The 57,671-nt window shown below is 65.1% G+C and carries 49 protein-coding genes (2 of these 49 only partly in view); 30 read left to right on the top strand and 19 right to left on the bottom strand.

Translation table 11 applies throughout. From position 1 onward, the window contains the following. The 7 genes from BH93_RS13755 to BH93_RS13725 form a co-directional block, all read right to left on the bottom strand. Positions 1-3,327: the 5' portion of a TIGR02680 family protein gene (locus BH93_RS13755; protein ID WP_037173759.1), read on the bottom strand. The gene continues 858 nt to the left of window position 1, outside the view; only the first 3,327 of its 4,185 coding nucleotides appear in the window; it begins with the start codon at positions 3,325-3,327; its stop codon lies off the left edge, out of view. 4 nt (positions 3,328-3,331) lie between these two features. Further along, entirely contained in the window at positions 3,332-4,747 is a 1,416-nt protein-coding gene (locus tag BH93_RS13750; protein ID WP_032377874.1) for a DUF2398 family protein, read from the bottom strand. Then, complete coding sequence (locus BH93_RS13745) at positions 4,744-6,219, bottom strand: TIGR02677 family protein (RefSeq protein WP_371828269.1); 1,476 nt, start codon at positions 6,217-6,219, stop codon at positions 4,744-4,746. Before BH93_RS13745 ends, BH93_RS13750 begins: the two co-directional genes overlap by 4 nt. 94 nt (positions 6,220-6,313) lie before the next feature. Further along, positions 6,314-6,613 (bottom strand): Rieske (2Fe-2S) protein, encoded by a 300-nt coding sequence (locus tag BH93_RS13740; RefSeq protein ID WP_037173758.1) that lies wholly within the window; start codon positions 6,611-6,613, stop codon positions 6,314-6,316. After that, positions 6,610-9,099 carry a nitrite reductase large subunit NirB gene (nirB, locus tag BH93_RS13735; RefSeq protein WP_037173756.1) on the bottom strand — a complete coding sequence of 830 codons (2,490 nt, stop codon included), beginning with the start codon at positions 9,097-9,099 and terminating at the stop codon, positions 6,610-6,612. The genes BH93_RS13740 and nirB overlap by 4 nt, the downstream gene beginning before the upstream one ends. Then, positions 9,099-9,446, bottom strand: a complete 348-nt coding sequence (locus BH93_RS13730; RefSeq protein ID WP_037173755.1) for a hypothetical protein — start codon at positions 9,444-9,446, stop codon at positions 9,099-9,101. Before BH93_RS13730 ends, nirB begins: the two co-directional genes overlap by 1 nt. A 101-nt stretch (positions 9,447-9,547) precedes the next feature. Next, positions 9,548-10,462 (bottom strand): PAC2 family protein, encoded by a 915-nt coding sequence (locus BH93_RS13725; protein ID WP_052065140.1) that lies wholly within the window; start codon positions 10,460-10,462, stop codon positions 9,548-9,550. 152 nt (positions 10,463-10,614) lie between these two features. Between BH93_RS13725 and metH the strand changes: the two genes are divergently transcribed. From metH to BH93_RS13700, 5 genes are read left to right on the top strand one after another with little or no spacing between them, the layout of a single operon-like run. Further along, complete coding sequence (gene metH, locus BH93_RS13720) at positions 10,615-14,184, top strand: methionine synthase (protein WP_037173753.1); 3,570 nt, start codon at positions 10,615-10,617, stop codon at positions 14,182-14,184. Continuing rightward, a complete protein-coding gene (locus BH93_RS13715; RefSeq protein WP_037173751.1) occupies positions 14,177-14,845 on the top strand; it encodes an HAD family hydrolase in 669 nt (222 codons plus the stop codon). The genes metH and BH93_RS13715 overlap by 8 nt, the downstream gene beginning before the upstream one ends. 59 nt (positions 14,846-14,904) lie before the next feature. Continuing rightward, positions 14,905-15,168: a phosphoribosyl-ATP diphosphatase gene (locus tag BH93_RS13710; protein WP_032378490.1), complete on the top strand. Its 264-nt coding sequence runs from the start codon at positions 14,905-14,907 to the stop codon at positions 15,166-15,168. A gap of 49 nt (positions 15,169-15,217) precedes the next feature. Then, positions 15,218-16,069, top strand: a complete 852-nt coding sequence (gene hisG / locus BH93_RS13705; RefSeq protein ID WP_032377881.1) for an ATP phosphoribosyltransferase — start codon at positions 15,218-15,220, stop codon at positions 16,067-16,069. Next, the gene (locus BH93_RS13700) at positions 16,054-16,527 is read left to right on the top strand and encodes a PaaI family thioesterase (protein WP_242458981.1); all 474 of its coding nucleotides are present in this window, start codon (positions 16,054-16,056) and stop codon (positions 16,525-16,527) included. The genes hisG and BH93_RS13700 overlap by 16 nt, the downstream gene beginning before the upstream one ends. 13 nt (positions 16,528-16,540) lie before the next feature. Here BH93_RS13700 and BH93_RS13695 read toward each other — a convergent pair whose 3' ends face one another. Both BH93_RS13695 and BH93_RS13690 read right to left on the bottom strand, forming a co-directional pair. Then, entirely contained in the window at positions 16,541-17,296 is a 756-nt protein-coding gene (locus BH93_RS13695) for a thioesterase family protein (protein ID WP_080739056.1), read from the bottom strand. Positions 17,297-17,364: 68 nt separating this feature from the next. Further along, positions 17,365-18,204, bottom strand: coding sequence for a RecB family exonuclease (locus tag BH93_RS13690; RefSeq protein WP_037174269.1), 840 nt, complete (start codon positions 18,202-18,204; stop codon positions 17,365-17,367). Positions 18,205-18,605: 401 nt separating this feature from the next. Here BH93_RS13690 and BH93_RS13685 point away from each other — a divergent pair, with 401 nt between their 5' ends. Continuing rightward, a complete protein-coding gene (locus BH93_RS13685) occupies positions 18,606-19,409 on the top strand; it encodes a tRNA (adenine-N1)-methyltransferase (RefSeq protein WP_242459235.1) in 804 nt (267 codons plus the stop codon). A gap of 28 nt (positions 19,410-19,437) precedes the next feature. On the opposite strand, the gene BH93_RS13680 is transcribed toward BH93_RS13685, so the two are convergent. After that, positions 19,438-19,923 (bottom strand): hypothetical protein, encoded by a 486-nt coding sequence (locus tag BH93_RS13680; protein WP_037174264.1) that lies wholly within the window; start codon positions 19,921-19,923, stop codon positions 19,438-19,440. A gap of 184 nt (positions 19,924-20,107) precedes the next feature. Here BH93_RS13680 and arc point away from each other — a divergent pair, with 184 nt between their 5' ends. The 5 genes from arc (at position 20,108) to prcA (ending at position 25,560) form a co-directional block, all read left to right on the top strand. Next, the gene (gene arc / locus BH93_RS13675) at positions 20,108-21,871 is read left to right on the top strand and encodes a proteasome ATPase (RefSeq protein ID WP_032403683.1); all 1,764 of its coding nucleotides are present in this window, start codon (positions 20,108-20,110) and stop codon (positions 21,869-21,871) included. 80 nt (positions 21,872-21,951) lie between these two features. Continuing rightward, positions 21,952-23,451, top strand: coding sequence for a depupylase/deamidase Dop (gene dop, locus BH93_RS13670; protein ID WP_032403417.1), 1,500 nt, complete (start codon positions 21,952-21,954; stop codon positions 23,449-23,451). A gap of 194 nt (positions 23,452-23,645) precedes the next feature. Beyond that, positions 23,646-23,840 carry a ubiquitin-like protein Pup gene (locus tag BH93_RS13665; protein WP_008716348.1) on the top strand — a complete coding sequence of 65 codons (195 nt, stop codon included), beginning with the start codon at positions 23,646-23,648 and terminating at the stop codon, positions 23,838-23,840. Further along, the gene (gene prcB / locus BH93_RS13660) at positions 23,837-24,778 is read left to right on the top strand and encodes a proteasome subunit beta (RefSeq protein ID WP_037173749.1); all 942 of its coding nucleotides are present in this window, start codon (positions 23,837-23,839) and stop codon (positions 24,776-24,778) included. The genes BH93_RS13665 and prcB overlap by 4 nt, the downstream gene beginning before the upstream one ends. After that, positions 24,775-25,560, top strand: a complete 786-nt coding sequence (gene prcA / locus BH93_RS13655; RefSeq protein ID WP_037173748.1) for a proteasome subunit alpha — start codon at positions 24,775-24,777, stop codon at positions 25,558-25,560. Before prcB ends, prcA begins: the two co-directional genes overlap by 4 nt. 35 nt (positions 25,561-25,595) lie before the next feature. Here prcA and BH93_RS13650 read toward each other — a convergent pair whose 3' ends face one another. Continuing rightward, the gene (locus BH93_RS13650; protein ID WP_037174261.1) at positions 25,596-27,065 is read right to left on the bottom strand and encodes a bifunctional phosphatase PAP2/diacylglycerol kinase family protein; all 1,470 of its coding nucleotides are present in this window, start codon (positions 27,063-27,065) and stop codon (positions 25,596-25,598) included. Positions 27,066-27,163: 98 nt separating this feature from the next. On the opposite strand from BH93_RS13650, the gene pafA reads away from it, so the two are divergent. From pafA to BH93_RS13615, 7 genes are all read left to right on the top strand, one after another. Next, positions 27,164-28,522, top strand: a complete 1,359-nt coding sequence (gene pafA, locus BH93_RS13645; protein WP_170944814.1) for a Pup--protein ligase — start codon at positions 27,164-27,166, stop codon at positions 28,520-28,522. A gap of 70 nt (positions 28,523-28,592) precedes the next feature. Continuing rightward, positions 28,593-29,585, top strand: coding sequence for a helix-turn-helix transcriptional regulator (locus tag BH93_RS13640; RefSeq protein WP_037173747.1), 993 nt, complete (start codon positions 28,593-28,595; stop codon positions 29,583-29,585). Next, positions 29,582-30,577: a helix-turn-helix transcriptional regulator gene (locus BH93_RS13635; RefSeq protein WP_037173746.1), complete on the top strand. Its 996-nt coding sequence runs from the start codon at positions 29,582-29,584 to the stop codon at positions 30,575-30,577. Before BH93_RS13640 ends, BH93_RS13635 begins: the two co-directional genes overlap by 4 nt. A gap of 85 nt (positions 30,578-30,662) precedes the next feature. Continuing rightward, positions 30,663-30,929, top strand: coding sequence for a Sec-independent protein translocase subunit TatA (gene tatA / locus BH93_RS13630; RefSeq protein ID WP_032377888.1), 267 nt, complete (start codon positions 30,663-30,665; stop codon positions 30,927-30,929). Between the two features lie 110 nt (positions 30,930-31,039). Further along, entirely contained in the window at positions 31,040-32,011 is a 972-nt protein-coding gene (tatC, locus tag BH93_RS13625) for a twin-arginine translocase subunit TatC (RefSeq protein WP_032377889.1), read from the top strand. Positions 32,012-32,038: 27 nt separating this feature from the next. After that, positions 32,039-34,813, top strand: a complete 2,775-nt coding sequence (locus BH93_RS13620; protein ID WP_052065081.1) for a DEAD/DEAH box helicase — start codon at positions 32,039-32,041, stop codon at positions 34,811-34,813. Positions 34,814-34,954: 141 nt separating this feature from the next. Next, on the top strand, positions 34,955-35,980 hold the full coding sequence (locus BH93_RS13615) for a DUF4333 domain-containing protein (protein WP_080739034.1): 1,026 nt from the start codon (positions 34,955-34,957) through the stop codon (positions 35,978-35,980). Between the two features lie 17 nt (positions 35,981-35,997). Here BH93_RS13615 and BH93_RS13610 read toward each other — a convergent pair whose 3' ends face one another. Beyond that, positions 35,998-36,978: a 5'-3' exonuclease gene (locus tag BH93_RS13610; RefSeq protein ID WP_037174257.1), complete on the bottom strand. Its 981-nt coding sequence runs from the start codon at positions 36,976-36,978 to the stop codon at positions 35,998-36,000. Positions 36,979-37,005: 27 nt separating this feature from the next. On the opposite strand from BH93_RS13610, the gene BH93_RS13605 reads away from it, so the two are divergent. Continuing rightward, positions 37,006-38,148 (top strand): M24 family metallopeptidase, encoded by a 1,143-nt coding sequence (locus BH93_RS13605; protein WP_037173745.1) that lies wholly within the window; start codon positions 37,006-37,008, stop codon positions 38,146-38,148. Further along, entirely contained in the window at positions 38,145-38,735 is a 591-nt protein-coding gene (locus BH93_RS13600; protein ID WP_242458980.1) for a nucleotidyltransferase family protein, read from the top strand. The genes BH93_RS13605 and BH93_RS13600 overlap by 4 nt, the downstream gene beginning before the upstream one ends. Positions 38,736-38,754: 19 nt before the next feature. Here BH93_RS13600 and BH93_RS13595 read toward each other — a convergent pair whose 3' ends face one another. Then, positions 38,755-39,168, bottom strand: a complete 414-nt coding sequence (locus BH93_RS13595; RefSeq protein WP_037173744.1) for a TIGR03618 family F420-dependent PPOX class oxidoreductase — start codon at positions 39,166-39,168, stop codon at positions 38,755-38,757. A gap of 64 nt (positions 39,169-39,232) precedes the next feature. Between BH93_RS13595 and BH93_RS13590 the strand changes: the two genes are divergently transcribed. From BH93_RS13590 to BH93_RS13580, 3 genes are read left to right on the top strand one after another with little or no spacing between them, the layout of a single operon-like run. Next, positions 39,233-39,991, top strand: a complete 759-nt coding sequence (locus tag BH93_RS13590; protein ID WP_032377894.1) for an SDR family NAD(P)-dependent oxidoreductase — start codon at positions 39,233-39,235, stop codon at positions 39,989-39,991. Continuing rightward, on the top strand, positions 39,991-41,220 hold the full coding sequence (locus BH93_RS13585) for a bifunctional cobalt-precorrin-7 (C(5))-methyltransferase/cobalt-precorrin-6B (C(15))-methyltransferase (protein WP_037174253.1): 1,230 nt from the start codon (positions 39,991-39,993) through the stop codon (positions 41,218-41,220). The genes BH93_RS13590 and BH93_RS13585 overlap by 1 nt, the downstream gene beginning before the upstream one ends. Continuing rightward, entirely contained in the window at positions 41,199-41,960 is a 762-nt protein-coding gene (locus tag BH93_RS13580; RefSeq protein ID WP_037173743.1) for a cobalt-precorrin-6A reductase, read from the top strand. The genes BH93_RS13585 and BH93_RS13580 overlap by 22 nt, the downstream gene beginning before the upstream one ends. On the opposite strand, the gene BH93_RS13575 is transcribed toward BH93_RS13580, so the two are convergent. From BH93_RS13575 to cobG, 3 genes are read right to left on the bottom strand one after another with little or no spacing between them, the layout of a single operon-like run. Further along, positions 41,946-43,436 carry a precorrin-2 C(20)-methyltransferase gene (locus BH93_RS13575; RefSeq protein WP_037173742.1) on the bottom strand — a complete coding sequence of 497 codons (1,491 nt, stop codon included), beginning with the start codon at positions 43,434-43,436 and terminating at the stop codon, positions 41,946-41,948. The two genes, BH93_RS13580 and BH93_RS13575, sit on opposite strands and share 15 nt — an antisense overlap. After that, positions 43,433-44,059 carry a precorrin-8X methylmutase gene (locus BH93_RS13570; protein WP_032377897.1) on the bottom strand — a complete coding sequence of 209 codons (627 nt, stop codon included), beginning with the start codon at positions 44,057-44,059 and terminating at the stop codon, positions 43,433-43,435. Before BH93_RS13570 ends, BH93_RS13575 begins: the two co-directional genes overlap by 4 nt. A 54-nt stretch (positions 44,060-44,113) precedes the next feature. Further along, positions 44,114-45,244, bottom strand: coding sequence for a precorrin-3B synthase (cobG, locus tag BH93_RS13565; protein ID WP_037174252.1), 1,131 nt, complete (start codon positions 45,242-45,244; stop codon positions 44,114-44,116). A gap of 232 nt (positions 45,245-45,476) precedes the next feature. On the opposite strand from cobG, the gene cobN reads away from it, so the two are divergent. The 3 genes from cobN to BH93_RS13550 all read left to right on the top strand — a co-directional run bounded on the left by cobN (position 45,477) and on the right by BH93_RS13550 (position 49,993). Continuing rightward, positions 45,477-49,082 carry a cobaltochelatase subunit CobN gene (cobN, locus tag BH93_RS13560; protein WP_037173739.1) on the top strand — a complete coding sequence of 1,202 codons (3,606 nt, stop codon included), beginning with the start codon at positions 45,477-45,479 and terminating at the stop codon, positions 49,080-49,082. Positions 49,083-49,100: 18 nt separating this feature from the next. Next, complete coding sequence (locus BH93_RS13555; protein ID WP_037173737.1) at positions 49,101-49,481, top strand: PPOX class F420-dependent oxidoreductase; 381 nt, start codon at positions 49,101-49,103, stop codon at positions 49,479-49,481. An 86-nt stretch (positions 49,482-49,567) separates the two neighbouring features. Next, positions 49,568-49,993: a VOC family protein gene (locus tag BH93_RS13550; protein WP_032403691.1), complete on the top strand. Its 426-nt coding sequence runs from the start codon at positions 49,568-49,570 to the stop codon at positions 49,991-49,993. Between the two features lie 12 nt (positions 49,994-50,005). On the opposite strand, the gene BH93_RS13545 is transcribed toward BH93_RS13550, so the two are convergent. Genes BH93_RS13545 through BH93_RS13535 form a run of 3 tightly spaced genes read right to left on the bottom strand, consistent with a single transcriptional unit; the run spans position 50,006 to position 53,674 of the window. Beyond that, entirely contained in the window at positions 50,006-51,373 is a 1,368-nt protein-coding gene (locus tag BH93_RS13545; RefSeq protein WP_037173733.1) for a metallopeptidase TldD-related protein, read from the bottom strand. Then, positions 51,370-52,896 carry a TldD/PmbA family protein gene (locus BH93_RS13540; protein ID WP_037173732.1) on the bottom strand — a complete coding sequence of 509 codons (1,527 nt, stop codon included), beginning with the start codon at positions 52,894-52,896 and terminating at the stop codon, positions 51,370-51,372. Before BH93_RS13540 ends, BH93_RS13545 begins: the two co-directional genes overlap by 4 nt. A 10-nt stretch (positions 52,897-52,906) precedes the next feature. Beyond that, positions 52,907-53,674, bottom strand: coding sequence for a TSUP family transporter (locus BH93_RS13535; RefSeq protein ID WP_037173731.1), 768 nt, complete (start codon positions 53,672-53,674; stop codon positions 52,907-52,909). Positions 53,675-53,691: 17 nt separating this feature from the next. Here BH93_RS13535 and BH93_RS13530 point away from each other — a divergent pair, with 17 nt between their 5' ends. From BH93_RS13530 to BH93_RS13515, 4 genes are all read left to right on the top strand, one after another. Next, positions 53,692-54,855, top strand: coding sequence for a sensor histidine kinase (locus BH93_RS13530; RefSeq protein ID WP_037173730.1), 1,164 nt, complete (start codon positions 53,692-53,694; stop codon positions 54,853-54,855). A 33-nt stretch (positions 54,856-54,888) separates the two neighbouring features. Next, positions 54,889-55,545, top strand: a complete 657-nt coding sequence (locus BH93_RS13525) for a response regulator (RefSeq protein ID WP_037173727.1) — start codon at positions 54,889-54,891, stop codon at positions 55,543-55,545. 81 nt (positions 55,546-55,626) lie between these two features. Further along, the gene (locus tag BH93_RS13520) at positions 55,627-56,163 is read left to right on the top strand and encodes an FxsA family protein (protein WP_037173724.1); all 537 of its coding nucleotides are present in this window, start codon (positions 55,627-55,629) and stop codon (positions 56,161-56,163) included. Positions 56,164-56,180: 17 nt separating this feature from the next. Further along, on the top strand, positions 56,181-57,671 hold the 5' portion of the coding sequence (locus BH93_RS13515) for an amidohydrolase (RefSeq protein ID WP_037173722.1). The gene runs 105 nt beyond the window's last position; the window shows 1,491 of its 1,596 coding nt (coding positions 1-1,491); it begins with the start codon at positions 56,181-56,183; the stop codon falls past the right edge of the window.

Here is a 57,671-nt window from a genome sequence, read left to right as displayed (position 1 = left end):
GGCCCTGGCCGAACCGATTCGATCGGCGAAGTCTCCGACCGACGAATAGCCCTGCTCGTCCTGCACTCGTACCACCGTCAAACCGTCCGGCGCATCCCATTGCAAACGGTAGTCCTGACCCGATGCGGCCAGTTGCGAGTCGAACTCCTGCAGCGCACTCGTCAGCGCCGTCCGGGTCGACTTTCGGCTCGAGTCACTCACTTTCACGGACGCTGTCGCCGCATCGAGTGCCGAGTGCAATGCACTCACCACCGGAGGAAGCACCGGAACCTCGTCGTCCGGACCGTCGGCCTGCTGAACTCGATACAGGATCTGTTCGACCGTCAGCCACGCCGAGTCACTGGCCGGCCACGCGTACGTCTCGTGGACGCCGAGGATGGCAAGCAGATCCTTGCGGGCGTACGGTGCCAGCCGCACCGCATCGGTCAGGGTTTCGGTGACCGCGGCGCGCAGGCTTTCGAGTGCCGTGTTGCAGGCACCCTCGGCCTTGCCGATCGCTTCGCCGGCTTCCTTGTCCGCTTTGCGGGCTGCACGCTGCTCGACGCGGCACTTCTCGATGCGTTCGCGTGCGTTCTCGAGATCGGTGTCGATCTGTTCGGCGGTAGCACCGAGCTTCTCGCTCAGGAGCTCGAGGCGTTGCACCTGTTGCCGGTAGTTCTCGTCGGCTATCGCGGCTTCCTCGGCGAGCTCCTCGGCCAGACCGGTCGCCTCCTCGAGGCGGTTGGTGGCTTCGCGGGCCCGCTCGCTCTCGCGCGTGTGGTCGCTGCGCTTGCGGATGACCACCGCGCCCTGGTGTTCGAAATGGCGAATCGCTGCGGCAAGGGCATCGACATCGCGTCCGATGTGAGGCGTGCGATGGGCGACGGCGACGGTGCGCAGTTGCTTCTCCTTCGCGGACAGATCCGCGATCGCCTGATCGAATTCGCGGTCGGCGGCTACGGAACCATCCTTCGAGGTCCGGAGCGCTCCAGCGGCGGCCGTGACGGCGCGTTGTGCCTTCACGATGGACGAGACACGGGGGAGTTGTTTGGCGGCCGCGCCCAGAGCCTGCACCAGCTCGCGTGCCGCCAGCTCGTCGGCCGTCGCGGTCTCGAGCGCAGCCGTTGCCGTATCGATCGCGCCGCCGAGTTCGGCGATGCGCTGCTCCCGACGGCGAGCCCGCGCCGTGGCGCCGATGTACTCGGCGTCCGATTTCGCGTGGCGACCCCTCTGCACACCCTGCCAGTACCGGCCGTCGACACCTACCGCGACAGCGCTGCCCGATCGGTCGTTCGGCTCCTGGTGCAGTGCAACGGATTCGAGCAGATCCAGGACGCGGGAGGCCGGTACGGCGGTTCCGGGTTCCGGTTCCAGAACGGACGCCAGCGTTGCCCCGGAGGGCCTGGAGGCCTCCGGTAACGGCGACAGATACTGCTCCGAGTCGGCATCGGCGGGGAAGTCCGCCGTCGGGTGGATCCAACCGTCGAGCACATTGGCGGCCTGCAACGCGGATTCGATCCCCGCCGCGTCGGCAGGGGACACCGCGTCGGCAAATCGAACCAGCTGCCACAGCGGTGCGCCCGACAGATCTGCACGGCTGCCGGTCCGCGCAGCGAACGGCGGTGGGGCGTCGTCGTGTTCGGCTTGCACCAGGGACAGTTCGTCGCGCAGCGCGTTCAGTTCGGCCGAGCGCGTGGCCACGTCGACGCGTGCCTGTGCCTGACGAGCACGAATTGCGTCGATACCGTCTGCGGTCTGCTCGGCGAGCACCGATTCCAGGCTCGGGGCATCGTCGTCGCCGATGCCTGCCAAGGCCGCGTCGAGGGCCTCGAACACGGCCGAGGTGATGCCCGCGGAGGAGTACAGCGACGAGTTGTTCGACCACCAGGCCCGCAGTCCCGAAGCGAACTGCGCCTTCTCCAGATCCACGGTCGCCTCGGCCTCGGTGACCGCTGCCGCCGCTGCCTCCAGCAAGTCGCGCGCCTTCGTTGCGGCCTTCTCCGCGCGAGCACGTTCCGTGGACGCCTTCTCGACGGTTGCGAGCGCCTCACGAACCGCGCGTACGTCACCGTCCCGCTCCTCGGCATGCCCGCGAAGAGCGGTACTGATCTGATCACTGCGAGCCGTACCCGGCAGCGGTGTCCACACGATGCCCGCGTCCTCGGCCGCAGTCTGGAGCTCTTCCTCCGCGCGGGTCACCGCGGCGACGGAATCCCGGAGTGCGGCGTCCGCCCGAGCGGCCTCGGCGGTGCGCTGTTCCAGTTCTGCTTGCGCTTTGCGTGCCCGGTCTGCCTGCTGCGCCGTCGACACTTCCAGCTTTGCAGCAGATTCGGCCAGGTCGTCCAGTTGCTGCTTGCCCTCGTACGCGCTCGAGCGCTGCAGTGTTTCGCGGTCTGCGACGGCCTGATCCAGTGCGCGCTCGGCCTCGTCGAATCGAGTTTCGGCTGCCGCCCGCTCCACCAGTCGACGATCCTTGAGCGCCGACGCCGCGAAGTGTGCAGTGGTCGCGTGGGTTACGGTCTCGAGCCGGCGTGAGACTTGCTCGACATCCGAACGGGATTGCACTCGAAGGTATTTGGAATAGACCGAGACGAAGTTCCTTGCCGCCTGGTCGGCTTGCGCCAGCCCCTCCAGCGCGCGTCCCACTTCCTCCATGTCACTGAAGGATCGTGCCGCCTCGAGTACCAGTTGCTCGTCGAGGGGACGCAGACCGTCGGTCAGCGCCTGGGACAGCCCCTTCGGATCGAGATTCTTGGCCAACTGCGGACGGCGAAGTGTCAGAATGAGATTGATCAACTGGTCGTAACGTTGCGCGCCGAGCCCGAACATCCGGGCATCGATCGCGGCGCGGTAGTCGACAGGTCGATCGGTGATGGCATCGCTGCCGAGTTGTTCGGCCAACTGCTTCTTCGTCAACGGCCGGTCGTCGGAGCCCAACAACGAGAAGTCGACGCCCACTCGGCCGTCGGCCACGAAGTACCAGCGGGTCACCTTGTCGTTCTGACGGCTGGCCCGCATGCCGATGCCGACCGTGACCGATTCGGGGTCCGCACGCGAGCCGCGGCCGAACTCCATCCACACGTACGAGTGAGCGCTTTCCTGCCCTCGGTAGAGCAGGTTGGACTTCATGGTTCGCTCTTCACCGGCGAACGGATTGAGTCGGCGCGGTTCGATGCGCCCGTCGAGGACGAAGGGAAACAGTACTTCGAGCGCTTTGGTCTTGCCGGATCCGTTGGGCCCACGCAGCACCAGGCGACCGTCGGCGAAGGAGAACTCCTGATCGCGGTAGTCCCACAGGTTGACGATCCCTGCTCGTGTCGGCCGAAAACGTGTCGAGTGTGCGGTCATCTACTCAAGCCTCTACTTCGGATGGATCGGTGCTGGGGGATTGTCCGTTGCCGAACAGTGAGTCCTGCGGGGTCCGATCACGCACGCTGACCATCACGTCTCGGTAACGCGCGATCACCGGCAGTACCAGTGCGCCGCCGGATACGCAGTGCACCAAGCGAAGTCGATGCAGTAGTGCCAGTGCACGCAGCCGCAGGCCGTCCCGATCGCTCTGCCACTGAGCCGCGAAGGTGCGGCCGAAACGTTCGACGAGATCATCGACGACCGTGGTCAACCAACTGTCCTCGATCAACGGATACAGCTTCTTCTCGTCCACACTGTCGAATGTCGTTGCATCGGAACCGAACCCGAACTCGGCGAGATCACCAAAGATCCCGCCGTCGGGAATGGCACTGTCCAACTGCTCGATCAGGGCGTCACCGTTGGGTATGGGGTAGGTCGCCAGCGCGGGTGCATCCGGATCGATCACTCGGTCCGAGATCTCACCGGCGATCAACAACGCAACCTGGGCAATGGTTCCGGTGCTGGGGAAGCGGTGGTCCGACAGCCGACCCGAGGTGTCGATGAGTGCCACCCCCTCGGAACGGCGCTCGGCAACGAGACCGGTCAGCAACTCGACGTCGGCAACGGTGCGCGATGCGGCCAGGGCAGTGCGGCCGTCCGGGTCGAGATCGTCGAGATAGACGACCGGTTGCTCGACCAACGCTCGGCGTACTGCACGGAGCGTTTCCTTCGGGTCTGCCTCACGTCCCGAATCGCCGTGTCCCGGATCGGAATCCTCGGGATCGATCGCGGCGTCCGTGCCGGCCAACAGACCGCGAATCGATCGCAGATGCTGGACGGCGCGAGGCGGCCGGAAGAGAGCGACGACGACAGGCCGGTCGATGTCGTAGAGGGCCTCGCCTGCGGACGGATTGTTGGCCCAACCGGTGGCGTCACCGTCGGCCAGTGCGATCGCACCGCGGGTCGCCAGCCAGCCGATGGCGTCGACGAATGCGTCTCGGTCGCTGGCTCGGTCGGTCGTCAGCTCTACTCCGTCTACTTGACTTGCTTCTGCCGCAACATGATCGGCAAGCTCGGAGAGGGTGATCTGGTTGCCTGCCCGGCCGAGGGCCGCCAGTGCCAGTGCCAGATACGCGTATCTACGTCGGTCGAAGATTCGGTCGGTGGCTGTTCGGGCGGGTTGGCTGTCGTCGAGCCGATCGATCACCGGGTACAGACGTGCCGTGGTCTCGGTGACCTCGAGGCGATATCCGAACAGTTCGAGCAGGTCCTCGCGTAACTCGGTAGCCCATCTGCGCAGCAGAGGCAGCGCAATCCTATCGGGATACGTCGTGGTCACCAGATGATTCGACAGCGCGACCCGGGCGGCCCGCTGGTAGGAATCCAGTGCGAGGGTGGAGATTTCCCGAGCTCTCATCGGCGAGCGACCTCACTGACATCGAGAGACAGGCGGTCCAGATGCAGGCGTCCCCGGCTGGTCCTCACGATCGTCGAACGGTCGCTGTCGCTCAGCGTCAAGCGCACGCCGCTGTCCGATCCGGACGAGTCGGAGGTTCGTCCACTCACCCGTACCCGCGCCGTGAGTGCAGCGTTCAGCAGGCTCAACAGCACCTCGGTTTCCTGCTCGTTCAGAATTCGGTCGTGGATTCCGGCCGACGCAAGCGACTGCGCTGCGGCACTGCGTGATCGCTGCGCGTCCAGTTGCTGCTCCCGAAGCCGTCTGATGCCACCGTCGTTGCGCTGCACCCGACCCGGAACGCCGGGGGTCGGGGTGCGTCCGGTCTCGGCCAGGGTGCGGGAAATCTCGACCGGCGGAGCCTCCCACCACGATCGGGACGTGGAGATGATGTCGGCATCAGGATGCACCATCGACAGGTGCCGCGGCCTGCCGAGACCGAACACGGCGTGGAACAGGGCGTGCGCGCTGTCCTCGGTAGGAGTGGCCGCGAACCAGCCGGCCAGATGCCGCAGTTGGCTTTCCCTGCTCACGCCACCCCTGCGGGTCTCCGTGACGCGGCGTAGGAGCGACAGCACGGCGGCAATCGCGCTCATCGTGCCTTCGCGGAGTCGCTCGGACTCGCTGAGTTCGGACTCCGCCGCGACGAACCAGTGCGACAGGCCGGCCCAGCGGTCGGTCCAGTCGGCTCGCCGTTCGTCGACGGAGAGAAATACTCGTTCGTCGCTGATCGCGGCGCGCTCGACGAGCTCCTCGATGCCGGTGCTCTCGACGAGCGCGATCGCCTCCGCCAGCTTCGGGGCGTAGCGGGTGAGATCCGAGCTGAACTCGCGCATGTGCGTCAGCAACGCATCCTTGTGGACCAGAAACGACTCGGGAGTGATCTCGGTGGTGCGCACCAGATCGCCCAGCACCAAGTAGAAATGTGCGGCGCGGGTCGCCATCTCGGACAGCGTCGAATCGAGTCTGCTCAGCTTGCGGTAGATGCGATCGCCGTCGGCCTGACGGTTCGCCTCGGCCAGCTCGTGCATGTCGGCCAGCAGCTCGGGCAACACCAGCCGGGACAACGAGGCGTCGTCCAGGCGGGCACCGAGCACGTCCTCGACCGCGCGGTACGCCTTGTAGCCGGCCTGGCCGAACTGGTAGACGAAGTGACGGTTGCGGTATTCGGCGAGGGTCGCCGCGCGGGTGCCGTCGTAGCTGCGTTCGAGCAGGCCCCAGGCGTGGAGCTGATCGAGAAGGGGCGCGATGTCGAGTGTGGTCAGTGCGGCGTGCCGACCGGGGCTGCGGGCGATGAGGTCGGCCACGTCTCCGGAGTGCAGCAGGACGACGTAATTGGCTCGTGCGGTGTCGAAGGCCCGCAGGACTGCCAGGTACTCGGATCGCTTCTCGGCAACGGCGAACGAGAACAGACCGAGACGGTCCTCCTCCACGAACGCGTTCACGGCGCCCAGCCGTGCGTCCTCACCTGAATCGCTCACTGGAACAGGGTAGGGGGTAAGAGTGCCAGTCGTTCAACCGTGCCGGTTACAGGTCCACGGTCACTTTCCCGTCCACCACTGCGGCGGGGTAGGTGCGCACGGAGTCGATGCCGCTGGGGCAGGAGCCGTCGTCGAGCGAGAACGTGTATTGGTGGAGTGGGCAGACGACTACAGAACCGTCGATCTGACCGTCCGCCAGTGGACCGCCCTTGTGCGGGCAGATGGCGTCCATCGCCCGCACCGAACCGTCGCCGAGCAGGAACACCGCCACCTGCCTGCCGTCCACCACGTAGGCCCTGCCCTCGCCGGGCGTCAGATCCTCGACCGCCCCCACCGGCACGCTCATCGGACCGGTACCTGTGGCAGCGGAAGCAGTGGCAGCGACGGGGTGAACTGCGCGGGTGATTTGGGTGCCGCGCGGTCCTGCCACGGGTCGACGTAGCCGTCCACCGATGCCTGCATTCGCTCGTCGAGTCCGGCCACGATGCCGTCACGGTCGTCGATCAGCACGCTCTGCAGTTCTTCCAGGCCGAGGCGCGGAACCCACGCGTACGTTCGCTCGAGCCATTGGGCGTTCTCGCGGTAGTGCTGAATGAACCTGCCTGCCACGGTCAGAACCTCCTCGGCCCCCGTCACGGTAGCCAGTAGATCGCCCTTGCGGATGTGTGCGCCTGCCGCGCCTCCGATGTAGATCTCCCACTTGTCCTCGCCCACCGAGACGACGCCGAAGTCCTTGCACAGTGCCTCCGAACAGTTGCGAGGGCAGCCGGCGACCGCGAGCTTCAACTTCGCCGGTGTCTCCAGGCCTTGGAACCGCTCTTCGAGGGCGATACCGAGAGCAGTCGAGTCGCCGAGACCGAAGCGGCAGAAGTCACTGCCCACGCAGGTCTTCACCGTGCGCATGCTCTTGCCGTACGCGAAGCCCGAGGGCATGTCCAGATCGCCCCACACCTTCGGCAGGTCTTCCTTCTTGATGCCGAGCAGGTCGATGCGTTGTCCGCCGGTCACCTTGACCAGCGGAACGCTGTATTTGTCTGCGACGTCGGCGATCTTGCGCAGCTGATCCGGTGTGGTGACGCCACCCTTCATCTGCGGCACCACCGAGAACGTGCCGTCCCGTTGGATATTGGCGTGCACACGATCGTTGATGAACAACGCGCCGCGCTCGTCCACCCAATCCGGACCCCACACGGTGCGCAGCAACGACGCCAACGGCATCTTGGCGGCGGCGTCCTCGAGGCCGTCGGTCGCGAGCGCTGTGAACACCTGCGACACCGCCCGCAGATCCTGCGCTCGGACGGCGTCGATCAGTTCCGGCTTCGTCATCGGGATACACGGCACGTACCAGTCCGCGGTGGGGTCTGCTTCGACGGCACCGCCCGCTGCGCACGCGATGATGTCTTTCACCAACCCCTTGCACGACCCGCACCCCTTGCCTGCGCGGGTCTTCGCGGTCAGGTCGCTCAGATTCTTGGCACCCGCGTGCACGCACGCCACGATGGCACCCTTCGTGACACCGTTGCAGTTGCACACCTGGACGTCGTCGGCCAATTCCGCGGCTCCTGTTGCCGCAGAGGGAGTTCCCATATCGAAGAGCATGGTGATGCGCTTGTCGGGCAGTGGTACTTTCTCGTCGAATGCCTGAGTCAGGAAGTTGGCCTTGGAGATATCGCCCAGCAGAGTGGCACCGACCAGTTTGTTGTTGCGGACGATCACCGACTTGTACGTGCCACTGCGCGGCTCGTAGAACTGGACGAACTCGTCGTCGTCGCGCTCGGGGGCGGTGATCCCCATCGAGGCGACGTCGACACCGGCCACCTTGAGCTTGGTCGTCAGACGCGAGCCATGGTACGCCGCAGTGGGATTCGCGCCCGTGAGCACGTCGGCCAATACGACGGCCTGCTCCCACAGTGGCGCAACGAGGCCGTAGACCTCGCCGCGATGTTGGCAGCATTCACCGACGGCGTAGATGGAACCTTCGTCCTCGCAACGCAATTGGTCGTCGACCACGATTCCTCGTTCGATCACCAAACCGCCGGCGCGAGCGAAGTCGACACTGGGGCGGATACCGGCGGTGACGACGACCATGTCCGCAGCCAGCGAGGTGCCGTCGTTGAACCCGACTCCGGTGACGACACCGTCCTCGGAACGCAACACCGAGGTGGTTCTCTTCGAGGTGTGCACGCCGACTCCGAGCGACTCGATCTTGTTGCGCAGCACTCGTCCACCGCGCTCGTCGAGCTGCTGGTTCATCAAGTGTCCGGGGGAGTGCACCACGTTCACGTCGAGCCCCTGGGTCCGCAGACCGTACGCGGCTTCGAGTCCGAGCAGTCCGCCGCCGATGACGACGGCGCAGACGTCGTCGCGCGACTCTGCCATCTGCAGCATGCCATTGGTGTCTGCGATGGTCCGGAAGCCGAACACTCCGCGTGCCAGTCTGCCGTCGGATTCGCGGAGACCGTCCATGTTCGGGAAGAACGTGTTGCTTCCCGTTGCGATGATCAGCACGTCGTAGTCGACCGACCGACCGCTCTCGCACACAACGGTCTTGGAGAATCGATCCAACGACACGGCACGATCGCCCACGTGCAGTGTCACGCCGTTGTCGCTGTACCAACTCATGGGATTGAGAATCAGATCCTCGTCATCGACGGTGGTCTCACCGGACAGCACGTGCGAGAGCATGATTCGGTTGTAGTTGCCGTACGGCTCGTCGCCGATCATCGTGATCTCGAACAACGAGCTGCCGTCACGCTCGAGGATCTGCTCGACCGTTCTGGCACCGGCCATTCCGTTGCCGATCACCAACAGCCGCTGCTTGCCTGCAGTCATCAGACGAGCACCAGACCGAAATCGACGACGACCTCTCCGGTGGTTCCGGCCGGGGCAGCGACGACCAACTCGAGAACGGTGTCCGGATCGACGTCCTCGACCACACGGAGGGGGATGTTGACCCCGCTCTTGGCTCCCATCGGGAAGATGCGCATCGGGCTACCGTCGCGCAGCAGAGTCACGACCACGAGTTCGTCGCTGGAGTTTCCACCCCGGAAGTACAGCGGTTGGGCCGTCACACCCTCGGGCACGACGAATCTCGAGCTGGGATCGATCAACTCGGGCTTGTCCAGGCCGTTGCCGGAGAAGGAGAAGACGCCTTGCAGAAATCGTGGTGTGCTGGCCATACCCACGAGGTTGCGGTGTCGGGGTGACGCCACCGATGCGGTGACGTTACGTCGGCATCAGAAATACCTCACCGAGCCCCGGTTCGTCGTGTGCGCTCGGGTCAGAGGCCGAAGTTGCCGGGGCCGCGGCGCCTCAGGTACTTCTCGAACTCGGCTGCAATGGCGTCGCCGTCGATCTTCGCAATCGCGTCGGACATGTCCACTTCGGCATCACCGCGCTCTTCGAGGCTGCGCACGTATTCGCTGATCTCCTCGTCCTCTTTCGTCATCTCGTTGACCGCTTCTTCCCACTCCTCTGCCTGGGTGGGAAGTTCGCCGAGCGGTACCTCGATGTCGAGCACGTCCTCGACCCGCTGCAGCAATGCAACGGTCGCCTTGGGATTCGGCGGCTGCGAGACGTAGTGGGGCACGGCGGCCCAGAACGACACCGCAGGGACGCCGGCCTTCACGCATTCGTCCTGCAACACGCCGGTGATTCCGGTCGGGCCCTCGTATCGGGTCTGTTCGAGATTGAACTGTTCGGCCGACTCGGTGCTGTATGCGGTGCCGGTGACCGGAACGGGCCTGGTGTGCGGGGTGTCGGCCAGCAGTGCTCCCAGGATCACGACGGTCTCGACGCCGAGCTGTTCGACGAACTCGAGCAGGTCGTCGCAGAAGCTGCGCCACCGCATGTTCGGCTCGATGCCGCGCAGCAGCACCACGTCACGTTCGCTGCCGGGAGGCGAACACACCGACAACCGTGTCGACGGCCACTCGATCTCACGGGTGACACCATCCACCTGGCGAACCGTCGGTCTGTTGACCTGGTAGTCGTAGTAGTCCTCCGAGTCCAGCTCGGCAAGAGGACTGGCATCCCAGATCAGCTCCAGGTGCTCGACGGCACCGCTCGCCGCATCGCCCGCGTCGTTCCAGCCCTCGAAAGCAGCCACCAGGATGGGGGAGCGCAATTCGGGAATGTCCTCGTCGAGATCGTCGAGGTCTGTGGCGTTGGCCACAGCGTCGTGGACGGCCTCGATCAACGCGGCGTCGAGCGGCACAGCCGAGTCGGCACCCGGAATGTCCGTATTTTCGGTAACGTCGTCGTTCGGGGACTGGCCATCGAGGTTTCGGGGACTCACCACGACAGCCTACGACCCGAGGGAACTGCGGTGCCCACTACTCTGTAGTGATGCCCGATCAACACAAGCCCGGTCTGCTCGATGCGATTTCACGTCGCGTTGTCATCGGCGACGGAGCGATGGGCACGATGCTCCAGGACGCCGACCTGACTCTCGACGACTTTCTCGGTCTAGAGGGATGCAACGAAATTCTGAACGCCACCCGGCCCGACGTGCTGCGCGAGATCCACCGTGAGTACTTCGCAGCCGGTGCGGACGCCGTGGAAACGAACACGTTCGGATGCAACCTGCCCAACTTGGCCGATTACGACATCGAGGATCGAATCCGCGAGTTGGCAGAGAAAGGCACCCGGCTCGCCCGCGAGACCGCCGACGAAATGGGCCCCGGCCGCGACGGGATGGGCCGATACGTCCTGGGTTCGATGGGACCCGGGACCAAGCTCCCCACACTCGGGCATGCTCCGTTCGCCCGGCTGCGCGACGCGTACACCGAAGCCGCTCTGGGAATGATCGACGGCGGTGCCGATGCCATTCTGGTGGAGACGTGCCAGGACCTGCTTCAGGTCAAGGCCGCGATCATCGGCAGCCAGCACGCGATGGACAGGCTCGGCGTCCGTATTCCGATCATCACCCACGTGACGGTCGAGACGACGGGTGCGATGCTCGTCGGCAGCGAGATCGGTGCAGCACTCACTGCGCTCGAACCGCTCGGAATCGACATGATCGGCCTCAACTGCGCCACCGGTCCGGCCGAGATGAGTGAGCACCTGCGCCATCTGTCCAAGCATTCGCGGTTGCCGGTGTCGGTGATGCCCAATGCCGGTCTGCCGACGTTGGGTGCAAAGGGAGCGGAGTACCCGCTGACCGCACCCGAGCTGGCCACGGCGCTGAGCGGTTTCGTCAGCGAGTACGGGCTGGCTCTGGTCGGCGGTTGCTGCGGCACCACCCCCGAGCACATCCGTCAGGTTGCCGACATGGTGCACGGAGCCACGAAGCTCGAGCGCAGGCCCGCGCCGGAGCCGGGTGTCTCCTCGCTCTACACTGCCGTTCCGTTCGAGCAGGACGCCAGCATCCTGATGATCGGTGAGCGCACCAACTCCAACGGGTCCAAGGCATTCCGCGACGCGATGCTGGCCGAGGACTACGAGAAGTGCCTCGACATCGCCAAGGATCAGACGCGCGACGGCGCGCACATGTTGGACCTCAACGTCGACTACGTCGGCCGCGACGGTGCCGCCGACATGGCCGCGCTCGCAAGCAGATTGGCGACCGCGTCGACGCTGCCGATCATGCTCGACTCCACCGAACCGGCCGTACTCGAAGCCGGTCTGGAGCACCTCGGCGGCCGTAGCGCCGTCAACTCGGTCAACTACGAGGACGGCGACGGGCCCGATTCGCGGTTCCAGAAGATCATGCGTCTGGTCAAGGAGCACGGTGCCGCCGTCGTCGCCCTCACCATCGACGAGGAAGGCCAGGCTCGAACGGCCGAATGGAAGGTGCGTGTCGCAGATCGCCTGATCACCGACATCACCGAGAACTGGGGCCTGCGCCACGAGGACATCATCGTCGACACCCTCACCTTCCCGATTTCCACCGGCCAGGAAGAGGTTCGACGCGACGGCATCGAGACCATCGAGGCGATCCGGCAGCTCAAGGAGAAGTATCCGAAGGTGCACACCACCCTCGGGTTGTCGAACATCTCGTTCGGTCTCAATCCCGCTGCACGCCAGGTGCTGAACTCGGTCTTCCTGCACGAGTGCACACAGGCCGGCCTCGATACCGCCATCGTGCACGCGTCGAAGATCCTGCCGATGAACAAGATTCCCGACGAACAGCGCGAGACCGCTCTGGATCTGGTGTACGACCGCCGCCGCGAAGGCTACGACCCGTTGCAGAAGCTGATGCAGCTGTTCGAGGGCGTCTCGGCAGCATCGGCCCGGGAATCACGCGCCGAGGAACTGGGTCGTCTGCCACTGTTCGAGCGACTCGAACGCCGCATCGTCGACGGCGAACGCAACGGTCTCGACGTCGATCTGGATGCAGCGATGACCGAGAAGCCGCCGCTGGAGATCATCAACGAGACGTTGCTCTCGGGCATGAAGACCGTGGGGGAGCTGTTCGGTTCCGGCCAGATGCAGTTGCCGTTCGTGCTTGCCTCCGCCGAGGTGATGAAGGCTGCGGTGGCGTATCTGGAGCCGCACATGGAGGCGACCGACGACGACGGTAAGGGTCGTATCGTGCTCGGTACCGTCAAGGGCGACGTCCACGACATCGGGAAGAACCTCGTCGACATCATCCTGAGCAACAACGGCTACGAGGTCGTCAATCTCGGTATCAAGCAACCGATTTCGACCATCCTCGAAGCCGCGATCGACAAGCGCGCCGACGTGATCGGGATGTCCGGGCTGCTGGTGAAGTCGACCGTCGTCATGAAGGACAACCTGATCGAACTCAACTCCAAGGGCGTCGCGGAGCAGTTCCCGGTCCTGCTCGGTGGAGCAGCGTTGACGCGGTCGTACGTCGAGAACGATCTGCAGGATGTGTACGAGGGTGACGTCCACTATGCGCGAGACGCATTCGAGGGCCTGCGTTTGATGGACACCATCATGACCACCAAACGCGGTGGGGGTCCGGCTCCCGACAGTCCGGAGGCACTCGAAGCGAAGGCCAAGGCCGCCGAGCGCAAGGAACGCCATGAGCGGTCCAAGCGCATCGCGGAGAAGCGCAAGGCTGCGGAGGCACCGGTCGTCGTGCCCGAACGATCCGATGTTGCAGCCGATATCGACATTCCGGTTCCGCCGTTCTGGGGTACTCGCATCGTCCGAGGCGTGTCCTTGGCCGATTACTCGGGTCTGCTCGACGAGCGCGCACTGTTCCTCGGGCAATGGGGCCTGCGCGGTGCTCGCAAGGGTGAAGGTGCCACCTACGAAGACCTCGTGGAATCGGAAGGTAAACCGCGCCTACGGTATTGGCTGGATCGCCTGAGCACCGACGGCATACTCGCACACGCCGCACTGGTGTACGGGTACTTCCCGGCGGTCTCCGAGGGCGACGACGTCGTCGTGCTCACCGAGCCCGAACCCGATGCACCCGAACGCTTCCGATTCACGTTCCCCCGTCAGCACCGTGACCGATTCCTCTGCATCTCGGATTTCGTTCGGTCGCGTTCGGCTGCACGAGAATCCGGCCAGGTCGATGTTCTGCCGATGAACCTGGTGACAATGGGCCAGCCCATTGCCGACTTCGCGAACGAGCTGTTCGCTGCCGACTCGTACCGCGACTATCTCGAGGTGCACGGAATCGGTGTCCAGCTCACCGAAGCGTTGGCCGAATACTGGCATCGCCGAGTGCGCGAGGAACTGAAACTGTCCGACGGCAAATCGGTCGCCGCGGAGGATCCCACCGAGGCCGAGGGGTACTTCAAACTCGAATACCGAGGTGCGCGTTACTCGTTCGGCTACGGAGCATGCCCCGATCTGGAAGACCGGATCAAACTCGCCGCGCTCCTCGAACCCGAGCGAATCGGCGTGAAGCTCTCCGAGGAGCTGCAGCTCCACCCCGAACAGTCGACCGATGCGTTCGTACTTCATCACCCGGAGGCCAAGTACTTCAATGTCTAGAACCCACCTGCAGGGTGTCCTGTGGGACATGGACGGCACACTGCTGGACTCGGAGAAGATCTGGGACGTCGCGATCGGTGAGTACTCACGAAATCTCGGGACGGAACTCAGCGCAGAAGTGCGCGAGAGCACCCTCGGAAATTCGATGTGGGATGCACTGCGCAAGGTCCTGGCACACGCATCGGTCGAGGTCACCGACGAGCACCTGAACGAGGGTCGGGAGTGGCTGACGGCACGTGTCGGAGACCTGTTCGCCGAGGGCATTCCCTGGCGGCCCGGTGCCAAGGATGCGCTCGCTCTGGTGCGCGAGATGGGTCTGTCCACCGGGCTCGTCACCAACACCGAGCGCGGGCTGGTCGAGCGAGCTCTGGACACGTTGGGCCGCGAATACTTCGACATCACCGTGACCGGCGACGAGGTGGAGGTCGGTAAACCGCATCCAGCGCCGTACCTGCGCGGTGCCGCGCTGCTCGGCGTGGACGCTGGAGCCTGCCTCGCGGTCGAGGACTCGCCTACGGGTTCACTGTCCGCGCACACTGCAGGATGCCCCGTGCTGGTGGTTCCCTCCGAGATCGCCGTGCCGCCGGCTCCTGGGTACACCATTCGTGACGGTCTTGTCGGTCTCACCGCTGACGACGTCCGGCGAGCCTGGGCAGCCTGATTCCTCGAATCTCGACCGAATTGATTCCGCTGGATACCGACGTGAAAGAATACGAATCCGTGAAGACTTTCGATTCCCTGTTCGCCGAGCTCACCGACCGCGCGAAGACCCGCCCGGAGGGCTCGGGCACCGTCGCAGCGTTGGATGCGGGAGTTCATTTTCAGGGCAAGAAGGTTCTCGAAGAAGCGGGCGAAGTGTGGATCGCGGCCGAGCACGAAAGCGACGAAGCGCTCGCCGAGGAAATCTCGCAGCTGTTGTACTGGGTCCAGGTGATGATGGTGGGCAGGGGCATCGAGCTCGAGGACGTCTACCGACATCTGTGAGTCGAGGACCCGCTCGTCTCCCACGAACTCACCGAAGAAGGAAAACTCCATGCTGCGCGTAGCCGTACCCAACAAGGGCGCTCTCTCCGAGTCCGCCGCAGAGATTCTCAGCGAGGCCGGCTATCGGCGCCGAAGCGACTCGAAGGACCTGACGGTTCTCGATCCAGCGAACGGCGTCGAGTTCTTCTTCCTCCGCCCCAAGGACATTGCGATCTACGTCGGATCCGGCCAGTTGGATCTGGGCATCACCGGTCGCGACCTGGCCCTCGATTCGGGTGCTGCCGTCGAAGAGCGCCTGGCGCTCGGATTCGGCCGCTCGACGTTCCGCTACGCGGCGCCCGCGGGCAAGGAATGGGCACCCGAGGACTTGGGCGGACTACGCATCGCCACGTCTTACCCCAATCTGGTGCGCGCGGACTTGGCCCAGCGGGGGTTGGAGGCCACGGTCATCCGCCTCGACGGCGCGGTCGAGATCTCCATCCAGCTCGGGGTCGCCGACGCCATTGCCGACGTCGTCGAATCGGGCCGATCACTGCGCCAGAACAACCTGGTGGCCTTCGGTGAGTCGCTTTGCGATTCGGAGGGCGTACTCATCGAACGCGCAGGCACCCCGGGTACCGATTCCGCGCGTAAGCAGCTCATCGCCCGCGTGCAGGGCGTCGTCTTCGCACAGCAGTACCTGATGCTCGATTACGACTGCCCCAAGTCGATTCTCGACGAGGCCGTCAAGATCACCCCGGGCATCGAGTCGCCCACGTTGGCGCCGATGGTCGACGACAACTGGGTTGCCGTGCGCGCCATGGTTTCTCGCAAAGTTCACAACAACGTCATGGACGAGCTCGCCGAGTTGGGGGCAAAAGCTATCCTGGCGTCCGACATCAGGTCGTGCCGCGCCTTCTAGATCCGGCGGGCTCAACAGGAGGACGCATAACATCCGATACCTCCGACGAGAATCTGGCACGACTGGCCAGAGCGGTGTTCGACGCTCAGCCGTTCACCCGACTGCTCGGCGCAGAACTCGTCTCCACCGACGGTGGGATCGTAGAGGTTCGCCTTCGTAACCGACCCGAGCTCCGACAGCAACACGGCTTCGTACACGGCGGCGTCATCAGCTATCTCGCCGACAATGCCGTGACGTTCGCCGGTGGAATCGCGCTCGGCGGCGACGCGGTGACCGCGCACTGCACCGTCGATTTCGCGAGGCCGGCAACCGGCGAGTATTTGGTCGCCCGCGCGCACGCGGTCTCGTCGACCCGAAACCAGGCTGTCTGCCACTGCACCGTGTATTCGATCGACGGGGACACGGAACGGATCGTCGCGGTGGCTCAGGGCACCGTCGTGACAGCGCGCACGTCCTGATCGGTCGCTGCCCTCAGCTGCGACGCCGGACCAGAACCGTCTGCGCGATTCTGCCGATCGGACCCAGTTCGTCGCTGAGAGTGCCGGCACACATGGCGATTCCGTCCGGACCGGTGGAGGTCTCGGCCGAAACTCCGACCCAGTCACCCTGAGGCACCCTGAACACGTGCACCGTCAGGTCGGTATTCAAGAAGGTCCATTCGTCGATCGGTAATTTCGCGCCGATTCCGTTCGCGATGTCCGCAATCGAGAACAGTCGCTCCAGCGGAGTCATCGATTCACCCTGCACGAGAACGGGTTTGGGCCTGGCCCAGATCTCGCCGGGACCTTCGGCACCGAGCCCGGTGAGAATCTTGAACTCGACGGCGTCGAGATAGCCCGACGACCATGTGCCCCCGAAGGTGTAGTCGACTGCGTCCCCCACCGGCTTCATCACCGGGTCGCCGACGTGTTCGACGTCCTCCGTCGGTGTGGTGCGCATACGCCACGCGCTGCCGCGAGCCACCGCCCGAGCAGTGCCGGACGAACTTTCCGCCCACAATTCGGCAACAACGAGTTCGACGTTGCCCCCGGGGCGCTCCGTCCATGCCCGAATCTCGATGTCCGCGACCGGAATCGGACCGAGTATGTCGACCGCGACTCGACTGATACGGGTGTCCTCCCGAGCGTCGACGCGCTCGAGTGCACGGACCAGTAGAGCGGACGGCGGAGCGCCGTGCTGCATCGTCGGTGCCCACAGACTGACGGTGTTCTCGGTGGCCGTAACCATCTCGAAGCCGTCCTTGCCGACACCGGCGGGAACGAAGAAGGCGTCCGGCAGTGCCTTCGCGGTGAGGGTCACAGCTCGGGCTCCGTCTGTTCCGATGCGGCCTGCGGCCAACCCGGGTACGGCGGGGGAGTGCCGCCGAACTCCGGGCACAGAGCCTGGTGGTCGCACCACTTGCACAGTGCGCCCTTCTTGGCGCGAAAGTCACCGGTCTCGCCTGCAGCCAGAATCGCTTTCCAGATGGCGGACAGCATGCGCTCGAACCTACGCAGCTCGTCTTCGTCGGGAGCGTAGGTCAGTTCCTGCTTGTCGGCCAGATACATCAATTTCAGTTGCGCCGGAACGACTCCGCGCATGCGCATGATCATCAAGGCGTAGAACTTCATCTGGAACAACGCCTTGGACTCGGTGAACTCCCGCGGTGCCCGACCGGTTTTGTAGTCGACGACGCGAATCATGCCGTTGGGCGCGACGTCGATTCGATCGATGAATCCCCGAAGCGGCGTGCCGTCGTCCAGATCGATCTCCACCCGTTGCTCGCAGGACTCGGGCTCGAAGTGAGTAGGGTCCTCGAGTTCGTAGTATCCGGCGACCAGAGCCCGAGCGCGATCGAGAAAAGCCGTCCGCTCGTCGGCCGGAACCAACGACTCGATGGCGGGCGACTGGGCAACCACTCGCTCCCACGCCGGATCCACCAGGTCGCGCGCAGTCGTCGGCACTCGGTCCTGCGCAGGCAACGCGTAGAGAGCCTCCAGTGCGGCATGCACCACAGTTCCCTTGACCTGAGCTTCGGTGGACACCTCCGGAATGCGGTCGACCGCGCGAAAGCGGTAGAGGAGAGGACACTGCTTGAAATCGCCTGCGCGGGAGGGCGACAACGCCGGCGTGCTGCGGGGGCTCGGCACCGCCAGCGGCGGTCGCGCGCTGTCGCCGAGGTCGAGTAGAGGCAAGTCGATGGGTGTCGACACGGAAATACTCACGACTGCGAGACTATGCCGCTGGTCCGACAACTTCGGTCAAGGCCGTAGTCTGGCACGTCGAGTCGTCCCCGACGCCTGCCCGCTCCGGTAGATCGTCGAACCGAACAACGAAAGCAGGTTCCGCTGTGTCCACCGGTGATTCCGCGTCAGCGTCGACCGACGGGCCCGAGGTCGACGCGCTCGTCGATGTCCCGGTTCCGAGTGCCGACGATGTGGTCACCGCCACGGTGGACGAGATCGAACTCGACCAGGTCCCGACTGCGGACGAGAACTCCGTCGCACCGGTTCCGACCGGACCCGCCCGCAGTGGGCCGTTCCGCGTCGGAGATCGAGTGCAGCTCACCGACGGCAAGGGCAGGCACTACACGGTGGTGCTCGAGGCAGGCAAGGAATTCCACACCCACCGAGGTGGAATCACCCACGACAAGTTGCTGGGAGCCGACGAGGGCAGCGTCGTCACCTCCGTCAACGGCACCCCGTACCTTGCGCTTCGGCCGCTGTTGACCGACTACGTGTTGTCGATGCCGCGCGGCGCGCAGGTCATCTACCCCAAGGATGCAGCGCAGATCGTCCACGAGGGCGACATGTTCCCCGGAGCCCGCGTGCTGGAGGCCGGTGCCGGATCGGGCGCTCTGACGTGCTCGCTGCTCCGTGCAGTCGGTACGGCAGGAACGGTCATCTCCTACGAGATCCGCCAGGACCACGCCGACTACGCGATCAAGAACGTCGAGACGTTCTTCGGCGAGCGGCCGTCGAACTGGCACCTGACGGTGGCCGACGTGGATCAGTTCGGTGTCGATCGCCCGGGGGAGCAGGTGGATCGCGTGGTTCTCGACATGCTCGCTCCCTGGGACGCCCTGCCCGCCGTATCGAAGGCTCTCGTTCCCGGTGGAGTGCTGCTGGTCTACGTCGCCACGGTGACGCAGCTGTCCAAGGTCGTCGAAGCCCTACGCGCACAGGAATGCTGGACCGAACCCCGTTCGTGGGAGTCGATGGTCCGGGGTTGGCACGTCGTGGGACTGGCGGTTCGGCCCGAGCATCGTATGCAGGGGCACACGGCATTCCTCGTGAGTGTTCGACGCCTCGCCGAGGGCACCGTCACCCCCAAGCCGCAGCGTCGGTCCGGTAAGGGCTGATCGATCGCGGCGGTGTCGGGCCCGGACTTCAGGCGCAGGGCGCTTGCCCCATCGCGAGAATCTGGCAGGTGCTGGCGTCGGAGAGCTTCCACTTGCCGTCGATCAGGACCCAGGTCTGCGGTGAGGGCGCTGCCGTCCCTCGCGGGGTGGCGATCGCCACGTCGGCCGTGGACGTCTCGCCCTCGACGGTCGGCTCGGCAACCTCGAACGTGATCGTGCCGTAGTTCGCCAGCGCGGCGGTCATGGTTTCGAGGTTCGTCAGACGCGCCTGACCGTTCTCGACCGCGGCGGCTTTGGTCGCCGCGTCGACGTCCGGTGCTACCAGCTGCAGCAGCGAGGCTTCGAGTTCATCGGCGGTCGGTGCAGCAACAGCAGGCACGTCGGTCGTCGTACCGACAGAATCTGCCGCCGACGTCGAATTGTGATCGGCGTGATCGGATTCATCTGCGGTGCTGCACCCGGCCACCGACATCACCGCCGCCGTGAGCGCGACGCTCGCCGAAAATATGCGCATCTTCACTGGTGGAGCCCCTGTTCCCGTAGTCCGTCCACTGTTCGGTCAGGTGAGGCTAACATGACCCCGGCCGGGGTCGGGGTTCCGTCGAGGCATGGTGCAGGCACGCCCGATAGTGGTGTCGGTCCGCACATTCGGGCCGGTGCCGGTAGCGTTGATAGATCGTCACTGGGAGGAGTCGCTCATGAGCTCAACAGACAATCCGGATGTGGCCGCGGCCAGAGCCGAACTGGACGCCGTGCGAGCCGAAGCCGCTTCACTGCGCCGTCAACTGGGGGAGTCCCCCGAACAGGTACGCGAGCTCGAAGGCCGTGTCGATTCGCTCTCGCTGCGCAACACCAAGCTGATGGACACCCTCAAAGAGGCCAGACAACAGCTCATCGCGCTCCGCGAGGAAGTCGATCGACTCGGCCAACCGCCGAGCGGTTACGGCGTTCTGCTGAGCGTGTTCGACGACGGAACGGTCGATGTGTTCACGTCCGGCCGAAAGATGCGCCTCACGTGCTCGCCCAACATCGAAGCCGACTCGCTTGCGCCGGGCCAGACGGTGCGGCTGAACGAGGCATTGACCATCGTCGAAGCCTGCACCTTCGACCAGGTCGGTGAGATCAGCACTCTGCGTGAGCTTCTGGGCGACGGATCGAGGGCCCTCGTCGTCGGTCACGCCGACGAGGAGCGCGTCGTGTGGCTGGCGAAGCCGCTGATCGACATGGTCAACGACGACGGCCCCATCGACCCGGACGAACCGTCCCGCAAACTCCGTCCCGGCGATTCCCTGCTCGTCGACACCAAGGCCGGCTACGCCTTCGAGCGTGTCCCCAAGGCCGAGGTGGAGGACCTGGTCCTCGAAGAGGTGCCGGACGTGGGATACGAGGACATCGGTGGTCTCGGTCGACAGATCGAGCAGATTCGCGACGCTGTTGAACTCCCGTTCCTGCACAAGGATCTGTTCCGTGAGTACTCCCTGCGTCCACCCAAGGGTGTGCTGCTCTACGGCCCTCCCGGCTGCGGAAAGACGTTGATCGCCAAGGCGGTTGCCAACTCGTTGGCCAAGAAGATCGCCGAGGCCCGCGGGCAGGACGCCAAGGAAGCGAAGTCGTTCTTCCTCAACATCAAGGGCCCCGAACTGCTCAACAAGTTCGTCGGCGAGACCGAGCGTCACATTCGCATGATTTTCCAGCGCGCACGGGAGAAGGCGTCCGAGGGCACCCCGGTGATCGTGTTCTTCGACGAGATGGACTCGATCTTCCGTACCCGTGGTTCGGGTGTCTCGTCGGACGTCGAGACAACAGTTGTTCCGCAGCTGCTCGCCGAGATCGACGGTGTGGAGGGGCTCGAGAACGTCATCGTGATCGGTGCCTCCAACCGAGAGGACATGATCGACCCCGCGATCCTGCGGCCCGGTCGTCTGGACGTGAAGATCAAGATCGAGCGTCCCGACGCCGAATCGGCACAGGACATCTTCTCCAAGTACCTGACCGACTCGCTGCCGGTCAATGCCGACGATGTCGCCGAGTTCGGTGGCGACCGCGCGGCCTGCATCCGAGGGATGATCGACCGGGTCGTCGAGCGCATGTACGCCGAGAGCGACGACAACCGCTTCCTCGAGGTGACATATGCCAACGGCGACAAGGAAGTTCTGTACTTCAAGGACTTCAACTCCGGTGCCATGATTCAGAACATCGTGGACCGTGCGAAGAAGTACGCCATCAAGTCGGTTCTCGAAACCGGCAACGCCGGTTTGAGGATTCAGCACCTCTTCGACTCCATCGTCGACGAGTTCGCCGAGAACGAAGATCTGCCGAACACCACGAACCCCGACGACTGGGCGCGAATCTCCGGTAAGAAGGGCGAGCGCATCGTCTACATCCGCACGTTGGTCACCGGTAAGAATGCCAGCGCGAGCCGGGCAATCGACACCGAGGCCAACACCGGCCAGTACCTGTAGATCCTGCACAGAGCAGTATCGGGGCGCGTCCGCACAGGGCGCGCCCCGTTCTGTGTCTGCGTGCCGTCTAGGCTCGACTCATGCAGCGCATCATCGGTATCGAGGTCGAGTACGGCATTTCTTCGCCCACCGAACCCACCGCCAATCCGATCCTGACGTCCACCCAGGCAGTGTTGGCCTACGCGGCCGCTGCAGGGGTACCGCGGGCCAAGCGCACACGTTGGGATTACGAAGTCGAGTCGCCGCTACGTGACGCCCGTGGCTTCGACCTCGGACGCTTCAGCGGCCCGGCACCGGTCATCGACGCCGACGAGATCGGCGCGGCCAACATGATTCTCACCAACGGTGCCCGTCTGTACGTCGACCACGCTCACCCCGAATACTCGGCCCCGGAAGTACGGGATCCGTTGGACGCGGTGATCTGGGACAAGGCCGGAGAGCGCGTGATGGAGGCCGCTGCTCGCCACGCCTCCAGCGTGCCAGGAGCCCCGCGGTTGCAGCTGTACAAGAACAACGTCGACGGCAAGGGCGCGTCGTACGGCACTCACGAGAACTACTTGATGTCGCGAGAGACGCCGTTCTCGGCCGTCATCGCCGGTCTGTCGCCGTTCTTCGCATCGCGGCAGGTGATCACGGGATCGGGGCGCGTCGGAATCGGCCAGTCCGGCGACGAGGCCGGGTTCCAGCTCTCTCAGCGGGCCGACTACATCGAGGTGGAAGTCGGCCTCGAGACCACACTCAAGCGCGGAATCATCAACACCAGAGACGAACCGCACGCGGACGCCGACAAGTACCGGCGACTGCACTGCATCATCGGCGACGCGAACCTCGCGGAGATGTCGACCTACCTCAAGGTGGGCACCACCGCGCTGGTACTCGACCTCATCGAAGCGGGGGTGGATCTGTCCGATCTCCAGCTCGCTCGACCGGTGACCGCCGTCCACCAGATCAGCCACGATCCGACTCTGCGCAAGGCAGTGGCTCTCGCGGACGGACGCGAGCTCACCGGGCTTGCGCTCCAGCGCATCTACCACCAGCGGGCCGCGAAATTCGTGGCCGCCGAGGGGAGCGACGACGCACGAGCACTGGACGTGCTCGACAAGTGGGCCATGGTGCTCGACCTCCTCGAACGCGATCCGATGGAATGCGCCCACCTGCTGGACTGGCCCGCGAAGCTGCGTCTGCTGGAGGGTTTCCGCCAGCGCGAGGGCCTGGGCTGGTCGGCACCGCGCCTTCATCTGGTGGACCTGCAGTACTCCGATGTGCGGCTCGACAAAGGCCTATACAACCGGCTGGTTGCTCGTGGGTCGATGGATCGACTGGTCACCGAGCAGCAGGTACTCGATGCCGTCGGCAACCCGCCGGAGGATACGAGGGCCTACTTCCGCGGCGAGTGCCTCCGCAAATTCGGGGCCGACATCGCCGCGGCGAGCTGGGATTCCGTCATCTTCGACCTCGGCGGCGACTCACTGGTACGCATCCCGACCCTCGAACCGCTGCGCGGTACCAAATCGCACGTCGGTGCGCTGCTCGAGTCCGTCGACAGTGCCGCCGAGCTCGTCGATCAGCTCACCAACTGAGAACCCGGCACAGCAGACCGACTATTCGATGGTGTCTCGACGACCCGCGCGGCCGGTCTGTCGGTAGGGTAAAGGTCCGTGCACTTTCGGCGGAACGTTCGGTTGCACTTGCACATCCACAACGGTGCATCTCGGATGAATCGATGAACGTGCAGTAGATGTGTTCTCTCGATACACGGAGGAGGTCGGCGACTATGGCACAGGAGCAGACACGGCGCTCTGGCGGCGGCGACGACGATGAGGTCCCAGGCGACACCGGAGCCGGTGGGCAGGAACGGCGCGAGAAGCTGGCCGAGGAGACCGACGACCTCTTGGACGAGATCGACGACGTCCTCGAGGAGAACGCCGAGGACTTCGTTCGTGCCTACGTGCAGAAGGGCGGCCAGTGACGGTGGATCGTTCGGACCCACGGTCGGCCGGTGACGGCATGACGATCCCGCTCGGATCGAGCAGTTCGTCGTTCTCCGACTACCTCCGTCAGCACGCCCCCCATCTGTTGCCCGAGAGCGGTCTGGCCGCGGACCTGGCGTCCCATGCTGCCAACGGCACCTCCGACAAGTCCGGCATCGCTCCGCACGGGACGACGATCGTCGCCCTCACCTACGCGGGTGGGGTCCTGATCGCCGGTGATCGGCGCGCCACCCAAGGCAATCTGATCGCCAACCGTGACATGCAGAAGGTCTACGTCACCGACGAGTACTCCGCTGCGGGCATTGCCGGAACCGCAGGCATCGCGATCGAGCTCGTACGGCTCTTCGCGGTCGAACTGGAGCACTACGAGAAGATCGAAGGGGTTCCACTCACCTTCAACGGCAAGGCCAACAAGCTGTCGTCGATGGTGCGCAGCAACCTCGGTGCCGCAATGCAAGGACTGGCCGCCGTTCCGTTGCTGGTCGGGTTCGACATCGACATCTCGGACCCGGACAGTGCCGGGCGCATCGTGTCCTACGACGTGGTCGGCGGGCGCTACGAGGAGCGCTCGGGCTATCACGCGGTGGGGTCGGGATCCCTGTTCGCCAAGTCGGCACTCAAGAAGCTCTATCGCCCTGGAATGACCGAGGACGAAGCGCTTCGCGCGGCGGTCGAATCGCTGTACGACGCAGCCGACGACGACTCCGCCACCGGCGGACCGGACGTCACCCGAGGGATCTATCCGACGGCAGTGGCAATCACGAGCGTCGGAGCGGACGACGTTGCACACGACCGCGTGTCGGCAGCAGCGCGTTCGGTTCTCGCCGAGCGGACCGAGAGTGCCGCGCACACCGGCGGTACCGAGCATCACACCCGGTCCGGTCAGCAAGTGAGCGAAGGGGGTAGCGCACCATGACAATGCCGTACTACGCATCAGCCGAACAGATCATGCGCGATCGTTCGGAATTGGCGCGCAAGGGAATCGGCCGCGGCCGAAGCGTCATCGCTTTGACCTACGCGGACGGTGTGCTGTTCGTGGCCGAGAATCGCTCGACGGCACTGCACAAGGTGAGCGAACTGTACGACCGGATCGGTTTCGCGGCCGTGGGGAAGTACAACGAGTTCGAGAATCTCCGGAAAGCCGGTATCCAGCATGCCGACATCAAGGGGTACACCTACGACCGCCGCGATGTGACCGGCAGGTCGCTCGCCAAGACTTACGCGCAGGCGCTCGGCACGATTTTCACGGAGCAGCTCAAGCCCTACGAGGTTGAAATCTGTGTCGCGGAGGTCTCGCATCAGGACGAGCCGATCGCAACGCAGCTCTACCGCATCACCTACGACGGGTCCATCGTCGACGAACAGGATTTCGTCGTCATGGGCGGAACGACCGAGCCCATCGTGGCAGCGTTGAAGGACACCTACCGTCCCGGCCTCGATCTGGCCGATGCGGTGCGCGTGGCGGTGGACGCACTCACCGCGGGACCCGCGGTACCGCCCGCTGCAGGTGGTGAGCCCGAGAAGAAGGTTCTCGAGGTATCCGCGCTCGAGGTGGCTGTACTGGACCAGGGTCGGCCTCGGCGCGCGTTCCGACGCATCGCCGGAGCCGCGTTGGAGGACATGTTGCCGGCCTCGGCATCAGCCGTACAGGCCACCACCGACACCGTAGACGGTGTGCCCGAGGTGGGTCCCTCGTAGCTGGTTCGCCGATCGCGCCCGGACGGCCTCGTGCCCTACCGCTTCCGGTAGAGCGCGAGGCCGTTCTTGTCGCTGGTGAACTCGAACCACGTTCCGTCGCCCACCACTTCGCCGTCGGCGGCGAGTGCAACGGGAGCGCCTTCCACCTCCACCGTCAGCTGCTTCACTGCTCGACGAACATAGGCCGGTGAGGAGCCCAGGGTGCCCGTCACCGTCGCCCACAGCAATCTGGTTCGCGACGCCTTGGGTTCGGAGGGAAGGAAGCGAACGTCCAGGGTGCCGGTGTGAATGCTGCTGCGCGACATGGGAACCTGGTCGGTCGGCACGTAGTTGCCGTTGCCGACGAAGAGCATCCACACCGAATGCCCGGTGCCGTCGAGTTCGATGTTCAGCGGCTCCGCGGCGGCCAGTACCCTCGTCATTGCTACGGCTGCCGCAGGCCATTTGCCGATTCGGCTCTGGAGCTTCTGACGTAACCGCACCGAGTCGGGATATCCGCCGAAGGTAGCGGTGTTGACGAACGACACGCTGCGGCCGTCGATGGCCACCTGGGCAATATCGACCAGTTCGGCCGTGCCCGCCTCGATGGCTGCTGCGGTGTCTTCGACGGCGGTCAGGCCGGTGTCACGGGCGAAGTGATTGAGAGTGCCACCGGGGAACGCGGCGAGAGTCAACCCGCTGCGCGCTGCCGACGCGGCGACGCTGACCACCGTTCCGTCGCCGCCGCAGACGCCGAGTGCCCGCGGAGACGTATCCCGAATTCGTTGTTCGAGTTGCTCGTTGAAATCGAGTTCCGGATCCGGAACGAACAGATCTGCCTCGGGAAGTGCGCGACGGATCGCCTCGGGCACCGACTCGGAGCCATCACCCGACCCTGGGTTGACGAGCACGAGCAGCCCCCGTCCCCCCTCGAGTGGCGGGACGTCGACCGGTGAGCCCAGATCGGCGGGCTTTTCCGAACGCACAGCCCACCACCGGCGGGTGGACAGCGCGATGGCCGAGCCGAGGGCGACACCCGCGATGACGTCGGTGGGCCAGTGCACACCGACGTGGACACGCGAGTAGCAGACCGCGGCCGCAACGGGTGCCAGAACAATTCCTGCCAGCGGAGATTCGATGGCAACGGCCGTCACGAAAGCCGCCGCCGAGGCCGAATGTCCGGAGGGGAAAGACGACGACACCGGCGGTGCCAACACCTGACGAAGGACCGGGACCAGTTCGGCCTCCGGGCGAGACCGCGGGAACAACGGCTTGAGCAGACCGTTGGCGCTGGCACTCGCGCCCGCGAGCGCCACGAGTCCACGAACACCCCCTCGGCGCGCAGGACCGCCCGCGGCAACGAGCACGGCAGCAACGCCGAGCCACAGACGGCCGTGATCGGCCGCAGTACTCAGCGCGCGCAGACCCGAATCCGCTCGACTGGACCGTAGCGCTGCACTTCGCGCCACCAGCGAGAGGTCCCACGCATGAACGGCCGTCGAAACAGAGGTACGCGTGGGTGTCATGACACCCAGCCTAGGCACGCGCGGCAGCATCTTCACGGACGGACGACATCGGGGCGCTCCGACACATCGAATCGCAGGTTGCGTTGTAGTGTCGAAGTGTGCAGCGACGAATTATGGGCATCGAGACAGAGTTCGGTGTCACATGTACTTTCCACGGACATCGACGCCTCAGTCCGGACGAAGTGGCTCGCTACCTGTTCCGCCGGGTGGTCTCGTGGGGGAGAAGCTCGAATGTGTTCCTTCGCAACGGTGCCCGCCTGTACCTCGATGTCGGCTCGCACCCCGAGTACGCGACGGCCGAGTGCGACAGCCTGCTGCAGTTGGTCACCCACGACCGGGCGGGCGAGCGTGTTCTCGAGGATCTGCTGATCGACGCCGAGCAGCGCCTGGCCGAGGAAGGCATCGGCGGCGATATCTACCTGTTCAAGAACAACACCGACTCCGCCGGCAACTCGTACGGCTGCCACGAAAACTTCCTGGTGCAGCGAGCGGGGGAGTTCTCTCGGATTTCGGACGTTCTGCTTCCCTTTCTGGTCACGCGTCAATTGATCTGCGGCGCAGGCAAGGTGCTCCAGACGCCGAAAGCGGCCACGTTCTGCCTGTCACAGCGTGCCGAGCACATCTGGGAAGGCGTCTCCTCTGCCACTACTCGGTCGCGGCCGATCATCAACACTCGCGACGAGCCCCACGCCGACGCCGAGAAGTACCGCAGGCTGCACGTCATCGTGGGCGATTCGAATATGGCCGAGACCTCGACGATGCTCAAGGTCGGAACGGCGGCCCTCGTCCTCGAAATGATCGAGGCAGGAGTATCTTTCCGAGACTTCGCTTTGGACAATCCGATTCGCGCCATCCGCGAGGTCAGCCACGATCTCACCGGACGGCGCCCGGTGAGGCTCGCGGGGGGACGGCAGGCCAGCGCCCTCGATATCCAACGCGAGTACTACGCCCGGGCCGTCGAACACCTGAAGACGCGGGAGCCGAACACTCAGGTGGAGCAGGTGGTCGACCTCTGGGGGCGGACCCTCGATGCCATCGAGACGCAGGACTTCGCGAAGGTGGATACCGAGATCGACTGGGTCATCAAGCGCAAGCTGTTCCAGCGTTACCAGGATCGGTACTCGATGGAGCTCTCGGATCCGAAGATCGCTCAACTGGACCTGGCCTACCACGACATCAAACGCGGGCGTGGAGTGTTCGACCTGCTCCAGCGCAAGGGCTTGGCCAAGCGAGTCACCGAGGACGAGCAGATCGACGAAGCGGTCGACCTCCCTCCGCAGACCACGCGGGCCAAACTGCGAGGTGAGTTCATCACCGCCGCGCAGGAGGCGGGTCGCGACTTCACCGTCGATTGGGTGCACCTCAAGCTCAACGACCAGGCGCAGCGAACCGTGTTGTGCAAGGACCCGTTCCGTTCGGTCGACGAGCGAGTGGAGAGACTGATCGCGTCGATGTAGGCCCGGTGGATATACGGCAGCTCGGGTCGCTACCGCTCCTGCACCAGCAGAGCAACTAGGCTCGACAGTCGTGGCCACCACCAAAGTCGAACGCCTGATGAATCTTGTCATCTGCCTGCTGTCGACGCGTCAGTTCCTCACCGCGGAGTGGATCCGTGACAGCGTGGCCGGATACGACGACTCGTCCAGCCACGAAGCTTTCAGTCGAATGTTCGAGCGGGACAAGAACGAACTCCGTGACCTCGGCGTGCCCTTGGAAACCGGAGCCGCAACCAGGTTCGGCGGCGTCGAGGGCTACCGCATCAATCGCGACGCGTACGAGCTACCCGACATCGACCTCACCAGCGAGGAGTCGGCCGCCGTCGCTGTCGCCGTCAAACTCTGGGAATCGCCCGAGCTCACGTCGGCCGCCCAGAGTGCGCTTCTCAAACTTCGCGCCGCGGGTATTCAGGTCGACCAGAACGAGTCCGCGGCGGCGGTGACCGCGGTTCCCGCACGGACCAGGGGCTCCGAGCCTGCACTCGGTGCGCTGCTGGCCGCCATCGACGAGGGTAAATCGGTGCGGTTCGAGCACCGACCGTCGTTGACGGATCCGTTCACCACCAGAACCGTCCAGCCGTGGGGTGTCGTGACGTTCCGCGGCCGCTGGTACCTGGTGGGACACGACGTGGACCGGGACGACACCCGAACCTTCCGCCTCTCCCGCATCGGTGACGAGGTCAAATCGTTCGGCTCGCCGCAGAGTGTCCGCAAACCCGACGGTATCGACCTGCAGGACATCGTCCGTCGCGTCGCAGGGACGTCCTCGGTGTCGGGCACAGCACGAGTGTGGTTGCACGATGGCAGGGCATTGGAGCTGCGTCGAATGGGAACGATCGTGGGAGCGCAGAGTCTGGGCGCCCGGAGCGGCACGGTCGTCGAGGTTCCCGTGCGGTCCTGGGATTGGATCTCGCGGTTGATCGCGGGCCACGGGGCTGATGCGGTGGTGCTCGAACCCGCGGAATTGCGGGCCGATGTGATCTCGACTCTTCAGACGGCAGCCGACGTGGAGAACGAGCGATGAGCGCGCGTCTGTCGGTCCGCTTGGCCAGGCTCCTCAACATGGTGCCGTTCTTCATGGCGAATCCGGGGTTGAGCGCCGAAGAGGCCGCGCGCGAGCTGGGTGTGTCGACGGCAACGCTGATGGCCGATCTCAACCAACTCTGGATGTGCGGTCTACCCGGCTACGGCCCGGGTGACCTCATCGATCTCTCGTTCTCCGAGGAGAGCATCGACGTGACGTTCTCCGCGGGGATCGATCGTCCACTGCGCCTGACGTCGACCGAGGCCACGGCCCTGTTGGTCGCGCTCCGATCGCTGACGTCGATGCCCGGCATGGTCGATCCGTCCGCCGCGCAGCGAGCGATCGCGAAGATCGAAACTGCGGCGGGCTCGGCGGCGGCCAACGTGCCACTCTCGTCCGATCACGACAGCGTCGGCACCGAAGAGGGGGCGGTCTCGAGCACTGTCCGGTCTGCTTTGCGAAACCGACACGCACTCGACCTGACCTATTATTCTGCGTCGCGAGACGTCGTCACCGAACGAACTGTCGACCCGATCAGGACGGTCGTGGTCGACGACAACAGCTATCTGCAGGCGTGGTGCCGAGGAGCCGAAGGCGTGCGGCTCTTCCGGTTCGACCGCATCGACTCGGCTGTCGAACGGAACGAGCCCGCTGCACCGCCGGAGTCGGTTCAGGACGAGGACGCCTTCGAGATCTTCAACGACGATCCCTCACTGTCGCAGGCGCGACTGAAGGTGTCGCCCACCTACACCTGGATTCTGGACTACTACCCGATGACACAGGTCGCAGCCGATTCCGACGGATCGATCGAGGTGACGATGCGATTTGCAACTCTGCAGTGGATGACCCGTCTGACACTCGGGTTCGGCGGCGGCGTCACGGTACTTTCACCTGAATCCTTGGTGAACTCCGTCCGCGAACGCGCACGTTCTGCGCTGGACGTGTACTCCGAGCTGGACTCGACCAGCGCAGACGGCACTGTCAAGACATGAACGCAGGGCAAACCGCTGCTCGCCGCTGCTGAAGGTGTCACCCGTAGTCGGGTACGCTCGATTCATCTGATCTCAGGAGGTTCACATGGGATTCACCAGTCCCTGGCACTGGGCGATCGTTGCGGTGGTCGTCATCATTCTGTTCGGTTCCAAGAAGCTGCCCGACGCTGCTCGTGGACTCGGCCGCTCGTTGCGCATCTTCAAGAGCGAGGTGAAGGAGATGCAGAACGACGGCAAATCCGACACCGATACCACGACGGCACAGCAGCCGGCCGCACCTGCTCAGCTGCCTCCGCCTGCGCCCGTTGCCCCGACGAACGTCGACGCACAGCACGACGCGAAGTCTGCCTGAGCGCAGACCGCTCAGCACACCTTCGGTGCCACGTGGGCACCGAAGGTTCACTGCTGTCGGTGACGGCCCGGTGCCGTCGGCCGACCGAAGAAGGCTGACCGTACAACACCATGCGCATTCCGTTCGATCCGCGGCGTAGCAAGCGCCGAGTCAATCCCGACGGCACGATGTCGTTGGTCGATCATCTGTACGAGCTGCGGACCCGGCTCCTGTGGTCGCTCGTTGCCGTCGCCGTCACCACGGCATTCGGGTTCTTCTGGTACTCGCACACGATATTCGGCGTCGAAAGTCTCGGTGACCTTCTTCGAGGTCCGTACTGCACACTCGATCCGAACCTCCGCGCGAACTTGAGCAACGACGACCAATGTCGACTGCTCGCGACCGGACCGTTCGATCAGTTCCTGCTGCGATTCAAGGTCGCGTTCACCGCCGGGGTCGTGCTTGCCTGCCCCATCTGGCTTTATCAGATCTGGGCGTTCATCACGCCTGGCCTGTATGCCAACGAACGGCGATACGCCGTCTCCTTCGTCACCGGCGCGGCTGCACTGTTCGTCACCGGTGCCATCCTGGCGTACTTCGTGGTGGCCAAGGGACTGCACTTCTTGCTGTCGATCGGCGACAACGTACAGATCACTGCACTGAGTGGCGATCAGTACTTCGGATTCTTGATCAACCTCCTCATCATCTTCGGTGTCAGCTTCGAGATTCCGCTGCTCGTGGTTGCTCTGAATTTCGTCGGCGTGCTGACCTACGAACGACTCAAGGCGTGGCGTCGCGGTCTGATCTTCGGTCTGTTCGTCTTCGCCGCCATCGCGACACCGGGGCAGGACCCGTTCTCGATGTTGGCGCTGGCGTTGGCGTTGACGGTCCTCTTCGAGATGGCAGTGCAGATTGCGCGAATTCACGACAAGCGTAAGTTGCGCAAGAGAAGAGACGAATGGGGTGATGTGTCAGATGACGAAGCAACACGTATCGAAGGCGCAAGTACGATCGAGTCCCCACACGCTGTCGCTCCGACACCGCCGCCCAGCGGATTCGGTGCTGCAACCCGAACCCAGTCACAGTACGACGACACCATCTGACCTCGGCCGATGCGTGGGGACCAGCGCATGACGGACACTACGACGGACGTCCATCCGAGTCCGAAGCCCACTGAGCTGCAACGTTTCTCGGCAGAACTGGGTTTCCCGCTCGACCGGTTCCAGGTCGATGCGTGTACCGCGTTGGAGAACGGACACGGCGTTCTGGTCTGTGCCCCTACCGGTGCAGGCAAGACTGTGATCGGTGAGTTCGCCGTACACCTGGCCCTCGCAGCCGGGCGAAAGTGCTTCTACACCACACCGATCAAGGCGCTCAGCAATCAGAAGTTCGCCGAGCTGACTGCACGGTACGGCCGCGACACGGTGGGCCTGCTCACCGGAGATTCGTCGATCAACCCCGATGCCCCCATCGTCATCATGACGACGGAGGTTCTGCGAAACATGCTCTACGCATCGTCGGACGCGCTTCGCGGACTCTCTCATGTCGTGATGGACGAGGTGCACTACCTGGCCGATCGCTTCCGGGGGGCAGTGTGGGAAGAGGTCATCCTGCACCTGTCCGACGATGTTCGCCTGGTGAGTCTGTCGGCCACGGTCAGCAACGCCGAGGAGTTCGGCGCGTGGATGAGCACGGTTCGCGGTGACACCACCGTCGTGGTGGACGAGAACCGACCGGTACCTCTCTCTCAGCACATCATGGTGGGACGCCGGTTGTTCGACTTGTTCGACACCAGGGCGCAGTCACCCGACGGCAGCCAGAAGGTCGTGGTCGACCGCGAACTCGTTCGGCACGTCAAACAGCGCCAATCTCTCGACTCGATGGACCGCTGGCACGCGCCGCACAGCCGAGGCCGCGGCGGTCGAGGGGGCGGGGGAGGCCGCGGTGGCGGTCAGGGCAGCGGGGCCAACAACCGGCCGCTGGCCAGACCCGATGTGATCGCCAAACTCGACGAAGAGGGTTTGCTCCCCGCGATCACGTTCATCTTCAGTCGCGCCGGGTGCGACGGTGCACTCACTCAATGCATGCGCTCGCGTCTGGTGTTGACGACGCCCGAGCAGGCCGAAGAAATTCGGTACATCGTCGAGAAGCACACCTCGGAACTTCCGCGGGAAGACCTGGAGGTTCTGGGCTTCTGGGAGTGGCGCGATGCACTCGAGCGTGGCTTCGCCGCCCATCACGCCGGTATGTTGCCGGTCTTTCGGCACACCGTGGAGGAATTGTTCGTCAAGGGCCTGGTCAGAGCGGTGTTCGCCACCGAGACGCTGGCGCTCGGCATCAACATGCCGGCCCGAACGGTGGTGCTGGAAAAGCTCGTCAAGTTCAACGGTGAAACGCATGCCGAGCTGACCCCGGGGGAGTACACCCAGTTGACCGGTCGAGCCGGGCGCCGCGGTATCGACGTCGAAGGCCATGCCGTCGTGCTGTGGCAGCCGGGCACCGAGCCGACCGAAGTCGCCGGGCTCGCGTCGACCCGTACTTTTCCGCTGCGCAGTTCGTTCGCGCCGGCGTACAACATGTCGATCAACCTGATCGAGCAGTTCGGTGCAGCCGATTCGCGTCTGCTGCTCGAGCGATCCTTCGCTCAGTTCCAGGCCGACCGCTCCGTCGTCGGCATGGTCCGGGGTATCGAGAAGAACATGCAGACGCTGGACGCGCTCGGTGCACGCCTCGGCGGACCCGACGGCGAATACTTCGAGTATGCGCGGCTGCGCGAACGACTCAAAGATCGCGAGAAGACCCTCGAACGCCAGAGCCGCTCCGATCGACGAGACAAGGCTGTCGATTCGCTGCGCGCCCTGCGCCGCGGCGATGTGATCTCGGTGCCGACCGGTCGCCGCAGCGGCCTTGCCGTCGTGCTGGAACCGGACGACGACCGGGCCGATCCGCGTCCGCTGGTGCTGACCGAGGACAAGTGGGCGGGTCGACTCTCCGCAGCGGACTTCCCCTTGCCGGCAACGTCACTGGGAACGATGCGGCTACCGCGATTCGTCGACCATCGCACCGCGAAGACCCGGCGCGATCTCGCGGCAGCACTGGTCACGCGCGGAATATCGCAGCCGTCGGACCGCATCCGACGAAAGTCGACAGCAGCGGACGACAAGGAGCTGGCCACCCTTCGCCGAGCCATTCGATCGCATCCGGTGCACGCACGACCCGATCGTGACGAACTCGGTCGTACCGGTGAGCGCTACAACCGGCTTGCCCGCGAGACCGAAACGATGCGTCAGAAAGTATCGGCGACGACGAACTCTCTGGCTCGCACCTTCGACCGCATCCTGGCTCTACTCGCCGACCGCGGGTACGTGACGCCGGGTAAGGATCCCAAGGTCACCGACGACGGTGCCCGGTTGAGCCGGATCTACTCCGAATCCGACCTGCTCGTGGCGGAATGCCTCCGCGGTGGCCTGTGGCAGGGCCTGTCACCTGCCGAGTTGGCAGCGGTCGTCTCGGCCGTCGTCTACGAGTCGAGGTCGGAGGGAGACATCACCCCGCACGGTCCGACGGGTCCCATTCGACATGCACTCACCGAGACGGTCCGGGTGTGGCACGAGCTCCGTTCGGACGAAGTTCGGCACAAGCTCCCCCCGACGAGAGAGCCCGACATGGGTTTCGTGAAGGCCATCTACAAGTGGGCGTCCGATCACTCGTTGGTCGACGCCCTCGTCACGGCCGGGGACAACGGCAAAGCTCTCTCGGGTGGAGACTTCGTGCGGTGGTGCCGACAGGTGATAGATCTGCTCGATCAGGTTCGGCTCGCGGCCCCGGAGCCGGAACTGTCGCGAACGGCGGCCCGGGCCGTCGCAGCCCTGCGCCGCGGCGTGGTTGCCGTCGACGCCGCGTGACAGGAGCAGTGTGATGGAGTGGCCCGGTAGAGATGAACCCGGCGCAGTCGGAGCGAATCGGACTGCCGGGTCGGTACAGCGGGACGTCGTACAGTCGGGCTACTGTACCCCCGACGAATCCGAAATTTCAGTGGAGGCGAGATGAGCGGCCCATACGGTCCGACCGACCCCGACAACAGTTGGTCGCGGACACCCGACCAGCAGGACGGTGCCGCGAAAGACACTCCCGAATCTCCTGGTAATCCCGCAGGCTCCACTCCTGCGTCTTCTGGTCATTCCGCAGGCTCCACTCCTGCGTCTCCTGGTCATTCCGCAGGCTCCACTCCTGCACCGGATTCGCAGACCCCGACACCATCCGCATGGGGCCAGTACGGGCAGCCGCCCGCAGCGCCGACCACTCCGTACGGAGAGTCCACGCCAGGTGCCTACGGACAGAATTCACCGCAGCCCAGCGGTCAGTACCCACAGGGCCAGTACCCACCGACCGGGTATCCGCAGGGCCAGTACCCACAAGCGGGCTACCCCCAGGGTCAGTACCCGCAGGGCCAGTACCCACAGGGCGGTTACCCCCAGGGCCAGTACCCACAGGGGCAGTTTCCCCAAGGCCAGAATCCACCGGCCTCGGCCGGTCAGAATCCCACCACGCAGTACCCGGCCGGCCAGCAGTACGGCGCGTCCTATCCCGGGACGGGCACACCGCCGTCGGGTGATCCGGCCTATCAGAATCCCTATGCCCCACAGCAATTCGGTGGTGGTCAGTACGGTCCCGGCCAGTACGGCCAGCAGCCGTGGAACCCGAACCAGCAGTATCCGAATCAGCAGGTACCCGGTCAGCAGGGCCCCCGGCCGGCCGGATCGCAGTCGAAGAAACCACTGATCATCGTGGGCGTCGTCATTGCGGTCGTCGCGGTGATCGCTCTGGTCTCGTTCTTGGCATTCGGCCGCTCGACCACGCTCGATACTGCGGCCGCCCAAGAGGGCGTCCGTAAGGTCGTCACCGAGTCCTACGGAGCGTCCGATGTCTCCGGGGTGTCGTGCCCCCAGAACATCGAGGTCAAGGCCGGCACCAGTGTCGATTGCACCCTAACGGTAGACGGAGCCTTCAAGAAGGTGACGTTGACCTTCCTGGACGACGACGCCAATTACGAGGTCTCGCTACCCAAGTAGCTGCCTCTGTTACTCGGTCAGTTCCGCTGCGACGCCGTGGCCGCCATCGCAGCGACGAGGCGGGCCACGGCGTTTTCCACTCCGAGGGTCTCGGCAAGTTGGTTCAAAGCGTCGACGTCGGCGGGCTCGGCCGGGATCTCGTCCGACTTCGACAAGACGACGTCTGCGTCGGTGACCACCCGTACGACGGGAAGGGCCGCATCGAGGTAGTCGCTCGCGTTGGCCAGCTTCGCCCGGATTCCCTTGGCCATGTCCGACGACGGATCGAGTGCCGCGTCACGCAATGCAGCGACCGACTCGTACTGGAGCATCAGGGTGGAGGCCGTCTTCTCCCCGATGCCCTTCACTCCTGGCAGGCCGTCCGAGGCGTCGCCTCTGAGCAGTGCGAGCTCGGCGTAGGCCGCGCCTGCGCGGTGCAGAGGAACTCCGTAGCGTTCGGAAACCAATGCGGGGTCGAACAATTCGGCCTTGGCCAACCCTCGCCCCACGTACAACACCCGAACCTCGTTCGGTTCGTCCGCCGCGACCTGCAACAGATCTCTGTCCCCGCTGACCACGACCACCGGGTCCTGTCGCTCGCGCGCAGCCAAGGTGCCCAGCACGTCGTCTGCCTCCAGCCCCTCCGCGCCTGCCGTCGCAATACCCAGCGCGGCGAGAACGTCCATGATCATGTCCACCTGAGGAGTCAACGTCTCCGGAACCTCTTCGCTCTCGGCGACCTCCGGGGCGGCCTCGGCCACACGGTGCGCCTTGTAGGACGGCACGAGATCGACTCGGAACTGCGGCCGCCAGTCCAGATCGAGGCACACGGCCAGCCGACTGGGTTCGGTGCGTGCAATCAGCGCCGAGATCATGTCGAGAAAACCACGGACGGCGTTGACGGGTCGTCCGTCGGGGGCCGTAATCGACTCGGGCAGTGCGTAGTAGGCCCTGAACCACAGGCTCGCAGCGTCGAGGAGCAGCAACGGCGACTTTCCGGGGGCGGTCATGGGGCTCATCTTGCCGTACGGCATTAGCCTGGAGGCATGAGTGTCGATTCTTCGGTCAGTTCCTCACGTTTCTCCAGTGACGTCTACGCGTCGCGGCTCGCGCGAGCTGCGCGTCTGACATCCGATGCGGGATTGGATGCGCTGCTGATCACACCGGGCCCGGATCTGCAGTATCTGATCGGCTCGAAGGCCAGTTCGTTCGAGCGTCTCATCGCCCTGGTCGTGCCGGCCGACGGCAGCACTCCCAGTATTGTCGTACCGCGGCTCGAGCTGGCCGCGCTGGGCGATTCCGCGGCTGCGGATCTGTCGCTGAACCTCGTCGACTGGGTGGACGGCGTCGATCCGTACGCGCTGGTGGCTGCGGCGGTTCCGGCCGGAACGAAGACAGCCGTCGCCGACGCGATGCCCGCACTGCACTTCGTGCCGCTGGCCGAGGTGTTCGGAACTGTGCCGGTGCTGGCCACGGATGTGCTCCGCGAACTTCGGATGGTCAAGGACGAGGCCGAGATCGACGCGTTACGGCGAGCCGGGTACGCCATCGATCGAGTGCACGCCCGCATGGGGGAATGGCTTCGCGTGGGCCGCACCGAAGCGCAGATCGCTGCAGACATTGCCACGGCCATCGTCGAAGAGGGGCACACTGCACCCGAATTCATCATCGTCGGGTCCGGCCCCCACGGTGCCGATCCGCACCACGAGGTGTCCGATCGTGTCGTGGAGGCAGGCGACATCGTCGTGATCGACATCGGCGGGCCCGTTGCACCGGGATACAACTCCGACTCGACCCGCACCTACAGTCTCGGCGAGCCGACGGCAGATATCGCGGGCCTCTACGCGGTGCTGGAGCGGGCGCAGCAAGCAGCTGTCGACGCGGTGGTGCCGGGAGTCACGGCACAGTCCATCGATGCGGCTGCCCGCAACGTGCTGGTGGACGCCGGGCTGGGCGAGGCGTTTCTGCACCGAACCGGTCATGGAATCGGATTGTCGGTGCACGAGGAGCCGTACATCGTGGCAGGCAACGACATCACCCTGACCGAGGGGATGGCGTTCAGCATCGAGCCGGGAATCTACTTCCGTGGACAGTGGGGTGCCCGTATCGAAGACATCGTCGTCGTCACCGCGGACGGGTGTGAGTCGGTCAATCTTCGGCCCCACGGTCTGGCCGTCCTCCCGGTGTGACGACTGTGCGCGAGGCCGAGTTCGTGTCGGTCGTAAGGGCCAATCCTGCTGTGGCCGAGATACTTCGACGTGCCCCGCAACTCGGGCTTCCCGGGTGGTACCTGACGGCGGGTGGCCTCTTCCAGACTGTCTGGAACCACCTGGCCGATCGGGATCCACAGGCGGGCATTCGTGATTACGACTTCTTCTACTTCGACGACTCCGATCTGTCCTACGACGCCGAGAACGAGGTGATCGAGACGGCGGCCTCACTGTTCGCCGACCTCGGGGTGGACGTCGAAGTGCGCAACGAAGCACGCGTACATCTGTGGTACGAGAAGCACTTCGGTAGTCGGATCGCACCGTTCCACAGCACCGAGGACGCGATCGACCATTTTGTATCCACCACGTGCTGTTTCGGAATCACCACCGATGCAGACGGGGGAGATGTCGTCTACGCGCCACACGGTTTCGAGGATCTGTTCGCGGGAATCGTGCGGCCCAATCCGCGCGTGCCGATGCAGCATGTGTACGAGGCCAAAGCCGCCCGCTGGACAACCGAATGGCCCGAATTGACCGTCCTACCCTGGCCGGCGGACCTCGCCTGACGCGGGAGCCGGCTGCGCGTCAGCGGCTGAGCAGCGAACGACTCCCCAGTACCCGTCGCACCTGGATCTCGATGACCACCCGGGTGGGATTCTCCCGCGGAACGCGGTAGCGCTGGGCGTAACGGTTCTCGGCGTCGACGACGGAATCTCGATCGCTGCGAACCGAAGCCGGTCCCTCCATGGTCAGCCAGCGGGCGCCGTCGATCTGAGTGACGGCGGCGTGGGCACCGCGGCCGGCGTTGATGGCCTTCTGTGACACGTCGTTGGTGATGACCCGCGCAATTCGAGCATCGGAGTCGTACGTGAAGCCGACGGCAACGACGTGCGGCGTCCCGTCCGGTCGAAGCGTCGTCAGTGTGGCGAGATGCCGCTCGGTGAGGAATTCGAGCGCGTCGTCGGTGAGGGCAGTCGCGTCAGCGGGGGTTGCGGCCATAGCCCGACTGTAGTGACGTGCCCCGACTGCCACGAGCGGGGTTCGATCGGCCAGACTGATCGGCGTGAGCAGACGAGCAGAACCCGCACCCGGAACGCTGTTGCTGTTGGGCGGACGAAGCGAGATCGGGCTCGAGGTCGCCACCCGACTGGCACCGGGGCGAACCGTCGTACTGGCCGCGAGACGCAGCAACGAGCTGACAGCAGAACAAGTCCGGGTGCAACGGGCGGGCGCGGGCGCGGTCCACACTGTCGAATTCGACGCCAACGCGATGGACACCCACGCAGAACTCCTCCGCGAGGTGGCCCGAGAACACGGTCCGATAGGCATCGTGGTTCTCGCCTTCGGCGTCCTCGGAGACCAGGCGCGCGCCGAGAACGACGCCCAGCATGCGCTCGACGTCATCACCACGGACTTCCTGGCGCAGGTCTCCGTCCTCACTCACGCCGCGACACTACTTCGGGCGCAGGGCACCGGCGACCTGATCGTGTTCTCGTCGGTAGCGGGTGTACGAGTGCGCCGCGCAAACTACGTGTACGGGTCCGCGAAAGCCGGCCTCGACGGATTCGCCAGCGGGCTGAGCGATTCGCTGCACGGCAGCGGAGTGCACCTGTTACTCGCCCGCCCCGGGTTCGTCATCGGGTCCATGACCGAAGGAATGGACCCGGCTCCGATGTCGAGTACCCCTGATCAGGTCGCCGACGGTGTCGTCAAGGCATTGTGCAAGCGCCGGAACAGTGTCGCGATTCCGGGCACCTTGAGGCCGGTCTTCTTCGCCATGCGCCTACTGCCACAATGGCTCTGGCGCAGGATGCCCCGCTGATGACGGTACCGACGCCCCGGCCGATAATCGTCGTCGGAATCGGCGCGGACGGCTGGGACGGGCTACCTGCGACCTCCCGCAGGGCAATCGAGAAGGCCGATGTGGTGTTCGGTTCCGTCCGCCAGATTGCGAGTGTCCGGCCGCATTGCACCGAGACCAGGACGTGGCCGAGCCCGTTGCTACCGAATCTGCGGTCGATGCTCGACGCCTACGAGGCGTCGAACGTCTGTGTGTTGGCCAGCGGGGATCCGATGTTCCACGGCATCGGGGTGACGTTGGTGCGCGAGTTCGGTGCCGAGCGACTGCGCGTGCACCCGGCACCGTCCTCCGTGTCGTTGGCATGCGCGCGACTGGGCTGGGCACTGCAGGACACCCCGACGGTGTCTCTGGTGAACACACCGATCGAGACATTGTTGCCGGACCTGGCCGACGGTCGCCGAGTGATCGTGTTGAGTCGGGGGAGCAGTACACCGGGTGAGGTGGCAGGGCTGTTGTCCGACAACGGGTTCGGAGACTCCGCGATGACCGTGCTCGAACAACTCGGCGGACCGGCCGAACGAGTCGTCCATGGTCGAGCTCGAGATTCGACGTTCGAGGGCGTCGACCCGCTCAACGTCGTTGCGTTGCAATGCGTGAGAGATCCCGACGCACCCCGCCACGGTCGCGTCCCCGGCCTGGCCGACTCCGCATACACCGGTGACGGCCAGATGACCAAGCAGGAGGTTCGAGCACTGACCCTGAGCGCGTTGGCACCTGCGCCCGGAGAACTGTTGTGGGACATCGGAGGCGGATCGGGAACCATTGCCATCGAATGGATGCGCACCGACAGATCCTGCCGCGCAGTGACGTTCGAGAGTTCGCAGGCGCGGCGTGAGCAGATCGAGCGCAACGCTCTGCACCTGGGAGTTCCGGGACTCATCGTGCACAACGCGGCACCCGAGAGCTTCGGAGGCGTCTCGGCCGTGAACGCGGTGCCCGACGCGGTGTTCATCGGTGGTGGATTGACCGGTGCCGACATGCTCGAGGCGTGCTGGCAGGCGGTGCGCACAGGGGGACGTGTGGTCGCCAATTCGGTGACCGCAGAATCGGATTCGTTGTTGCTGACCGCGGCGGCAAAGTACGGCGGAGAGCTCCGCAGATTCCAGATCTATCGCGGTGAGCCGTTGGGTGCGTTCACGACGTGGAGGCCACACTTACCGGTTACTCAATGGAGTGCGATCAAACCGTGAAGGTTCTGATTCTCGGCGGTACCACAGAGGCGCGGGCACTCGCGGCGGCGCTGGATCGGGTTCGGGACATCGACAGCGTCACCTCACTGGCCGGGCGGGTCTCACAGCCGATACTGCCCGTCGGTCGGACCCGAATCGGCGGGTTCGGTGGACCGGATGCCCTAGCGGTGTGGCTGCGAGACAACGCGATCGACGTGGTGGTGGACGCGACACACCCGTTCGCATCCACCATCGGAGCGCACGCCGTGCATGCCACCGAGGTAACGGGAGTCGCACTCCTCGTCCTGACGCGGCCACCGTGGACCGAGGGCGAGGGCGATCGGTGGACCTCGGTGCCCTCGCTGCCGGACGCGGCGTCGGCCATCACCCCGGGCAGTCGGGTGTTCCTCACGACAGGCAGGCAGGGCGTTCACCATTTCGCGAGGGTCGATCACTCGTGGTTTCTGGTCAGGGCGATCGATCCGCCGACCGATCGGGTACCACCGTGCATGACGCTGCAACTCGATCGTGGGCCGTTCGACATCGATCACGAATCGAAGGTGCTCGCAGACAACCGAATCGACCTGTTGATCACCAAGAACAGCGGCGGCGACATGACTCGAGCCAAACTCGATGCGGCGAGGGCAGCGTCGATCCCCGTCGTCATGATCGCGCGTCCCGAGGCACCGACCTCGGCACCGATCGTGTACGAGGTCGATACCGCCGTGGACTGGTTGACGAACCGGTTACGCGTCTGCTGACGGGTACCGCCGGGAGGTGAAGACTTTCGGACCGCTTCCGGTCTTCACTACCGTGGTCATCGAGGATCCGATGATGAGCAGGCACCGCATGTCGATCGATTCGGGGTCGAGTTCTCCGAGCGTCACAGTGCGCACCGATTCCTGCATGCTGCCCACCGCGCGTCCGATCACCACCGGTGTCTGTGGTGAACGGTGCTCGAGCAGTAGATCTTTCATGGCTGCAACCTGCCAGGTCCTCGACTTCGAGGCGGGATTGTAGATCGCGATCGCCATGTCGGCTGCGGCGACCGCCGACAGACGCCCGGCCACCACGTCCCATGGCTTGAGTCGGTCGGAGAGCGATATCACGGCATAATCGTGGCCGAGGGGTGCTCCCACCCGGCTCGCGACGGCGTTCGCGGCGGTCATTCCCGGTACCACTCGTACCGGCACCGAACTCCACTGTTGTTCGGCTGCAACCTCTATGACCGCTGTCGCCATCGCGAAGACCCCCGGATCGCCCGAGGACACCACGGCTACTCGCCGTCCCTGCTTGGCGAGGTCGAGGGCGAACGCCGCGCGTTCGGATTCGACCTTGTTGTCGCTCGCGTGCCGTATCTGCCCGGGCCTCGGCGGTACCCGATCGATGTAGGTGACGTATCCGACGAGATCGGTGGCGGCGGCCAGTTCGGCCCGCACCTCGTCCGTCGTCCATGCATCGTCACCTGGACCGAGGCCGACGACGACCACTTCACCCGTGCTGGTGGGCGTCTCGGCTCGGTTGGAGGGGCTCGGCACCACGATCATCGAGAAGTACGGGACGTCGTCCGCGTCGGCGGCATCGAGGACGCGCTGGTCGGGTGTACTGGCCCGCTCGACGTATCGCGCCTCGTCCAGCCTGCCCGATCGTTCCAGTGCGTCGAGCACTGTCGGATACGTTCGCCCGAGTTTCATGATGACCGCGGCGTCGGTACCGCGTAGTCGGCGTGTGAGTTCGCCGGTGGGCAGTGTTCCGGGCAGGACGGTCAACACCTCGTCGCGCTCCACCAGTGGAGTTGCCAGCGCCGCCGACGCAGCACTGACCGAGGTCACGCCGGGAACCACCTCGACCTCGAACCGGTGCGCCAGACGTTTGTGCATGTGCATGTACGAGCTGTAGAACAGCGGATCACCCTCGGCCAGAAGCGCAACCGACCGACCGGCGTCGAGATGAGCGGCGAGCCGTGCAGCAGCGGACTCGTAGAACTCGTCGATCGCACCTTGATACCCACCGGGATGAGCCGTCGCCTCGGTGGTCACCGGGTACACCAGGTGCTCCTCGAGTTGACCGTCACGCATGTACCCGGCCGCGAGGGCGCGCGAGATGCTGCGGCCGTGCCGAGCGCTGTGGAATGCAACAACATCGGCCTCGGCGATCACACGAGCAGCCTTGACGGTCAACAGCTCCGGGTCACCCGGGCCGACGCCGACTCCCCACAACTTTCCGACAGCGCTCATTCCTGTTCGCTCGCAATGGCATTGACCGCGGCGACGGTGATGGGGCTGCCACCACGTCTACCTCGGACGACCAGATACTCCACGCCGAGGTCGGCCGCGATCAGATCTTCCTTCGACTCCGCTGCGCCGATGAATCCCACCGGGCCGCCGACGATGGCTGCGGGCTTCGGGGCTCCGGCCGCGAGCATCTCCATCAGGTGGAACAGTGCGGTCGGCGCGTTTCCGATCGCGACGACGGCACCGCCGAGCTTCTCGCCCCACAACTCCAGCGCGGCAGCAGTTCTCGTGGTGCCCATACTCCGAGCCAAATCCGGTACCCGAGGATCGGACAGAGTGCACAGCACCTCGTTGTCGGCCGGAAGACGGCGACGAGTGATGCCGGCGGCGACCATGTTGGCATCGCACAGCACCGGAGCGCCTGCGCGCAGGGCGGTTCGAGCGGAACCCACCACGTCGGGCGTGAATCCGATGGTCTCGGTCAAGTCGATCTCACCGACAGCGTGGATCATGCGTACGACCACCTGGGCAACATCCGGCGCGAATCGAGACAGATCTGCTTCGGCTCGAATGGTTGCGAAAGATTGGCGGTAGATCTCCGCGCCGTCGCGGACGTAGTCGTGCATGCGTGTCACGATAGGGGAGAGGGACCCCTCGGCCGGAAGCCGGTCTCCCGGTGCTCAGGACACCTGGTAGCCGATTCCTGTTGCGATCACGTCGGTGACCTCACCTTTCGGTCGCCCACAGCGCCGCTCGCACCCGGACCAGTGTTGCCGCTCGTCACGCGGAGTCATCCGGGCGTCGACCGCCGCCTTCAGGTCGGATCGGACGTCGGCCAACGATTTCGCACAGCCCGGCGATCCGGTACACGCGCTCACCCGGATCCACGGTGATTCGGCGTCGAAGATCAGGCCCATCGGGGCCAGCACCCGGACAACTTGTTCGGCGGGCTCCTCGTCCAGATCGCACACGATCAGCGACCTCCACGGAGTCACGATCACCGGTCGTTCGATGGCGGCGAGGAACTCGGCCAATCGTGCGCCGATAACGCCGTTGGCAAGTCCTGCGGCCAGGGCCACCAGCCCGTCGTCCTGCTCGAGCCAGCCGATCGGCGGTACCTCGACAGGTGCGGGCAACGGCAGCGCAATGCCCGCAGAGAGCCCGAGCAGTTCGACGATTCGAACAATGCCGTTGTCGACTTCGGCCAACCGCCATTCGGATTCTCGCAGTTCCACGAAGGCTGCGGCGCAGTTCAGCAGCGTCGGCACCACGCTGTCTCGATCCACTCGAACTCCGCTGTCCCGGCCTGCTAGCAGCAGCGCGTACGACCCGTCGGACTGGGCGTACGCACCGAAATCCGGTTCGAGTCCGCCCATGTCGCCGCGCCCGTCGTCGAGGGCGAACAGCGTTCGCCCGGGCAGTTCGGCCAGGTCGCGGCGCGCGCAGAGTTCTTCGTCCAGCTCACGGACGAGCGCACGCACGTCCGTGAGACCGCCGACCCGTCCCGAGAGTGGTGAGGCGAGGATGTTGCGCACCCGCTCGTGCGTTGCGGACGGGAGCAATCCGGCCTCGGCCAACCTGCTCGCCAGGGCGACCGGGTCCGAGACCGCCCGCAGCTGGACGTTGCCCCGGGAGGTCAGCTCCACGGTCCCGTCGCCCAGTTCCTCTGCAGCCCGCGCCAGGACCTGCATCTGTTCCGGCAGCACCACACCACCCGGCAGCCTGATCCGCGCGAGCGGACCGTCCGCAGCGAGGTGCGTCGTCAGCGCTCCTGGGCAGCTGTCGGGCACCGATCTGTCAGGAGAACTCATGTTCACCAGGCTACAAGCGCGACAGGTGGACCGATGTGCCACTCGCACCGGTAGCATTCTGTCGACACGGCTCAGGCCGAGAGGAAACCGGCGAGAATCCGGTACGGTCGCGCCACTGTAACGGCCCCTGCACTTCGGGTGCACGGGCCGGAGTCAGACCCTCTCGCCGACGAACCGAAGAGAAGATTCACCTAGGTCAGGGGCGCGAAAACCCCCGAGGAGGGCGTTACCCGTGTTCTTGTTGCTGTCCACGTCGGACACAGATCTGCTCAGCGCCCGTGCCAGCGGAGCCGACTTCACCTGGGGCAACCCATCTCGTCTACTGGCGCAGGACATCCCGTCGATGGCCGAATCGGCCGAGCTGATCATCGTGCGCATTCTCGGATCGCGCCGCTCGTGGGAGGCGGGCATCGACGCCGTACTCGCCACCGGGCTTCCGGTTGTCGTTCTCGGCGGTGAGCAGGCACCGGATGCGGATCTGATGGAGATCTCGACGGTGCCGGCCAACGTCGCCGCGCAGGCACACAACTATCTGGCCGAGGGCGGGTCGGACAACCTGCGTCAGCTGTACAACTTCCTCTCCGACACCGTGTTGCTCACCGGTCACGGTTTCGATGCTCCGCGGCACCTGCCGACGTGGGGGCACCTCGAACGGAACTCGACCCCGCACTCCGACGGTCCGACGGTGGCGATCCTCTATTACCGCGCGCAGCATCTGGCCGGAAACACCACGTACATCGATGCTCTCGCCGCCGCGGTCGAGAACGCCGGTGCCACGGCCCTTCCGATCTACTGTGCGTCGTTGCGCACGGCGGAGTCCGACCTGCTCGAGACGCTGAAGTCTGCGGATGCCCTGATCGTGACGGTGCTTGCAGCGGGCGGGACCAAACCTGCCGGGGCGTCTGCGGGTGGCGACGACGAGGCCTGGGACGTCGCCGAACTCGCGGCTCTCGACGTTCCGATCCTGCAGGGTCTGTGCCTGACGAGCTCACGCGCGACGTGGTCCGAGAACGACGACGGACTGTCGCCACTGGACGTGGCCACACAGGTCGCGGTCCCGGAATTCGACGGTCGTCTCATCACGGTTCCGTTCTCGTTCAAGGAGATCGACGACGATGGGCTGACCACGTACGTTCCGGATCACGAGCGAGCGGCGCGCGTCGCCGGGATCGCCGTTCGCCATGCACGGCTACGACACATCCCGGCCGCCGACCGCCGCATCGCCTTGATGTTCTCGGCTTATCCCACCAAGCATGCGCGGATCGGCAACGCCGTCGGCCTCGACACCCCGGCCAGCGCTATCGCGTTGATGTCGGACATGCGCACCGCCGGTTACGACCTCGGCCCGGTCGACGGTCCGGACTCGGTGCCCGGTCTGGCCGCTCGCGACGGTGATGCACTCATTCACGCACTGATTGCCCGCGGTGGCCAGGATCCCAACTGGCTCACCGACGCTCAGCTCGAGGGCAACCCCATTCGCATCTCGGCGGCGCAGTACCGAACCTGGTTCGAGCAGCTCCCCGCGGATCTCCGAGACGGCGTGATCGAGCATTGGGGCCCGGCACCGGGCGATCTCTACGTCGATCGCACTGCCGATCCGAACGGTGAGATCGTGATCGCTGCAATGCAATTCGGCAACGTCGTGATCATGGTTCAGCCGCCGCGCGGATTCGGTGAGAAGCCCGTTGCGATCTACCACGACCCGGATCTGCCGCCGAGCCACCACTACCTGGCAGCCTACCGATGGATTTCGGCTACCGAGGCAGACGGCGGTTTCGGTGCCGATGCGATGGTGCACCTGGGCAAGCACGGCAACCTGGAATGGCTCCCCGGCAAGACCCTCGGCATGTCCGCCTCCTGCGGCACCGATGCGGCCCTCGGCGATCTGCCGCTGATCTATCCGTTCCTGGTCAACGATCCGGGGGAGGGCACGCAGGCCAAGCGTCGAGCACACGCCACTCTCGTCGATCACCTGATTCCCCCGATGGCGCGTGCGGAGAGTTACGGAGACATCTCCCGGCTCGAGCAACTGCTCGACGAGCACGCGAACATCTCGGCACTCGACCCGGCCAAGCTGCCCGCAATCCGACAGCAGATCTGGACGCTCATGACCGCGGCGCAGATGCACAAGGACCTGGGCCTCGAGGAGCGCCCCGACGAGGAAGTGTTCGACGACATGCTGCTGCATGTCGATGGATGGCTGTGTGAGATCAAGGACGTACAGATCCGCGATGGGCTGCACATCCTGGGCCAGGAACCCGTCGGCGACGCCGAGGTCGAACTGGTGCTGGCGATGCTGCGAGCTCGGCAGATGTGGGGCGGCGAGCAGACGGTCCCGGGACTTCGCGAGGCTCTCGGGCTCAGCGAGGACGGCGACGAGGAACGCACACGCGTCGACAGCATCGAGGCCGTGGCGCACGGTCTGGTCGCAGCCATGCAGGCCACGCAGTGGAATCCGGACGAGGCCGAGCGCGTTGCAGGCGAACACGGTGACGTGGTCGCAGAGATCTTGAAGTTCGCTGCCGCCGAGGTGGTACCGCGTTTGCGCGGAACCTCACGCGAGATCCAGCAGGTGCTGCACGCGCTCGACGGCGGCTTCATCGCGGCGGGGCCGAGCGGTTCACCGCTGCGCGGACTGATCAACGTCCTGCCCACCGGGCGCAATTTCTATTCCGTCGACCCGAAGGCTGTGCCGTCGAAACTGGCGTGGGAGACCGGACAGGCGATGGCGGAGTCGTTGCTCGCTCGCTACCGCCAGGATCACGGGGAGTGGCCGAAGTCGGTGGGCCTGTCGGTGTGGGGCACGTCGGCGATGCGGACCTCCGGCGACGACATCGCCGAGGTCTTCGCGCTGCTGGGCGTGTCGCCGGTATGGGACGAGGCGTCGCGCCGGGTCACTCGGCTCGAGGTGATCGATCTCGGCGAGCTCGGTCGTCCTCGTATCGACGTCACGGTCCGGATCAGCGGCTTCTTCCGCGACGCGTTTCCCCACGTGCTCGCCCTGCTCGACGACGCGGTACGGATGGTCGCCGCATTGGACGAGGAGCCCGATCAGAACTACGTCCGCGCACACGCGCAGGCCGATCTCGCTGAACACGGTGACGAAAGACGCTCCACAACAAGGATTTTCGGATCCAAGCCGGGTACCTATGGTGCCGGGTTGCTCCAGTTGATCGACAGCAAGACCTGGCGTAGCGACGACGACCTGGCTCAGGTCTACACCACCTGGGGCGGTTTCGCGTACGGCCGCGGCCTCGATGGCGTCCCTGCATCGGACGATATGCGCACCGCGTACAAGCGCATCGCCGTTGCCGCCAAGAACACCGACACACGCGAGCACGACATCGCCGATTCCGACGACTACTTCCAGTACCACGGCGGCATGGTGGCGACTGTGCGCGCGCTGACCGGAAAGTCGCCCGAGGCATACATCGGCGACAGCACGCGTCCGGAATCGGTACGCACCCGCACCCTCTCGGAGGAGACCGCCCGGGTGTTCCGTGCGCGCGTGGTGAATCCCAAGTGGCTCGAAGCCATGCGCAGGCACGGCTACAAGGGCGCGTTCGAGATTGCGGCCACGGTGGACTACCTGTTCGGCTACGACGCCACCACGGGCGTCGTACAGGACTGGATGTACGAGAAGCTGGCCGAAACGTACGTGCTCGACGAGCAAAACCAGAAGTTCATGCAGCAGTCGAATCCGTGGGCACTGCACGGCATCGCCGAACGCCTGCTCGAGGCGGTGGAGCGGAAGATGTGGGCCGAGCCGAACGAGCAGGTTCTCGACGGGTTGCGCCAGATCTACCTCGAGACCGAGGGCGAGCTCGAAGGGGAGTAGCGACGTACTCTGAGCGGTATGGCCGCCACGTTCGAAGACATTGCCAAGGGCAAGTACGTACTGCTGACGACGTTCAAGAAGGACGGCACCGGGGTGCCGACGCCGCTGTGGGGTGCGCTCGACGGTGACCGACTACTCATGTGGACGGTTGCCGATTCGTGGAAGGTCAAACGCATTCGCCGCAACCCGAAGGTGACGATTGCGCCGTGCGACATGCGCGGCAATCCGCAGGGCGACGCAGTGGGCGCCACCGCCGAGATTCTCGACGCGACCGGCACCGAGAAGGCCCGCGCAGCTGTCGCGTCGAAGTACGGAATCCTGGGGTGGCTCACCGTGAAGGGCAGCGTGCTGCGTCGTGGAAAGAGCGGCTCGGTCGGACTGTCGATCACCGCAGCCTGAAATCGACACATCGGCACCATCGCTCGCATGCGCGGTTCCGAATGCTTCACGAGGCAGCTTCCCCTGCTGCCGGAATGGAGTATCACGTGCCTATCGCAGTGACCGACTACAACCACGTCCGTCTCACCGTTCGCGACATCGAGCGATCGAGGTCGTTCTATGACTCGGTGTTCGGCTTCGAGGTCGCATACGCCTGGGATCCCGACGCCGACGAGGAGACCAAGAAGGCGCTGTGGTTCCTGTTCGGTGGAGTCATCTACAAGTTCGGCGGGGGACTGCTCGGCCTGCGTCCGGTTGCACCGAGCGACGACACTTTCGGTGAAGACCGCTGCGGGCTCGACCACTTGAGCTTCACCGTGGACACGCGAGCCGCACTCGAAGACGCCGTCAAAACGCTCGACGATCTCGGCATCGCCCACGAAGGCATCAAGGACGCAGGGCCCGGGCTGTCCATCGTGGAGTTCCGCGACCCGGACAACATCGCGCTCGAGCTCTCCGGACCCGACAAGTAGCCCGGACCTACGTCACTGAGCGGCGCTGACCGAGGACATGTGAAAATCGGGAATGCGCAGCGGCGGCATCGCCGTGCGGGTGAACCAGTCCTTCCACTCGCGCGGCAGTGTCGCCTCCGTTGCACCCGCTTCGGTGACGCGACGCAGCAGATCCAGCGGGCTCTCGTTGAACCGAAAGTTGTTCACAGCACCGATGATTCGACCGTTCTCGATGGCGTACACGCCATCCCTCGTCAGTCCGGTGAGCAGCAGTGAGGTCGGATCGACCTCACGGATGTACCAGAGTGTCGTCAGGAGCAATCCGCGTTCTGTAGCGGCCACCATCTTGTCCAGACCGATGTCCGTGCCACCCGTGAGAACGAGGTTCTCGCCCGGCACCGCAACGGGAGCTTCGTATTTCTCGGCCGACGCGCGCGGATAGGCCAGCGCCGAGACCGATCCGTCCCGTACCCAGTCGACGCGCTCGATGTCCATGCCGTTGTCGAATACCGACACCGAATCGCTGGACGATCCCGCCACCACGAACGGCGCGTACTCGAGACCCTCTGCGCGCGGATCCGAGTACAACGTGAGCGGGAGAGCAGTGAGCTTCTCGCCCACTCGTGTTCCGCCTGCGCCCGAAAGTGCAGTGCGGCCTTCCTGCGCGCCACGCCCCTCCATGGTCCACATCAGGTAGATCATCAGATCCGCCACGGCCGACGGCGGTAGCAGCGTCTCGTATCGCCCTGCCGGCATCTCGACGGTGTTCTGCGCCCAGCCGAGACGGGTGGACAGCTCGTCCAACATGTTCTGGGCCGACACATCACGAAAGTCCGTGGTGCCGGTTCCGACCCAGGCGCTGGCCCCGGATCTTTTGCCGTTGATCTCGACCGATCCGGTCGGCTGCGTGAAAGTTCGACGCAGGCCGGTCGACGTGCCGAGCCAGACGTTGTCGACCCGATGCTGGGCGAATCCGTACAGGGCGTCGCGACCGTCGAACCCGACGTTCAATTCCGTTGCCAATGAGCCGAACACATCGATCGACGTGTGTTGCGCTCGGCGGTCCCAGTCTCGAGGGTCCGAGTCCGACCCTCGAGGCAGCAAGGGCATTGCGTCGTCGGCGGGCTCCGCCGATCGCGCCGCCGCTTCGCTCGCGCGTACCACGCCCTCGATGTCGTCCGGTTCGACACTCGTCGACGACACAGTGCCCACTCGTGCGGATGTCGAGTCTCGAACGATGGAGATCACCTCCCAGCGCCGCGAGGTCGCGATTCCGTTGGTGGTCATGGAGTTTCCGGCCCACCGAAGCGTCGCGTCGCTCGAATCGGTGACTATGACGATCGTGTCGTCGACACTCGCGCAGGCGAGTGCACGTTCGATCACGAGCTGCGGCGCGATCATCGACCTGCCTCCGATCGGGTGTTGAGGACGTTGACGCCGCGGAACAGCGCTGACGGGCAACCGTGGCTGACGGCGGCAACCTGGCCGGGCTGCGCCTTGCCGCAGTTGAAGGCACCGCCGAGCCGCCAGGTGGACGGTCCGCCGAGCATCTCCATCGAACCCCAGAATTCCGTGGTGGTCGCCTGATACGCAACATCGCGCACCTGGCCGTCGAGCACGCCGTTGCGAATGCGGTAGAAGCGTTGACCGGTGAACTGGAAGTTGTACCGCTGCATGTCGATCGACCAGGACTTGTCGCCGACGACGTAGATGCCGTCCTCCACCGCACCGATGAGATCGGCAGTCGTTCGATCGGTGTCCGGGTCCGGCTGCAGCGACACGTTCGCCATACGTTGGATCGGAACGTGATGTGGAGAATCCGCGTATGCGCATCCGTTGGACCGTTCCAGCCCGAGCCGGGGAGCGAAAACACGATCGAGTTGATAACCGACCAGCGTCCCGTCGCGGACCAGATCCCACCGTTGCGAGGCCACTCCGTCGTCGTCGTAACCGATGCTGGCCAGTCCGTTGACTTCGGTCCGATCGGCAGTGACATGCATGACGGGCGATCCGTAGCGCAACGTGCCCAATTGGTCCGGCGTCGCGAAAGACGTGCCTGCGTATGCCGCCTCGTAGCCGATGGCTCGATCGTATTCTGTTGCGTGCCCGATGGATTCGTGAATGGTCAGCCACAGGTTGGTCGGGTCGATGACGAGGTCGGTCGGTCCGGCCACCACGGTCGGTGCCTTCACCTTCTCGGCCAGCCACTCGGGAATTCGGGCCAACTCCTCGGCCCAGTCCCAGGTGCTGGTTTCGCCGAGGTATTCCCAACCGCGTCCCACCGGTGGCGCGAGGGTGCGCATGGTCTCGAAAGCACCGACGGAGCGGTCGACGGTTGTTGCCTCGAACTGGGGATGCAGTCGCACCCGCTGCTGGGTGATGCTGCTGCCGGCCAGATCGGCGTAGAAGGATTGCTCTTTGACCTGTAGCACCGAAGCGGTGACGTGGTCCACGCCGTCCGACGCGGCCAGGCGGGACGAGTACTCCGCGAGCAACCCCACCTTGTCGACGGTGGGTACCTCGAACGGATCGATGTCGTAGTCCGATACCCAGGTGGCATCCGAGTAGACCGGCTCGAACGCGAGCTCCACCCGTTCGCGATTGAGCGCACGCAGTGCCGTAGCCACCTCGACTGCCTTACGGGCTGTCTCGGCAGCCGCGTCGGTGCCGAGTTCGGCATGGGAGGCGAACCCCCAGGTCCCGTCGACCACCACCCGCACGGCGAGGCCGATCTCACCGGCATCGACCGAGGATTGAACCGAGCCGTCGCGCAGCGAGATCGACTGCGTCGTCAAACGCTGCACGCGCACATCGGCATGGGTGGCTCCGGCCGAGCGTGCTGTGCTCAGTGCGGCATCCGCGAGGTCCCGTAGGGGCAGGGCGAGGAAGTCGGCGTCGACCGACCGATCCGGTTGTCTCGTCACTGCACCGACGCTAGCCGAACTGCTGCCAGCCGAGTCGGAGAACCATCCCCACCACGACGACGAGCAGGACGATTCGGACGAAACCGGCCCCTCTGGCCACCGCTGTTCTGGACCCGACGACCGCCCCGAAGACGTTGCACACTGCCATGGCAGCTCCGAGTTGCCAGTACACGCTGCCGGTGGCGGCGAAGAACGCGAGGGCCCCGACGTTGGATCCGACATTGATCACCTTGGCCATCGCAGCACTGCGCACGAATTCCGTTCCGAGCATCGTGGCGAACACGATGATGAGAAACGTGCCGGTCCCGGGCCCGAGGATTCCGTCGTAGAAGCCGATTCCCGCGGCCGCGAGACCGACGACGATCAGAACCTTGCGATGCGTCGGCGGCGACGACGCCACGGTTCGACCGATGGTAGGGCGACACGTCACGAGTACTGCCACACCGACGAGAACGACCATGATGATCGGGATGAACAGCTCGCGGTCGATCAGCGAGACTGCGGCAGCACCGGCCGCCGAGGTCACCGCGGCGAGGACACCGGCCGGGACCAGGACTGTCCAGTTCAGCGAGACCTTCCGAGCGAAGGTCACGACTGCGGCGACGGTACCGAACACCGCGGTCGCCTTGTTGGTCGCCAGCGCCGCCTGCTGCGTCATGTGTGGTGCCACGAGCAGAATTGCGGGCAGCAGGATCAGGCCGCCTCCACCGACCACGGCGTCGACCCAGCCAGCGGCTGTCGCAGCCAACATCAGCAGTCCCCAGTCCGCGGCAGTCATACGGCAAACTCAATCACATGCGTCGTTTCAGTCTGTGGCTCCGTGGGCAGCCCTTCGTAGCCGATGCATTGCTGGCGGCAGGACTGTTCGTCGTCGAGATCTTGGTGTTCGTCAGTTCTGCCGATGGACTGAACGGGCCGTTGTTTCTCGTGTTCTCGGTCGTGTTGGCGGTACCCGTTGCGTGGCGGCGACGCTTTCCCCGGTCGATCGCGGCTTTCACTCTGGTGGCCACGGGCATCTGCGATATCGCGGGCGCCATGGTGGGCGACGCCGTCAACGGTCACCCGGCGACGCTGGCTCTGCCGATCATGCTGTACACCCTGGTTGCGTACGTAGGACGAGTTCAGGGTGCCGTCTACGCCGTTGCTCTCGCGGCGTATTCGGTAGCGTCCATGCTGCTGTTCGAACATCCGATCTTCACGACACTGTTGTTCGGTGCGCTTCTCTACGCGCTGTCCTGGCTCGCCGCGGAGTTTCTCGGTGCTCGGCGGGCCTACGACGAGGCGACTCAGGCTCGACTGGTCGTCGCCGAGTACGACCGAGACCGCCGCGCCGAGGAGGCCGTGATCGCGGAACGCACGCGCATCGCGCGTGAACTTCACGACGTCATCGCCCACAGCGTCAGTGTCATGGTGGTTCAGGCCGACGGCGCCTCGTACGCCATCCGGCGCAATCCCGAGCGCGCCGAGCAGGCTGTGGCCAACATTTCCGCGACCGGCCGGCTTGCGCTGGCAGAGCTGCGCCGAACCGTCGCACTGATGCGCACCTCCCCGGACTCGGACGACATGCCTCACTACGGCACAGCCGGCCTCGCCCGGGTGGTCGAGATGATGGGCCGCGCCGGGTTGTACGTCGAGCTCGAGCAGACCGGAAATCTCGACGACATCAGCCCGGCAATCAGCCTGGGAGTGCACCGTGTGGTGCAGGAATCGCTCACCAACGTTCTACGGCACGCCGGCCACGCCCCGCGCGCCGTGGTCAAAGTGGTCCGGGAAGAGAATGTTGTCACCGTCGAGATCTCCGACAACGGCACCGGCACCGACGCGGTCTCATCCGTGGACGGCGGCGGACACGGACTGCTCGGGATGCGGGAGCGGGTGGCCGTGCTGCAGGGCACGCTGCACGCGGGCCGCACTCCGCACGGCAGCTGGCTCGTGCGAGCGACGCTGCCGATCGAGTGAGGGCTAGGTGCTTTTTGCAGCTAGGTTGGATCGGTGCCGATCACCGTTGTCGTCGTGGACGACCAAGAGCTCATGCGCATGGGATTGAACATGGTGCTCGAGGCCCAGGACGACATCGAGGTGGTCGGTGAGGCATCCGACGGTGCCGGTGCCATCGAGGCCGTGGACAGGCTGGCACCGGCTGTGGTGTTGATGGACGTCCGCATGCCCGGCATCGACGGCGTGTCCGCCACTCGAACCATTACCGAATCCGGTTCCGATACAAAGGTTTTGGTGATGACGACATTCGATCTCGACGAGCATGTCCTGGGAGCGCTTCGGGCGGGCGCAAGTGGATTCCTGCTCAAGGACACACCACCAGAGGATTTGGTATCCGCAATTCGCAGTGTGGCTGCAGGCGATGCCGTCGTCTCACCGAAGGTCACCAAGCGGCTGCTCTCGCGGTTCGTCACCCAGTCCGTTTCGACCACCGATGCGTCGGTTCTCGACGCACTGACCGGTCGTGAGCGGGAGGTGCTGATGCACTTGGCGACCGGTCTGTCCAATGCCGAGATCGCGGCAGCACTGCACCTGTCCGAGGCGACGATCAAGACGCACATCGGGCGGATCCTGACGAAATTGGACGTGCGCGACCGAGTACAGGCGGTCGTTCTGGCGTACGAGACCGGTCTCGTACGCCCGGGTTCCTGAGAATTTCGCGGCAAACAGGGCACTTCGGGAGCGATTTCGTCGCCTCGAGCGTTGTACCGGTGAAGCGAAGAAAGGACCGTCATGCTCGCTCTGTTCGTACTTTATGTCGTCGTCGAGGTCGCCGCACTGGTCGCCGTCTCGAGCGCGCTCGGTGTGCTGTGGACCGTGGTGTTGTTGATCGGTGGATCGCTTATCGGCTCGCTGCTGGTCCGGTCGCAGGGTAGACGCGTATTGGACGGTCTGCGGAGAGCATCGCGCGGTGAGCGGTCGGCCGGCGGCGCAGTGGCCGACGGCGCTCTGTTCGCGGCGGGGTCCGTGGCGATGTTCGTCCCCGGCCTGGTGACCACGGTGATCGGCTTGCTGCTGCTGATCCCGCCGACTCGGTGGCTGTTGCGCCCGGCCGTGATGTGGGCGGCTGCGCGCTGGCTGCCCCAGGTCGCCACTGCGACGCGGCGCATGCGTCCGACCGTCATCGACGGCGAGATCCTCGACGATCGCGTCGAAACACCGGGCACAGCGTCATCGGCTGCGGGTTCTGCACTCGTCCTCGAAGGTCAGGTGATCGAGGCGGACCGTGACGATCGGCCGACCGGGGATTTCCGGAAGCCGCATCGGTAGGGGCAGACTGGTCGTTCGTGACCACCGAATTGTTCTGCGGCGGACGGATCTACAGTCCGATGGCCTCGGACGCCACCGCCATGGCCGTGACCGATGGAGTCGTCAGTTGGATCGGTGAGGATCGGACCGGCCGTGCGCTTCATCCCGGAGTGCCCGTCACCGACCTGGCCGGCTCCTTCGTTGCACCGGCTTTCGTCGACACACACGTACACGTCACCGATCTGGGGTTGTCCCTGATCGGACTCGATCTGTCCCACTGCCGATCCCTCGACGACTGCATGCGCGTACTCGCCGAGTACGCAGCGAAGACGTCCGACGCGCTGGTGTGGGGGCACGGCTGGGACGAATCGGAGTGGATCGAACGGCGGCCACCGACGACGTCCGATCTCGATGCAGCAGCTCCGGGTCGGCCGGTGTACCTCACGCGAGTCGATTCGCACTCGGCTGCCGTCTCGACGCCGTTGCGGTCGGCGGCGTCCGGTATCGACACCGCCGCGGGGTTCTCGCCACAGTCCCCGCTCACCGCCGATGCGCACCACCTCGCGAGGCTGACGGCTCGCGCCATGCTCACCACGGACACCCGCACCCGGGCCCGTAAGGCGGCGCTCGACGACGCAGCAGCCAAGGGAATCGTCGCCGTGCACGAATGCGGGGGCCCGATCGTGTCGGGAATCGACGACTTCCGTGAACTGATGGCTACCGCACACGGGGTGGAAGTGCGCGGCTACTGGGGCGAGCCGGTCGACACGGCCGAGCAGGCACGGCAGCTGCTCGCCGACACCGGGGCGCACGGTCTGGCCGGCGACATCTTCGTCGACGGATCGCTGGGATCGCGAACCGCGTGGTTGTCCTCTCCCTATGCGGACGACCCCGGAACGGGAGTCTCCTACCTCGACGTCGACGCGATCACCGCGCACATCTCGGCCTGTACCGCGGCCGGGGTCCAAGCCGGCTTCCACGTCATCGGAGATGCCGCGGTCACGGCCGCCGTCACTGCCTTCGCGCGTGTGGTGGCCGAACTCGGCACACCTGCCGTTGCTGCATGCGGACACCGGCTCGACCATCTGTCGATGGTGACACCGGAACAGTCCGATCTTCTGGCCTCGTGGGGCGTGATCGCCAGCGTGCAACCGCTGTTCGACTCGCTGTGGGGTGGTTCGGGAGGACTCTATGCGGCACGGCTCGGTGCCGAGCGCGGTGCCGCACTCCATCCGTTCGCTCGATTGGCCTCGGCCGGCGTCGCCCTCGCGTTCGGTTCCGACGCACCGGTCACGCGCCTCGATCCATGGGCGACGGCGAGGGCCGCCGTCAACCACCACACGCCGGGCAGTGCCGTTTCACCCCGAGCTGCGTTCTCCGCGGCGACCCGGGGAGCGTGGCGCGCGGGCGGAGTCCGAGACGGCGTGGCGGGCACGCTGGTGCCGGGTGCGCCCGCATCCTTCGCGGTGTGGGACGTCGACGAACTCGTAGTACGGGCCCCCAAAGACAGCGTCCAACGCTGGTCGACG

This window comes from Rhodococcoides fascians A25f, from assembly GCF_000760935.2.
Classification (GTDB): domain Bacteria; phylum Actinomycetota; class Actinomycetes; order Mycobacteriales; family Mycobacteriaceae; genus Rhodococcoides.
Note: the sequence above shows the minus strand (reverse complement) of the source record. Positions and strands in the feature narration are given on the sequence as shown.

Excerpts from the sequence above, each read along its gene's own strand:
- BH93_RS13750 (WP_032377874.1), bottom strand. The coding sequence starts at position 4,747 with ATGAGAGCTCGGGAAATCTCCACCCTCGCACTGGATTCCTACCAGCGG.
- BH93_RS13740 (WP_037173758.1), bottom strand. The coding sequence starts at position 6,613 with ATGAGCGTGCCGGTGGGGGCGGTCGAGGATCTGACGCCCGGCGAGGGC.
- nirB (WP_037173756.1), bottom strand. The coding sequence starts at position 9,099 with ATGACTGCAGGCAAGCAGCGGCTGTTGGTGATCGGCAACGGAATGGCC.
- BH93_RS13730 (WP_037173755.1), bottom strand. The coding sequence starts at position 9,446 with ATGGCCAGCACACCACGATTTCTGCAAGGCGTCTTCTCCTTCTCCGGC.
- metH (WP_037173753.1), top strand. The coding sequence starts at position 10,615 with ATGCCCGATCAACACAAGCCCGGTCTGCTCGATGCGATTTCACGTCGC.
- BH93_RS13715 (WP_037173751.1), top strand. The coding sequence starts at position 14,177 with ATGTCTAGAACCCACCTGCAGGGTGTCCTGTGGGACATGGACGGCACA.
- hisG (WP_032377881.1), top strand. The coding sequence starts at position 15,218 with ATGCTGCGCGTAGCCGTACCCAACAAGGGCGCTCTCTCCGAGTCCGCC.
- BH93_RS13695 (WP_080739056.1), bottom strand. The coding sequence starts at position 17,296 with ATGGTTACGGCCACCGAGAACACCGTCAGTCTGTGGGCACCGACGATG.
- BH93_RS13680 (WP_037174264.1), bottom strand. The coding sequence starts at position 19,923 with ATGCGCATATTTTCGGCGAGCGTCGCGCTCACGGCGGCGGTGATGTCG.
- arc (WP_032403683.1), top strand. The coding sequence starts at position 20,108 with ATGAGCTCAACAGACAATCCGGATGTGGCCGCGGCCAGAGCCGAACTG.
- dop (WP_032403417.1), top strand. The coding sequence starts at position 21,952 with ATGCAGCGCATCATCGGTATCGAGGTCGAGTACGGCATTTCTTCGCCC.
- BH93_RS13665 (WP_008716348.1), top strand. The coding sequence starts at position 23,646 with ATGGCACAGGAGCAGACACGGCGCTCTGGCGGCGGCGACGACGATGAG.
- prcA (WP_037173748.1), top strand. The coding sequence starts at position 24,775 with ATGACAATGCCGTACTACGCATCAGCCGAACAGATCATGCGCGATCGT.
- BH93_RS13650 (WP_037174261.1), bottom strand. The coding sequence starts at position 27,065 with ATGACACCCACGCGTACCTCTGTTTCGACGGCCGTTCATGCGTGGGAC.
- BH93_RS13635 (WP_037173746.1), top strand. The coding sequence starts at position 29,582 with ATGAGCGCGCGTCTGTCGGTCCGCTTGGCCAGGCTCCTCAACATGGTG.
- tatA (WP_032377888.1), top strand. The coding sequence starts at position 30,663 with ATGGGATTCACCAGTCCCTGGCACTGGGCGATCGTTGCGGTGGTCGTC.
- tatC (WP_032377889.1), top strand. The coding sequence starts at position 31,040 with ATGCGCATTCCGTTCGATCCGCGGCGTAGCAAGCGCCGAGTCAATCCC.
- BH93_RS13620 (WP_052065081.1), top strand. The coding sequence starts at position 32,039 with ATGACGGACACTACGACGGACGTCCATCCGAGTCCGAAGCCCACTGAG.
- BH93_RS13615 (WP_080739034.1), top strand. The coding sequence starts at position 34,955 with ATGAGCGGCCCATACGGTCCGACCGACCCCGACAACAGTTGGTCGCGG.
- BH93_RS13610 (WP_037174257.1), bottom strand. The coding sequence starts at position 36,978 with ATGAGCCCCATGACCGCCCCCGGAAAGTCGCCGTTGCTGCTCCTCGAC.
- BH93_RS13605 (WP_037173745.1), top strand. The coding sequence starts at position 37,006 with ATGAGTGTCGATTCTTCGGTCAGTTCCTCACGTTTCTCCAGTGACGTC.
- BH93_RS13595 (WP_037173744.1), bottom strand. The coding sequence starts at position 39,168 with ATGGCCGCAACCCCCGCTGACGCGACTGCCCTCACCGACGACGCGCTC.
- BH93_RS13585 (WP_037174253.1), top strand. The coding sequence starts at position 39,991 with ATGACGGTACCGACGCCCCGGCCGATAATCGTCGTCGGAATCGGCGCG.
- BH93_RS13580 (WP_037173743.1), top strand. The coding sequence starts at position 41,199 with ATGGAGTGCGATCAAACCGTGAAGGTTCTGATTCTCGGCGGTACCACA.
- BH93_RS13575 (WP_037173742.1), bottom strand. The coding sequence starts at position 43,436 with ATGAGCGCTGTCGGAAAGTTGTGGGGAGTCGGCGTCGGCCCGGGTGAC.
- BH93_RS13570 (WP_032377897.1), bottom strand. The coding sequence starts at position 44,059 with ATGCACGACTACGTCCGCGACGGCGCGGAGATCTACCGCCAATCTTTC.
- cobG (WP_037174252.1), bottom strand. The coding sequence starts at position 45,244 with ATGAGTTCTCCTGACAGATCGGTGCCCGACAGCTGCCCAGGAGCGCTG.
- BH93_RS13555 (WP_037173737.1), top strand. The coding sequence starts at position 49,101 with ATGGCCGCCACGTTCGAAGACATTGCCAAGGGCAAGTACGTACTGCTG.
- BH93_RS13545 (WP_037173733.1), bottom strand. The coding sequence starts at position 51,373 with ATGATCGCGCCGCAGCTCGTGATCGAACGTGCACTCGCCTGCGCGAGT.
- BH93_RS13535 (WP_037173731.1), bottom strand. The coding sequence starts at position 53,674 with ATGACTGCCGCGGACTGGGGACTGCTGATGTTGGCTGCGACAGCCGCT.
- BH93_RS13530 (WP_037173730.1), top strand. The coding sequence starts at position 53,692 with ATGCGTCGTTTCAGTCTGTGGCTCCGTGGGCAGCCCTTCGTAGCCGAT.
- BH93_RS13520 (WP_037173724.1), top strand. The coding sequence starts at position 55,627 with ATGCTCGCTCTGTTCGTACTTTATGTCGTCGTCGAGGTCGCCGCACTG.